The organism is Alloprevotella tannerae ATCC 51259 (assembly GCF_000159995.1).
GTDB classification, from domain to species: domain Bacteria; phylum Bacteroidota; class Bacteroidia; order Bacteroidales; family Bacteroidaceae; genus Alloprevotella; species Alloprevotella tannerae.
The window spans coordinates 1,001,584-1,059,254 of the sequence record NZ_GG700642.1 but is presented as its reverse complement, the minus strand read 5'-3'; the positions used below and the strand labels follow the sequence as shown (position 1 = coordinate 1,059,254).

At 43.1% G+C, this 57,671-nt stretch carries 50 protein-coding genes, 3 tRNA genes and 2 pseudogenes (2 of these 55 only partly in view); 26 read left to right on the top strand and 29 right to left on the bottom strand.

From position 1 onward, the window contains the following. A protein-coding gene (locus tag GCWU000325_RS04435) for a glycosyltransferase family 4 protein (protein ID WP_006254972.1) crosses the window boundary here: on the top strand, nt 1-1,104 show its 3' portion. 33 nt of this gene lie to the left of the window's left edge; the window shows 1,104 of its 1,137 coding nt (coding positions 34-1,137); its start codon lies off the left edge, out of view; its stop codon occupies nt 1,102-1,104. A 2-nt stretch (nt 1,105-1,106) separates the two neighbouring features. Here the strand turns inward: GCWU000325_RS04435 and GCWU000325_RS04430 are convergent, their stop codons facing one another. From GCWU000325_RS04430 to GCWU000325_RS04410, 5 genes are all read right to left on the bottom strand, one after another. Beyond that, on the bottom strand, nt 1,107-2,690 hold the full coding sequence (locus GCWU000325_RS04430; protein ID WP_006254971.1) for a tetratricopeptide repeat protein: 1,584 nt from the start codon (nt 2,688-2,690) through the stop codon (nt 1,107-1,109). Nucleotides 2,691-2,859: 169 nt separating this feature from the next. Continuing rightward, complete coding sequence (locus GCWU000325_RS04425) at nt 2,860-4,341, bottom strand: PepSY-associated TM helix domain-containing protein (protein ID WP_006254970.1); 1,482 nt, start codon at nt 4,339-4,341, stop codon at nt 2,860-2,862. A 126-nt stretch (nt 4,342-4,467) separates the two neighbouring features. Beyond that, nucleotides 4,468-4,558: transfer RNA gene (locus tag GCWU000325_RS04420), tRNA-Ser, on the bottom strand. A gap of 77 nt (nt 4,559-4,635) precedes the next feature. Further along, nucleotides 4,636-5,229: an OmpH/Skp family outer membrane protein gene (locus GCWU000325_RS04415; RefSeq protein WP_006254969.1), complete on the bottom strand. Its 594-nt coding sequence runs from the start codon at nt 5,227-5,229 to the stop codon at nt 4,636-4,638. A gap of 3 nt (nt 5,230-5,232) precedes the next feature. Then, nucleotides 5,233-5,454, bottom strand: a complete 222-nt coding sequence (locus GCWU000325_RS04410; protein ID WP_006254968.1) for a hypothetical protein — start codon at nt 5,452-5,454, stop codon at nt 5,233-5,235. 57 nt (nt 5,455-5,511) lie between these two features. Here GCWU000325_RS04410 and GCWU000325_RS04405 point away from each other — a divergent pair, with 57 nt between their 5' ends. The 16 genes from GCWU000325_RS04405 (at nt 5,512) to GCWU000325_RS04330 (ending at nt 24,183) form a co-directional block, all read left to right on the top strand. Continuing rightward, a complete protein-coding gene (locus tag GCWU000325_RS04405; RefSeq protein ID WP_006254967.1) occupies nt 5,512-6,960 on the top strand; it encodes an aminoacyl-histidine dipeptidase in 1,449 nt (482 codons plus the stop codon). Between the two features lie 169 nt (nt 6,961-7,129). Continuing rightward, the gene (locus tag GCWU000325_RS04400; protein ID WP_006254966.1) at nt 7,130-7,588 is read left to right on the top strand and encodes a DUF6078 family protein; all 459 of its coding nucleotides are present in this window, start codon (nt 7,130-7,132) and stop codon (nt 7,586-7,588) included. 1,108 nt (nt 7,589-8,696) lie between these two features. Further along, complete coding sequence (gene rlmN, locus GCWU000325_RS04395; protein WP_006254964.1) at nt 8,697-9,779, top strand: 23S rRNA (adenine(2503)-C(2))-methyltransferase RlmN; 1,083 nt, start codon at nt 8,697-8,699, stop codon at nt 9,777-9,779. 65 nt (nt 9,780-9,844) lie between these two features. Next, nucleotides 9,845-10,984 carry a 4-hydroxythreonine-4-phosphate dehydrogenase PdxA gene (gene pdxA / locus GCWU000325_RS04390; RefSeq protein ID WP_050756620.1) on the top strand — a complete coding sequence of 380 codons (1,140 nt, stop codon included), beginning with the start codon at nt 9,845-9,847 and terminating at the stop codon, nt 10,982-10,984. After that, nucleotides 10,981-11,697, top strand: a complete 717-nt coding sequence (locus GCWU000325_RS04385) for an NTP transferase domain-containing protein (protein WP_006254962.1) — start codon at nt 10,981-10,983, stop codon at nt 11,695-11,697. Before pdxA ends, GCWU000325_RS04385 begins: the two co-directional genes overlap by 4 nt. A gap of 2 nt (nt 11,698-11,699) precedes the next feature. Further along, a complete protein-coding gene (locus GCWU000325_RS04380) occupies nt 11,700-12,536 on the top strand; it encodes an ATP-grasp domain-containing protein (RefSeq protein ID WP_006254961.1) in 837 nt (278 codons plus the stop codon). Next, nucleotides 12,526-13,449, top strand: coding sequence for a CDP-alcohol phosphatidyltransferase family protein (locus GCWU000325_RS04375; protein ID WP_006254960.1), 924 nt, complete (start codon nt 12,526-12,528; stop codon nt 13,447-13,449). Before GCWU000325_RS04380 ends, GCWU000325_RS04375 begins: the two co-directional genes overlap by 11 nt. Then, nucleotides 13,433-14,434: a lysylphosphatidylglycerol synthase transmembrane domain-containing protein gene (locus GCWU000325_RS04370; RefSeq protein ID WP_006254959.1), complete on the top strand. Its 1,002-nt coding sequence runs from the start codon at nt 13,433-13,435 to the stop codon at nt 14,432-14,434. Before GCWU000325_RS04375 ends, GCWU000325_RS04370 begins: the two co-directional genes overlap by 17 nt. Further along, nucleotides 14,434-15,153, top strand: coding sequence for an HAD family hydrolase (locus GCWU000325_RS04365; protein WP_006254958.1), 720 nt, complete (start codon nt 14,434-14,436; stop codon nt 15,151-15,153). Before GCWU000325_RS04370 ends, GCWU000325_RS04365 begins: the two co-directional genes overlap by 1 nt. 377 nt (nt 15,154-15,530) lie before the next feature. Continuing rightward, a complete protein-coding gene (locus GCWU000325_RS10960; protein ID WP_169303817.1) occupies nt 15,531-16,514 on the top strand; it encodes a Rid family hydrolase in 984 nt (327 codons plus the stop codon). 255 nt (nt 16,515-16,769) lie between these two features. Next, nucleotides 16,770-17,807 (top strand): UDP-3-O-(3-hydroxymyristoyl)glucosamine N-acyltransferase, encoded by a 1,038-nt coding sequence (gene lpxD, locus GCWU000325_RS04355; protein ID WP_040599329.1) that lies wholly within the window; start codon nt 16,770-16,772, stop codon nt 17,805-17,807. Nucleotides 17,808-17,873: 66 nt separating this feature from the next. Continuing rightward, nucleotides 17,874-19,268, top strand: coding sequence for a bifunctional UDP-3-O-[3-hydroxymyristoyl] N-acetylglucosamine deacetylase/3-hydroxyacyl-ACP dehydratase (locus tag GCWU000325_RS04350; protein WP_006254955.1), 1,395 nt, complete (start codon nt 17,874-17,876; stop codon nt 19,266-19,268). A gap of 30 nt (nt 19,269-19,298) precedes the next feature. Continuing rightward, nucleotides 19,299-20,075, top strand: a complete 777-nt coding sequence (lpxA, locus tag GCWU000325_RS04345) for an acyl-ACP--UDP-N-acetylglucosamine O-acyltransferase (protein ID WP_006254954.1) — start codon at nt 19,299-19,301, stop codon at nt 20,073-20,075. Continuing rightward, nucleotides 20,072-20,623: an IS1096 element passenger TnpR family protein gene (locus tag GCWU000325_RS04340; RefSeq protein ID WP_006254953.1), complete on the top strand. Its 552-nt coding sequence runs from the start codon at nt 20,072-20,074 to the stop codon at nt 20,621-20,623. Before lpxA ends, GCWU000325_RS04340 begins: the two co-directional genes overlap by 4 nt. 31 nt (nt 20,624-20,654) lie before the next feature. Next, nucleotides 20,655-21,563: a tRNA (adenosine(37)-N6)-dimethylallyltransferase MiaA gene (gene miaA / locus GCWU000325_RS04335; RefSeq protein ID WP_006254952.1), complete on the top strand. Its 909-nt coding sequence runs from the start codon at nt 20,655-20,657 to the stop codon at nt 21,561-21,563. Between the two features lie 70 nt (nt 21,564-21,633). After that, a complete protein-coding gene (locus tag GCWU000325_RS04330; RefSeq protein WP_006254951.1) occupies nt 21,634-24,183 on the top strand; it encodes a transglycosylase domain-containing protein in 2,550 nt (849 codons plus the stop codon). Nucleotides 24,184-24,263: 80 nt separating this feature from the next. Here the strand turns inward: GCWU000325_RS04330 and GCWU000325_RS04325 are convergent, their stop codons facing one another. From GCWU000325_RS04325 to serS, 5 genes are all read right to left on the bottom strand, one after another. Next, nucleotides 24,264-24,683, bottom strand: coding sequence for an HU family DNA-binding protein (locus GCWU000325_RS04325; RefSeq protein ID WP_006254950.1), 420 nt, complete (start codon nt 24,681-24,683; stop codon nt 24,264-24,266). Between the two features lie 700 nt (nt 24,684-25,383). Then, on the bottom strand, nt 25,384-27,471 hold the full coding sequence (locus tag GCWU000325_RS04320) for a tetratricopeptide repeat protein (RefSeq protein WP_006254948.1): 2,088 nt from the start codon (nt 27,469-27,471) through the stop codon (nt 25,384-25,386). A 201-nt stretch (nt 27,472-27,672) separates the two neighbouring features. Further along, complete coding sequence (def, locus tag GCWU000325_RS04315; protein ID WP_006254947.1) at nt 27,673-28,230, bottom strand: peptide deformylase; 558 nt, start codon at nt 28,228-28,230, stop codon at nt 27,673-27,675. Next, nucleotides 28,227-28,643 carry a Holliday junction resolvase RuvX gene (gene ruvX, locus GCWU000325_RS04310; RefSeq protein ID WP_006254946.1) on the bottom strand — a complete coding sequence of 139 codons (417 nt, stop codon included), beginning with the start codon at nt 28,641-28,643 and terminating at the stop codon, nt 28,227-28,229. Before ruvX ends, def begins: the two co-directional genes overlap by 4 nt. 2 nt (nt 28,644-28,645) lie before the next feature. After that, nucleotides 28,646-29,920, bottom strand: a complete 1,275-nt coding sequence (gene serS, locus GCWU000325_RS04305) for a serine--tRNA ligase (protein ID WP_006254945.1) — start codon at nt 29,918-29,920, stop codon at nt 28,646-28,648. A gap of 93 nt (nt 29,921-30,013) precedes the next feature. On the opposite strand from serS, the gene GCWU000325_RS04300 reads away from it, so the two are divergent. Then, nucleotides 30,014-31,237, top strand: coding sequence for an HD domain-containing protein (locus GCWU000325_RS04300; RefSeq protein ID WP_040598913.1), 1,224 nt, complete (start codon nt 30,014-30,016; stop codon nt 31,235-31,237). Here GCWU000325_RS04300 and GCWU000325_RS04295 read toward each other — a convergent pair. Continuing rightward, entirely contained in the window at nt 31,232-31,735 is a 504-nt protein-coding gene (locus tag GCWU000325_RS04295; RefSeq protein ID WP_006254943.1) for a hypothetical protein, read from the bottom strand. The two genes, GCWU000325_RS04300 and GCWU000325_RS04295, sit on opposite strands and share 6 nt — an antisense overlap. 598 nt (nt 31,736-32,333) lie before the next feature. Between GCWU000325_RS04295 and GCWU000325_RS04290 the strand changes: the two genes are divergently transcribed. Next, nucleotides 32,334-33,698, top strand: a complete 1,365-nt coding sequence (locus tag GCWU000325_RS04290) for a patatin-like phospholipase family protein (protein WP_040599327.1) — start codon at nt 32,334-32,336, stop codon at nt 33,696-33,698. 96 nt (nt 33,699-33,794) lie between these two features. Here GCWU000325_RS04290 and asnS read toward each other — a convergent pair whose 3' ends face one another. From asnS to GCWU000325_RS04270, 4 genes are all read right to left on the bottom strand, one after another. Beyond that, a complete protein-coding gene (gene asnS, locus GCWU000325_RS04285) occupies nt 33,795-35,198 on the bottom strand; it encodes an asparagine--tRNA ligase (protein WP_006254941.1) in 1,404 nt (467 codons plus the stop codon). 26 nt (nt 35,199-35,224) lie between these two features. After that, nucleotides 35,225-36,622, bottom strand: coding sequence for a pseudouridine synthase (locus GCWU000325_RS04280; protein ID WP_040598910.1), 1,398 nt, complete (start codon nt 36,620-36,622; stop codon nt 35,225-35,227). Between the two features lie 34 nt (nt 36,623-36,656). Further along, entirely contained in the window at nt 36,657-38,015 is a 1,359-nt protein-coding gene (gene purB / locus GCWU000325_RS04275; RefSeq protein ID WP_006254938.1) for an adenylosuccinate lyase, read from the bottom strand. Between the two features lie 250 nt (nt 38,016-38,265). Beyond that, nucleotides 38,266-38,580, bottom strand: coding sequence for a T9SS type A sorting domain-containing protein (locus tag GCWU000325_RS04270; protein ID WP_006254937.1), 315 nt, complete (start codon nt 38,578-38,580; stop codon nt 38,266-38,268). A 775-nt stretch (nt 38,581-39,355) separates the two neighbouring features. On the opposite strand from GCWU000325_RS04270, the gene GCWU000325_RS04265 reads away from it, so the two are divergent. From GCWU000325_RS04265 to GCWU000325_RS04255, 3 genes are all read left to right on the top strand, one after another. Next, nucleotides 39,356-41,266 carry a heavy metal translocating P-type ATPase gene (locus tag GCWU000325_RS04265; RefSeq protein WP_407636331.1) on the top strand — a complete coding sequence of 637 codons (1,911 nt, stop codon included), beginning with the start codon at nt 39,356-39,358 and terminating at the stop codon, nt 41,264-41,266. A gap of 186 nt (nt 41,267-41,452) precedes the next feature. Then, a complete protein-coding gene (eno, locus tag GCWU000325_RS04260; protein WP_006254933.1) occupies nt 41,453-42,760 on the top strand; it encodes a phosphopyruvate hydratase in 1,308 nt (435 codons plus the stop codon). Between the two features lie 484 nt (nt 42,761-43,244). Beyond that, nucleotides 43,245-44,483, top strand: a complete 1,239-nt coding sequence (locus GCWU000325_RS04255; protein WP_040598907.1) for an IS4 family transposase — start codon at nt 43,245-43,247, stop codon at nt 44,481-44,483. Between the two features lie 97 nt (nt 44,484-44,580). Here GCWU000325_RS04255 and GCWU000325_RS11370 read toward each other — a convergent pair. The 7 genes and pseudogenes from GCWU000325_RS11370 to mscL all read right to left on the bottom strand — a co-directional run. Then, nucleotides 44,581-45,099 (bottom strand): annotated as a pseudogene (locus GCWU000325_RS11370) (transposase); the annotation flags it as partial. 183 nt (nt 45,100-45,282) lie between these two features. Continuing rightward, nucleotides 45,283-45,897: a 4'-phosphopantetheinyl transferase family protein gene (locus GCWU000325_RS10955; RefSeq protein WP_169303816.1), complete on the bottom strand. Its 615-nt coding sequence runs from the start codon at nt 45,895-45,897 to the stop codon at nt 45,283-45,285. Continuing rightward, on the bottom strand, nt 45,872-46,276 hold the full coding sequence (locus GCWU000325_RS04240) for a single-stranded DNA-binding protein (protein ID WP_006254928.1): 405 nt from the start codon (nt 46,274-46,276) through the stop codon (nt 45,872-45,874). Before GCWU000325_RS04240 ends, GCWU000325_RS10955 begins: the two co-directional genes overlap by 26 nt. Before the next feature lie 43 nt (nt 46,277-46,319). Continuing rightward, nucleotides 46,320-46,787: a DUF4293 domain-containing protein gene (locus tag GCWU000325_RS11365; RefSeq protein WP_006254927.1), complete on the bottom strand. Its 468-nt coding sequence runs from the start codon at nt 46,785-46,787 to the stop codon at nt 46,320-46,322. Beyond that, on the bottom strand, nt 46,787-47,128 hold the full coding sequence (locus tag GCWU000325_RS04235; RefSeq protein WP_006254926.1) for a DNA-directed RNA polymerase subunit omega: 342 nt from the start codon (nt 47,126-47,128) through the stop codon (nt 46,787-46,789). Before GCWU000325_RS04235 ends, GCWU000325_RS11365 begins: the two co-directional genes overlap by 1 nt. Before the next feature lie 5 nt (nt 47,129-47,133). Beyond that, nucleotides 47,134-47,976: an outer membrane protein assembly factor BamD gene (locus tag GCWU000325_RS04230; protein WP_006254925.1), complete on the bottom strand. Its 843-nt coding sequence runs from the start codon at nt 47,974-47,976 to the stop codon at nt 47,134-47,136. Nucleotides 47,977-48,288: 312 nt separating this feature from the next. After that, a complete protein-coding gene (gene mscL / locus GCWU000325_RS04220; protein ID WP_006254924.1) occupies nt 48,289-48,714 on the bottom strand; it encodes a large-conductance mechanosensitive channel protein MscL in 426 nt (141 codons plus the stop codon). Between the two features lie 154 nt (nt 48,715-48,868). Here mscL and gap point away from each other — a divergent pair, with 154 nt between their 5' ends. The 3 genes and pseudogenes from gap to GCWU000325_RS12655 form a co-directional block, all read left to right on the top strand. Further along, complete coding sequence (gene gap / locus GCWU000325_RS04215; protein WP_006254923.1) at nt 48,869-49,900, top strand: type I glyceraldehyde-3-phosphate dehydrogenase; 1,032 nt, start codon at nt 48,869-48,871, stop codon at nt 49,898-49,900. Nucleotides 49,901-49,978: 78 nt separating this feature from the next. Further along, nucleotides 49,979-50,899 carry a tRNA (adenosine(37)-N6)-dimethylallyltransferase MiaA gene (gene miaA, locus GCWU000325_RS04210; RefSeq protein ID WP_006254922.1) on the top strand — a complete coding sequence of 307 codons (921 nt, stop codon included), beginning with the start codon at nt 49,979-49,981 and terminating at the stop codon, nt 50,897-50,899. Nucleotides 50,900-51,243: 344 nt separating this feature from the next. Then, nucleotides 51,244-51,949 (top strand): annotated as a pseudogene (locus GCWU000325_RS12655) (transposase); the annotation flags it as partial. Between the two features lie 198 nt (nt 51,950-52,147). Here the strand turns inward: GCWU000325_RS12655 and GCWU000325_RS04200 are convergent. Next, nucleotides 52,148-53,605 carry a carbon starvation CstA family protein gene (locus GCWU000325_RS04200; protein ID WP_006254919.1) on the bottom strand — a complete coding sequence of 486 codons (1,458 nt, stop codon included), beginning with the start codon at nt 53,603-53,605 and terminating at the stop codon, nt 52,148-52,150. A 108-nt stretch (nt 53,606-53,713) separates the two neighbouring features. Here GCWU000325_RS04200 and GCWU000325_RS04195 point away from each other — a divergent pair, with 108 nt between their 5' ends. Beyond that, on the top strand, nt 53,714-54,550 hold the full coding sequence (locus GCWU000325_RS04195; RefSeq protein WP_169303815.1) for an RsiV family protein: 837 nt from the start codon (nt 53,714-53,716) through the stop codon (nt 54,548-54,550). Between the two features lie 65 nt (nt 54,551-54,615). Here the strand turns inward: GCWU000325_RS04195 and GCWU000325_RS04190 are convergent. From GCWU000325_RS04190 to GCWU000325_RS10950, 6 genes are all read right to left on the bottom strand, one after another. Beyond that, nucleotides 54,616-54,690: transfer RNA gene (locus tag GCWU000325_RS04190), tRNA-Val, on the bottom strand. Between the two features lie 28 nt (nt 54,691-54,718). Continuing rightward, a tRNA-Val gene (locus GCWU000325_RS04185) sits at nt 54,719-54,793 on the bottom strand. A 256-nt stretch (nt 54,794-55,049) separates the two neighbouring features. Further along, nucleotides 55,050-55,769 (bottom strand): RluA family pseudouridine synthase, encoded by a 720-nt coding sequence (locus GCWU000325_RS04180; protein ID WP_050756619.1) that lies wholly within the window; start codon nt 55,767-55,769, stop codon nt 55,050-55,052. A gap of 58 nt (nt 55,770-55,827) precedes the next feature. After that, nucleotides 55,828-56,574: a 3-oxoacyl-[acyl-carrier-protein] reductase gene (gene fabG / locus GCWU000325_RS04175; RefSeq protein ID WP_006254915.1), complete on the bottom strand. Its 747-nt coding sequence runs from the start codon at nt 56,572-56,574 to the stop codon at nt 55,828-55,830. A 2-nt stretch (nt 56,575-56,576) separates the two neighbouring features. Next, nucleotides 56,577-57,206: a TetR/AcrR family transcriptional regulator gene (locus GCWU000325_RS04170; RefSeq protein WP_006254914.1), complete on the bottom strand. Its 630-nt coding sequence runs from the start codon at nt 57,204-57,206 to the stop codon at nt 56,577-56,579. 209 nt (nt 57,207-57,415) lie between these two features. Next, nucleotides 57,416-57,671, bottom strand: the 3' portion of a protein-coding gene (locus GCWU000325_RS10950; protein ID WP_006254912.1) for a porin family protein. It continues 482 nt past the right edge of the window; only the last 256 of its 738 coding nucleotides appear in the window; the start codon falls outside the window, past its right edge — the gene reads right to left on this strand; the stop codon is at nt 57,416-57,418.

The following is a 57,671-nucleotide window of genomic DNA, read 5'->3' as shown; positions in this document are numbered from 1 at the left end:
CTATTCTGCGATAACTACCTCTGGGGATTGTTGAACTTCAGAGGATATATTATTCAACACTTCATCAATTTGGGGTATGACGTACTCTTGGTAGCTCCTCAGAGTGGGAAAGACGAAAACATACCGAAAGGAGCGCGATATATTCCTATTGAAATGGAGCGTTGTGGTACAAATCCTTGGGCTGATTTTCGCTATTTTCGAGCACTTTATAAGATTTATCGCAAAGAACGTCCCGACTATGTCTTCCATTATACGATCAAGCCCAATATCTATGGTACGCTTGCGGCTCATCGGTTAGGCATACCTTCTACCGCAATGATTCCCGGTTTAGGTTATGCTTTTGCCGGTAAGGGTTTCTTGAAGATACTGGGTGCTCGACTTTATCGCACAGGCTTGTATCGTGCTCATCGTATCATAGTTTTGAACAAATTCAACTACGACTTTATCTTAAAGCAGAGGTTGGCTCCTTCAGACCATCTATTGTTGTTTGAGAATGGAGAAGGTGTGGACTTAACAGCTTTTCCGTTTACCGATAATGAGGATGATAATTGCACCTTTCTTATGGTGTCTCGTTTGTTATCAGATAAAGGATACAATGAGTTTGTGGCTGCTGCGAGAAAAATAAAAGAGAAGTATCCGCAGTTTAAGTTTCAATTGCTCGGACCAAAGGGAGATAATAATCCAGCGGCAATTTCCGAAGAACAATTAGAGAAAGATGTCACTTCGGGTGCAATAGAGTATTTAGGTATAACGGACGATGTGCAATCTATCGTGGGGCGTCCTGGAACGGTTGTCGTGTTGCCTTCTTACCATGAAGGATTAAGTAGATCATTGATGGAGGCTTGTGCTATGGGCAAGCCCATTATAGCCTCAGATATTCCCGGTTGTAGAGAAACCGTGGAAGATGGCGTAAATGGATTTTTAGTGCCGCCGCAAAATACAACCGCTTTGATAAAAGCTATGCAACGCTATATTGATTTGTCGAAAGAAGAAAAACAGACCTTTTCCAAGGCAGGCAGACGGATAGCAGAAGAGCGCTTTGATGTAAGGAATGTGGCCGAACGATATGAGCAGATCTTAGCGGAAGTCTTTGCTGATAAGTGAAGTTAATCGTTCAGAAGATCTTCTGCATATTGAGCATAGTATCGATATAGGTCTTGATTAGAATCGTTAGCGATCGTTTCTGTAGGGATAGCGGCCATCAGGTGTCGAGCGATATAAGACTTTGAACGATGGCTTTGTAGATAATGCTCTAATTCTGTCTTCGCTTCCGGCATCATTCCTTTTCGAATGAGAGCTTTTGCCAGAGTTAGCCGAGTATTTCCCAATAGAGCTTCTTCTGGTTGCGCATGAAGTAACTTACAGAGGAAGATAATCTTTGCACCTATGTTGCCTTTCAAGCATTGTGCAGCTTCATACCAAAGATGATGCTTGTCCGGCGTTTGTCGCAGTAGTTGCTTGAATAGAATAATGGCACAATCATCTTTCTGCTGCCAATGATAAAGGAGAGCTTGATATCTTACGGCCTCCTTATTCTCAGGAAATCTGAACATATATTGTGCCAAGAATTTGGCATACCAATCGAAGTGACCTTGTTCATTCCTTTGACAAGAAAGCAACTTTTGACATCTTTGTAAAACCAACGTTACTAATGCCTCCTGTCTGTGATCCGCTTTGTCGTAGGATGCTCTCCAATCCTCTTCGCCAAAATTACGATACGACCATACTTTGAAAAAGTCAAGGAAGAAAGCGGCGCAATCTCCTCGCAAATACCATAGCGCCAATTTTAATGTTCTCGAATGCCAAGTTGAAGCGCCTTTGTCTTTATTGAACGTTGCATAATCCTTGAAAGCTCGGATCATATTTTCCCGCTGTTGCCAATGCTTATACTGCACAATACTCCGATATTGTGCCCTCCTAAAGAGTTCTATCAGCTTATGTTTAGGAAAGGCTATGCTTTTAGCAAGTTCTTCAAAATCACATGGCTCATTATTGTCAACCAATTGTTTGATCAACCTTTCTAATAAAGACGGGACAACGTGTCCTGCATAGACATGACTTTGAAAGTCTTCTTCTCTGAATTGTGTTGGGTTCCAAAGCTGCAGAAAGCGGTAGAGCTTAAACTCGGGATGCTCTTTAGCAAACTTAATGCTGTAGCTGAGCATTTGAGAATGGAGCAGGGAAGGGCGTGGGTTTTCTAAGGCTACATATGCCTTTAGCAGTTTTCTTGCCTCAAGAGATGGCACGTTATAGAGCACCTCTTTGAGGTAACGATATATAATCCACCCCAAATCTTCTCTGAGTAAAGGATCGAAAAAGCGTGGAAAGTCTAAGAAATGCGCAATCTGAGAGAACGCATCCTTAGGTCTTTGTCCTGAGAGCTGCAATGCCGGCAGAATAATCTCTGCACCACTTTGTACGCGATGATAAAGCGCTTTAAAAGCCAGCTTTCCCATATCCTTTTCATCTAGCATCGTAGGTAGAAAAGCTTTCATTTCTTTGAGGCACACATCCACTTCATCAAAGTAGCCGTGCTTAAAGAATCGGTAGCACATATCCCGCAATACCCAAAAGAGGGACATTTGTAAGAACGGGTCCGCTTTGTCCCTATCCCAAGCATTGTAAGCTAACTCAAAGGCTTTACTTAATTCTCCTTGGCGTCTTAATTCGGTAATTTCCTGTACGTACATGGATCACGAAGCATTGAGAAACTAATCTATCATTATGGTTTGATATATGCAAAATAATTTTTGCTTTACCTTCTTGGTCTCTTTCTCGGCTTATTGATATACGAGTTTTACTTGATTTGTTATACCCATCAATTCACTAGGACATTTACTTGTTTTCTGCTAAAATTGCTCAGTTCTTAGTCGTCGACGAAGAGCATTCAATTGGTTTTGTCTTCTTAACGCGTCGTATTTTCCAACCGCTCCAAATGCACCAAAAGATAGCCAGCCCTATCAGAAAAATGTAAAGTACGCTGCCCTTACCCATAAAGGTGTAGATGCGCCCCGTGTGTACTTCGATGCAAGCATTTCGGAGAGACATCGGCAGCGAGGACATCCACTGCGGCATGGGCAGGCTGTCGGTTCCTTGATTATAGTCTACAATAATATTGTTGGGAGAGAAGTCGGCGCTATAGCCAGAGATCGCTTGATCGGAAATGGGCATTCCCTTAACAGGGTGAGAAATTTTCCCTGTAAAATAGTCAGTTACGATGTTGCTTCTCCTATCCCACTTAAACATTCCACTGAAAGAACCGATCAGCCATTGGCCGTTCTTATCTTTTTCCTCTACATTGATTCCCATAACGCTTACCGTAGGTTGGTGCAATTCAGCTTTGGGTACATCTTGTAAATGTTTCATCGAATAAAAGCCGTTTGATGTGTAGAGCAACCAATCTTTCTTTGTTTCATCATAGCGCAAGGTGCGGAGCTTTTCGTGCCAAGGGTTGTCGCTATCCATCGTTGTAAATGGTATCGGGGGAACTTTGCCGGAAGCTATTGCAATCAACGCGGGTGGACGTAGAAACCAGCCGGTGATGCACAAGAATAGGGTCAGGGCGATCGTGATTTTACCTAAACTGTTGTGCCACTTGAATAAGTGTTTTAACAGTGAAACAGGCTTCTTTTTCCGAATGAAGGGTACGAACCAAAACAAAATGCCCGTCAAAGTCAAGACAATGAAAACGATCGCTATAATGTCTACAATGAGTTTTCCAATTGTTCCGAAGAGTTCGCCGCTATGCAGGAGCCATATTGTGCGAAAGAGGCTGACCCTTCCATCGTCGTTGTCGGCTGGTCGCAAAGTGATCTGCTGAAAAGAACGGAAAGGAGGCGTGGATAAATACAAACAAGACCGCCCGACAGCAATAACAGAGTCTCCTTTAACATAAAGGTCACTCAATTTTTCATTGTCTAAGGTGGATAGTTTCACGTCTTTCCAACCATTTTTACCGGTATAGGTGTACAAACCATATTGTCCGGCTGCAAATAATTTGCCAGAGCGCGTTTGGTCCACTCTCCTGATCTGCCGGAAGTCGGCGCCTTCAGGTAATCCACGGTTAAAATCTTTCAGAGAAGCAGCATTGGTGTCTGAAATCCATATCCCGCTGTTGCCATATATCAAAACTTGTCCGTGCCATTTGAGGGAGCCTCTCAACAAACCATTATTCCATTGTTTATATTGATAGACCTCGGGCAGCATTTTGCGACTGATGTTGACGTCGGCAAAAAGCATCGGATGGTTAAGAATTAATCCTGAGAGGGAAAACATGATGATAAAGAAGCCTAAGAGCAGGCCTAACCATTTGTGGTGTTTGCGCCAAGTTATTTTCTTCATAATTTATATAAATGCCTATCCAAAGTTTTTCGGACAAAAAAACGCTGTAAAGCTTTTGAGCTTACAACGTTCTTCGTGCTTTTTTTTCAAATGAGGAGTTTTCGTGCCTTATGCCTCAAAGTCCTTTGGCGGAAGGTGAGGGATTCAAACCCCCGATACCCGAAAAGGGTATACCGGATTTCGAGTCCAGCGCATTCGGTCACTCTGCCAACCTTCCTTTGTTTTTAATCACGTGCAAAAGTAAGCGTTTCGAGCGGTACGACCTACTATTTGTCGTAAAAAAATATGCGGTTTTTACTTTTTATACTCCTTGTTCAGCCCTTCGATGACCTCTTTCGTAATGTCTGAGCCGGGTGTTGCATACAATATATTGATAGTAGCCTCGCTATTTGTGAGTATCAAGCTGTAGCGTCCATCTTTATTGTATTTGGCGAGATAATCATTGATGCGCTTGCGCAACTCCTTTTGATAGGCTTGTGTAGCTTTAGTCATAGCCTCTTCATATTGTCGTTGATGACGCGTCAAATTCGATTGCATTTGCTGGACGGTAGCTTGTGCTTGCTGCGCTTCTTGCTGGTTGGTAATCTTACCCGCCTGCATTTTTTGTTGAAAAGCAGCCATTGTTTTTTGCAGAGCAGTGCCTTCTTTCTCTAATTTAGCAGAGTAGTCTGCTTGTTTGCGCTTTAGTATTTCTTGCTGGTCGGTGCAAAACTTATATTGCTTAGACAAGCTGTCTACTTCTACATAGGCAATTTCTCCTTTTGCTGCGGCACTTCCTTCTGCAGCAGCTTTAGGCAATCCGTTGGCATGTTGTTGCGCCGGATTTTGATTGTTTTTGCAGCCGATCATCAATAGTGCCGTGAAGGCTAATAGTGTGAATCTTTTCATATCTTATTCTTTTGTTTCGCTTGAACGCTCAGACACTTTTCGCTTATTGGACTTCGCGCGCTCTTTGCGCTCCATTTCCATTACGCAAGTAATGCCTTTTTTGTTTAATGCTTTGTTGCCTTCGAGGTGTGTGTGCACAAATTTCTTCCCAAAGAAGAGCTTTACGGCCAAAAAAGCGAGGCCGGCAGCAATTAAAACAAGAGCAAATCCAAAATTCTCAAACATTATCTTTATATTTGCCTGCAAAGATAGATAATTAAAACATAGAATCAGTCTAAGATTATGGAAAAAAAAGATTTGCAACCTAAGGTTGTCTTTGATTGTTTTGCGGAAGTAAACCGCATACCACGTCCTTCTAAGCACGAAGATCTAATGATGGAATTTCTTGTGAAGTTTGCACAAGATTTAGGCTTGGAATATAAGACAGATGAGACGGGCAACGTCGTAATTAAAAAGCCGGCAACGAAAGGCTATGAAGGTCGTCCGACGATCGTCTTGCAAAGCCATATGGATATGGTGTGTGAGAAGAATGCCGACGTTGAGTTCGACTTCAAGAAAGATCCCATTCAAACCTATATTGATGGCGAATGGCTCAAGGCAAAAGGTACCACGCTTGGAGCTGATGATGGTATCGGCGTAGCAATGGAGATGGCTGTGCTCAAGAGCAACGACATCGAGCACGGACCTATCGAGTGTGTGTTCACGCGCGATGAGGAAACCGGTTTGGGCGGTGCTATCGGTATGAAATCCGACTTTATGAACGGAGATTATCTGATCAATCTCGACTCGGAAGACGAAGGAGAGATTTTTGTAAGCTGCGCCGGCGGTGCAAATACGGTAGCCGAATTCCCCTTTGACGTTACGCCGATTCCGGCCGGTTATTATACCTGCAAGGTAATGGTGAAAGGTTTGATGGGTGGTCACTCAGGCGATGATATTAATAAGAACCGTGCGAATGCCAATAAGCAATTGGTGCGTTTCCTCTGCCAAGAGTTGAAGAAGACAGATTTGCGATTGGTTGACATTCAAACGGGCGGTCTGCACAACGCTATTCCTCGTGAGGGCTATGCTATTGTTGCCATTCCTAATGACTTTAAGGATGAGCTGCGCGCTGATCTGAATATCTTTGGTGAGGCTTTGAAAGAAGAATTTTCTGAGACGGAGAAGAACATTCAAGTATTGCTTGAGACGGAGGAGAACGCTAAGGAGGCGCAAGAACCCGCACAAGCTCAACGCCAATTATCCACCTTCCTCGCTGTTTTCAATGGTGTTTTTGCGATGAGCCAAACCATCCCCGGCTTTGTTGAGACCAGCTCCAACCTGGCCAGCATCCATCGCGTGGGCAACAAGGTCGATGTTGTGACGAGTCAGCGCTCAAGCATTATGAGCAACCGCAAACACGTGAGTGCCGTAGTGCGCGCAGCATTCGAGTTGGGCGGTGCTACGAAGATTGTAACCGGCGACGGCTATCCGGGTTGGAACACCGATCCAAACAGCCCATTGGTGCAGAAAGCCGTGGAGACCTATAAGCAACTCTTCAAGAAAGAGCCCATTGTGCGCGGTATTCACGCAGGTTTGGAGTGCGGTCTTTTCAGCGAGAAATATCCTCATATGGATATGGTCAGCGTTGGTCCTACGATGCGCGGAGTGCACAGTCCCGACGAGCGTTTGCTGATACCTACCGTACAAATGGTTTGGGATCACCTCTTAGCGCTTTTGAAGGCTATTTGATGAGCGCAGATTATGATATGAGAAAGGGATGTCCGCTTGGGTATCCCTTTCCTTTTGTAAGTTTTTTTTATGGTAGGATTTGCGCTCTTGGAGCATTAAGGTGAGTTTGATGATATATAAGGAGTGATGATTACATTTGAAGTTAAAGGTAAGATTAGTTATTTATACTATGACTCAAGAAGAATACAACCGGTTAGACATTGACTTTGCGCATTGTGCAGGCACTCATTGTGAGAAAGCCGGCGAATGTCTGCGCCACACAGCCCATAAGATGCTTGCTGCGAACACGCATAACATCTATACCGCCGTAAACCCTGCCGTGATTACAGGCGCACAGCCTTGCCCTTCCTTCGTTCCCGATCGCAAGGAGAGGTTTGCCTGGGGCATCTCGCACATTTACGACAACGTGCGGGCGGCTGACTTGCGTCGCGCGCGATACGAAGTAATGTCGTGCTTTGGTTCAAATGTCTATTACAAAGTAAAGCAGCAGCGACGCGCCATCACCGAGGAAGAGCAGGAGTTGGTTCGCCTTTCCTTTACCGAAATGGGCTATGACGGCGCTGCTATCGAGTTTGATCGCTATGATGAGCAATATGCCGCACTGATGCGGTTATCGAGATATAAGTAGGCCCTTGCTTTTCCAAGATCGACATTCGCTGTCAAGTCCTTAATAGAGGTCTCTGTGTCCTTACACTTGTATATGCTGCCAGGTTCTTCATCGGTCTCTGCTCCCTTATACTTGTATATGCTGCCAAGTTCTTCATCGGTCTCTGCTCCCTTATACTTGTGTATATTATTAAAGACCTTAGTAGGTTCTTTCAAAAACATGCGTACTAAACAGCATTGGACACGTTGGTCCAATTAGTTGGACTAATATTTCCAATCGTTTGGACCAATGTGGCTAATTTATTGGACCAATGTGCCCAATTTTGATTGTATGGGGGAAAATTGGTGAATGATGCAGTGTATTATAGTTTCATCCTATTCGTTGCCGTTTTCATTGATAGTATGCGCTGAATAGAAACTACTATGCAGCACAATGACTCCGCCCTGTTCGTAATAGCCTTCCTTAGTTGCTTATGGAAAATAGAAACCGGAACACGATAATATGACTCCGCCCTGTTCGTAATAATCTTCCTTAGTTGCTTATAGGAAATAGAAACCGGTACGCGATAATATGACTCCGTCCTATTCATAATAGCCTTCGTCGGTTGCTTGTGTCGAATAGAAAGCTGCATACTATAATAATATACGCGAGTTCGGGATAAGGTTATCGGACTGCAAGCCCCGACGGGGCGAAAGACCTTAGGCTGGATGTGAAGCTCGTAAGAACGCAACTCCTGATAAGCATGCGTGGAAAGATGAACCCCGTAGGGGTGACGGAAGGTTGAGGGTTAGTGTTCTGGTGCCCCTTCAGGGTTTAGATAGTGGGAATCCACGACACAAGGGCTGCGCTACCGCTTACCTCTGTCTAAGGTCTGTCGCCCCTTGAGGCTATTAGATAAGAGTCTCTTATCCCAAATTCGCCTATAATATAGTCCAGACCTGTTCAGAGCAGCCTTCGTTGGTTGTTTGTGGTAAAAAGGAACTAATACACGATACTGCGGTTCCGACCTATTCGTGATAGTCTTTGTCAGTTGCCTGCGCTGAAAAGATGCAAGGCGGGAGGCTGTAAGTGGAAAATAAGTTTTGCTCACGCCCTTTTTTCGTGTAATTTTGCAGCATTATTGCTTATTATGGCAGACTATCAGCAGAAAAAGAACTTACTCGGGCTTACGCCTTCGGAATTAAAAGATGTGGCGCGCTCATTGCAGTTGCCCGCTTTTGTGGGTAAACAGATTGCTCGTTGGCTTTACGTGCACCACGTAAGGGAGATCGACGAGATGACCAATCTTTCGCTGGCAGCGCGAGAGTTGCTGAAGCAGCAGTATGTGATTGGTAATTCGTCGCCCATAGATGCTCAATATAGTAAAGATGGGACGATCAAGTATCTGTATCGTACGCTGTCGGGAGATTATATCGAGACGGTTTTTATTCCGGACGGAGATCGGGGCACGCTTTGTGTTTCGTCGCAAGTGGGCTGCAAGATGCATTGCGCCTTTTGTATGACCGGCCGCCAAGGCTATGTCGCTTCTTTGTCGGCGGCTGATATTTTGAATCAAATTTACTCCTTGCCGGAGCGCGAACGATTGACGAATATCGTGTTTATGGGGCAAGGAGAACCTTTTGACAACTTAGATAACGTCTTGCGTGCCACGGAGATTCTGACATCGCCCGAGGGATATGCTTGGAGTCCGAAGCGGATTACGGTGAGTACGATAGGCCTCCTGCAAGGCTTAAAGCGCTTTTTGGACGAGAGTAAGTGCAGTTTGGCCATCAGTTTGCACCACGCCGTACCGGCAGAGCGAGAGAAGATAATGCCCGTGGAGCGCGCTTATCCTATCAAAGACGTTGTGCGCCTGCTGAAGCAATATGACTTCTGTCGGCCTCGAACGAATGAAGGCGTAGGGAGTAAACAGCGTCGCTTATCGTTTGAATACATCGTGTTTTCAGGCGTAAACGATAGCTTGAAAGATGCTGCAGCGATCATCGAATTGCTTAAAGGTTTGGATTGTAGAATCAACCTCATCAGGTTTCATCAAATACCGGATACGCCGCTTAAAGGCGTTGATGACCAAAAGATGCTGCGCTTTCGCGACTATTTGACCGCACACGGTATCTTTACTACGATTCGCGCATCGCGTGGGCAGGATATTTTTGCCGCTTGCGGCTTGCTGTCGACCAAGAAGCAGGAAGAGGAATTAAAAGAAAAGAAATAACAACCTTGTTGGTGCAGATGGCGTAAGCTGATTGGCATAAACAAATGAACAATAAAATGAATAACATGAGAGATAATCAAAGAGAGGCAGTTGGCGCTGCTCATTCGCCTCAATCGCATATAAAGGTAGGCATCACGCACGGAGATACAAACGGCGTAGGTTATGAGTTGATCTTTCAAACTTTTGGAAATCCAACTATGTTTGAAATGTGCACGCCGATTGTTTATGGGTCTCCGCAGATCGCAAATGCGCATAAGAAGGCTTTAGGTCTACAATTTAATTACCAAATAATAGAGGATAGTGCTCGGGCAGTTGATGGGCAACTCAACCTTATCGATTGCGTAAAAAAAGATGTGCCGGTTAATCTTGGTCAACCGGACAAGGCAGCGGGCTTTGCGGCTTATTGCGCCTTGGAGCGTGCGACGGCAGATTTGAGAGAGGGGAAGATTGATGTGCTCGTTACTGCGCCGATAGATAAGTTTACGATTCAGAGTGATGACTTTCATTTTACCGGCCATACTGAATACCTGCAAGATCGTTTGCAAGGCGAGTATGAGCCGCTGATGATTTTAATGAATGGTCAGTTGCGTGTAGCGTTAGTGACGACACATTTGCCGCTGAGCGAGGTTGCTCCGGCTATCACTGCGGAGCGTGTAGAATTGAAACTTCGATTGCTACAACGCTCTTTGCGTACAGACTTCCTGCTTCCTATGCCGCGCATTGCAGTCTTGTCTTTGAATCCCCATTGTGGTGATAAAGGAACGATCGGGAGCGAGGAAGCTAACATCATAAAGCCGGTTATCGAGAAGTTGGTCAAAGAAGGTAAAAACGTCTTCGGTCCTTATCCTGCCGATGGCTTTTTCGGCTCAGAGCTTCATCGCCGATTTGATGCCGTATTGGCTATGTATCATGATCAAGGATTAGCGCCTTTTAAGGCTCTTGCTATGGAAGAAGGCGTCAACTTTACGGCCGGACTATCCGCTGTGCGCACTTCGCCGGACCATGGTGTGGCTTACGATATTGCCGGTAAAGGCGTGGCTTCTGTTGCGTCTTTTAGATCTGCTGTTTATTCGGCCATAGATATTTATAGAAACAGAAAAGCAGATGCTGCTGCTAAGGCCGATCCGCTGCCATTAGGACTCTACGAGAAGAGACAGGAAAATGAGCGCGCCCGTAAGGTTGCTAAAAACGATTCGACAGAATGAATTACGCCATTATTGCGGCCGGCGAGGGATCGCGTCTGATGCAAGAGGGTATAGCGCAGCCCAAACCATTGGTTGAATTAAACGGAGAGCCTATGATTCATCGGTTGATTCGTATTTTTAATGCCAATGGAGCGGAGCAGATCGCTATTGTAGCTAATGACTTTTATCCTGAAACGGCTGAATATGTGCGCAAATTAATGTCAGAGCCTTTTGGGAAGCATTGCCGACTGGTTGTGAAGTCCACACCAAGCTCAATGCATAGCTTTTATACCTTGTCCTCACTCCTTGAAGAGGGCTCTTTTTGCCTTACGACGGTAGATACGATTTTCAGGGAAGAGGAGTTTGCTCGTTACATAGAGGATTTTTCTACAACGCCTTATGATGGCTTGATGGGCGTGAGCGATTTTATAGATGATGAGCGCCCGCTTTATGTCGAAACCGGCGATCACTTGATGATTTCTGATTTTGGAGATACGGCAACGCAAGACTCAAAATATATTTCCGGCGGAATATATGGATTGAAACCGATTTGCTTACAGACGCTTCGACGTTGTATGGCTGAAGGGCAGCATAGAATGCGTAATTTCCAGCGAGGGCTGATCAAAGATGGGCGAAAACTACAAGCTTGGCCCTTTTCTAAAGTTTTGGATATAGATCACGCCTCCGATATTTTGAAAGCCGAACAATTCTTGGCGGCTGAAAAAGCCCTTTGATTATGCAGATACTTGGCGTGCGGCGTGCTCATCGCTTTTCCCCAAACTCTGTAGTGAGGGATGCAGAGATTTTTAATGCGGTGGTTAGTCTTTTGGAAAGTTATGACCATTCTGTGGTGGCAGTTGACGAGGATACGTTGCGTTATAATAAGATCTACGATCGTGTTTTCTCAATGGCGCGAAGTGAGGAGGCTTTAGCGCAACTCCTCGACTTTGAGCGACACGACTGCCCGGTGATAAATTCTCCGCAGGCCTTATTGCGAACTTCGCGCGTTTTCTTCTATGAATCGCTCCTTGCGGCCAGCATTCCGCAACCCCAAAGTTGGGTGTTGGAATATCCCTATTCGCTTCCGCCTGATTTAGATTACCCTTTGTGGCTGAAGCGTGGAGAAGGTTGTGCACAAGCAAAGGGTGACGTACAATATATATGTAATGAAGCCGCTTTGAAAACTGCTTTGCAAACTTTTCAATCCGAAGCGCCGAAGAGGTTGCTTTTATCACGGCATTTGCAAGGTGATTTGATTAAATTCTATGGTGTAGCCGGAACGAGTTTCTTCCATTCGCTTTACCCTACGCAACAAGGCGGCTTTAGCAAGTTTGGATTGGAGCAAAATAATGGCAAGCCTCATTGCTATCCCTTTTCATTGCCCCAACTACAAACCGCTGCAGAGCAAGCAGCAACGATAAGCGGCCTAAGCGTATATGGAGGTGATGCCATCGTTCAAGCAGACGGCTCTTTCTACATTATTGATTTTAACGATTGGCCGAGTTTCTCTCCCTGTGTCAACGCTGCGGCCGAAGCTATTTCGCAATTGATTCTTTCCGGTTATGACAGTTAACAGCAACATAGAGACAACGTTAAAGTCCGGCGATACTGAAGAATGGTTGGACTTATATTTTACGCGCCCGCTTGGCTTTTTCTGGGCGAAACTCTTCGCTCGCCTCCACGTTCATCCTAATATTGTGACCATCTTTAGCATCTTCTTAGGCGTAGGAGCCGGTTTTTGCTTCTATTTTGAGGATTTGCGTTGGACTGTTTGCGGTATTTTCCTTCTTGTATGGGCAAATATATATGATAGTTGCGATGGACAACTCGCTCGGATGACAGGCCAGAAAACTAAATTAGGTCGTATCTTGGATGGGTTCGCAGGTGATGCTTGGTTCTTTACAATTTATTTCTTTATTTGTTTGCGCCTGACACCCGTTTGGGGTGTTTGGATTTGGCTCTTAGCGGCTTTGGCCGGACTTATTTGTCATGCCAAACAATGCCAATTGGCCGATTATTATCGCAATGTGCATCTTTTTGTACTAAAAGGTAAATCCGGTAGCGAGTTAGATAGTTCTGCGAAAGTAAAGGCAGATTATGAAGCGCTTCGTTGGGGAAATGATTTTATACAAAAGTTGTTCTTGTATTTTTATATTGGATATACCAAAAGCCAAGAGCAGATGACGCCTTCTTTTCAGCATTTGCGCGCAGCATTGCAAGCGAAAATAGGCGAACAAAGTTGGCCCGAACAACTCCGAAAGGACTTTCGCCAAGGCAGTTTGCCCTTGATGAAATATGCCAACATCTTGACTTTTAATACGCGAGCCATCGTTTTGTACATTTCGCTTCTATGCTTTGTTCCGTGGGCCTATTTTATTTTTGAGATAACGGTGATGAATGTGCTGTTCTTCTATATGCGCCAACGCCACGAGCAACTTTGTCGCCAACTTTATCAAAATCTGCCGACTTATGAAGCCTCTATATAGAAACCTCTTTCTTTTGTTCGGGTTGGTCAGCATAGGTTTTATGCTGTATAGTTTTGGAACGGATTTCGCCGATTGGCAAACTTCGCTCCTCAATGCCGGGTTTTATCTTCCTGCGGTTGTGGGTTGTTGGGTTGTTGTGTATGCTTTTAATGCGCGAGCTTACCAAGAAATAGTCAATTGTGTTTCATCCGATAAGCGTCTTTCCTATTTGCATGCTTACAAACTCACGGTTAGCGGTTTCGCCTTTAGTTATACGACGCCCTTTGGCTTTGGTGGCGCTCCATATCGTGTGATGGAATTGAGCCGTTATATCGGAACGCCTTGTGCGATGTCTTCTACTGTGCTCTATTCGATGATGCATATTCTTTCTCACTTCTTCTTGTGGATGACCGGCGTTATATGTTTTGTGCTGTTTTATACAGATTGCTTAGATTCGACTACGATCATTCTTCTCGCCATCTTTGTCCTGATCTTTTTCGTCGTACTTTATTTTTTCTATTACGGTTATAAAAACGGCCTGATTGTCAAACTCTATTCGATATTGCTGAAAATACCGGGCATCAAGAAGTATGCACGTCGATTTTATACAAAAAATGAACAGGCGATGCAGCAAGTGGATCAAAATATCTCTTATCTGCATGCCCGTCCAAAAGCTTTCTACTCTTCGCTCGTTTTAGAATACGTCGGGCGCGTATGCAATAGTCTTGAATATTTCTTTATTCTGCGCAGCTTGGGCATACCCGTCGATTTCTTTGATGCGTTGTTAGTTCTGGCTTTCTCTTCGTTGATCGGTAACCTCTTGTTTTTCTTTCCGATGCAATTGGGCGCGCGCGAGGGCAGTTTGGCTGCCATTGTCCGTATTTTAGGCTTTGGTAACCCCTCCTTAGGTTTGTTTGCCAGCTTCTATACGCGCATTCGCGAACTCTTTTGGATTATTGTCGGCGTCTTGTTGGTGAAAGTGGGCAATCAAAAAATGATGAAATAATGCAAGCAATACTCTTCGATTATGGAGGTACACTGGATACGAATGCCGTGCATTGGTTCAACGTACTTTGGGGCGGCTTCCGGCAGATGAAAGCGCCATTCAGCAAAGACCATTTTCGCGAGGCCTATGTCTATGCAGAGCGTAGATTAGCGCAGGCTCCGCTCATCCAGCCTTCCGATGATTTTTATAGTTTGTTGCTAAAAAAAGTGCGAATAGAGGTCGATTATCTCATTGAACACGATATTTGGGAAGCCACAGTCGCAGAACAGTCGGCTATGGTCCGTGGCGTAGCCGATTATGGTAATGCTTACGTCCATCGTAACTTAGAGCGCGTGCGCCCGATCTTGAAACGGCTCTCACAACACTATAATTTGATTTTGGTGACCAATTTTTATGGCAACATACAAGCCGTACTCGCAGCCTACGATCTGAATTTCTTCAGTCAAATCGTAGAGAGTGCAGTGGTTGGGGTGCGCAAACCGGACCCCCGTATCTATGCCTTGGGCCTTGAAGCTGCAGCTTGTGCTGCGGAAGACGTGGTAGTCATCGGCGATAGCTATGAAAAAGATATACTTCCTGCAAAATTCTTAGGCTGCCATACCATTTGGCTAAAAGGAGAGGGTTGGACGAAGGAAGAACGTCAGGACAATGGGGCGGCAGATGTCATTATTGAAGATATAACCGCGATAGAGCATTTGTTGCTATCGGACAAAGGGTAGAGTAGGGCTATTTTCCGAACTATGATTTCTTAATACAGGCAGCGCTTGTCCTAATCTCCGTATACTTCATTCTTATTATTTAGCAACGAATGACTGACTTTGGTAAGATGAAAGTCCGCCTTGGCACTTTTTTATCGTGAGCGTACGTTTGTTTCATCGTGAGCGTACGAATGTCCTTACGTGAGCGTACATTTGTTTCACCGTGGTGAAACTTTGAAAAGATAAGTTTTGTGCGGCTGAAAATGGACTTAAAGCAGTCGAAAAGTCAGCCCGAGTGGACGGAAAATCTTGTGTTTATGAGCAAAAATGCAAGAAGCTTTTGCCATACTTTGGTTGTGCCGATGCTTGTTTCTAAATTTGCAGCAAACAGATTAAGTATGCAGTTTCGGATATATCAGCCGCTGCCCGGGCGCACCTTGACACAGGAGTTGGATGACTTGTTGCTCCAACTTTATGATGTGAGGACGAGTTTCACACGCGTATATTTCTCGGACGTAAAAAACCAGTTGCCGACTTTTGAGCGCCACCCCCTTGCTCAAAAGCTGAACGAGGGCGTCGTGGCTTACGTAGAGCAGCCCCCATTGGATGGCAGTAAGGTCGTGCTGCAAACCGCTGAGGGGGATACTTCCCATTTTGTGTTTCAAACCATAAGACTTGAGAATCCGAGGACAACTCAGACGATTGAAGAACAGACATTTGAAGCCTTCGATCGCCATATTTCTTTATTCCAAGAAAAAGGCTTGACGTTCAAAGATAACTGCTTGCGTACTTGGTGCTTTGTTTACGACATTGATCGCCACTATGCAGGATTTGTCAGTGGGCGTAACCGATTATTTGCGCGAGAAGAGCTGAGTAAAGAAACCCATTTAGTCGCTTCGACGAGCGTAGGCGGGAGTTTCGCTTGTGATGCTGCGCTTATCGGCGTTGACTTTCTCTCGGTAGATAATGATTATTGTGGAGCCATAAAATACTTACAGGCACCTGAATATCTGAATCGGACTGAAGAAGACGGGATGGCTTTTGAGCGTGGAGCGATGGTCGATGTGGCTGATGAGCGCTATTTCTTTATTTCCGGGATAACCAGCATTGATAAACAAGGTGAAATTGTGCATTCTGGCGACGTAGTGACGCAGGCCGGCCGTATATTCCTTAATGTTCAAGAATTGCTCAAAGATGGTGGTGGTAGTTTGGCTGATTTACAATCTGTCATTATCTATTTGCGCGACATCGCCGACTATGTTACGATAGATCGTTATATGCGGATGCGTTTTCCAAAACTCAGTTACCTCATTGTGCAAGCCCGTCTTTGTCGGCCGAAATGCCTGATTGAAGTAGAGGGCGTGGCTGTCAAATCGCTTTAAGTCGGAGATTAGCTCTCGTATACTTCTATTGAACTCATACTCCCATATTGATCCGTGGAAGTGAAGATGAAATGGCTTTTCAGAGAAACAAATGAGTAGCTAAATCTTGCTTATTTTTATCGATATTTAGCCTATAAAAGAAGAAAAACTACCTAAGATAGTGGTGAGAGACTACCCGTTGGGCTTTTTTTGGATAGAAACTTAGGCATTTTCGTTTGTTTTTGCGAAATTTGCGAATCAATTAAAATGTCCAAGATGGAATATACAGCCCGCCAGATCGCAGACCTTCTGCAAGGAACCCTTGAGGGGAATCCGGAAGCGGTGATTAATACCTTTGCCAAAATAGAAGAGGGATGTCCGGGAGCCATTTCTTTTATGGCTGATATGCACTACGAACATTATCTATATGAAACGCTCTCAAGTGTAGTGCTTGTCAATACTGATTTTCAACCAAGTCAGCCGGTTAAGACCACACTTATACGCGTGCCGAATGCAAGAGAGGCTATCGGTCGTTTACTTACGATATATCAACAGCAAACCCAGCGTCGGACGGGTATTCATCCGCGTGCGGTGATTGCCGAATCTGCTCAAATTGGTAAGAATTGCTATGTTGGCCCTTCTGTTTATATTGGTGAAGGTGTTATTGTCGGCGATGATACGCAAATTTATGCCAATTGTGTGATCGAAGAACGGAGTAAGATCGGCAAGGGGTGTTTGTTGTATCCTAATGTTTCTGTCTATCACGATTGCTGCATCGGCGATCGCGTAATTCTGCATAGTGGCTGCTGCATAGGTGCCGATGGTTTTGGTTTCGCACCTGCGGCAGAAGGCTATGAAAAGATTCCCCAAATCGGCAATGTTATTGTTGAAGACGATGTCGAGATAGGAGCAAATGCTTGCGTAGATCGTGCGGTGCTGGGATCTACATTGATACATAAAGGCGTGAAACTGGATAACTTGATTCAGATTGCTCACAATTGCGAGATTGGTTCGAACACTGTAATGTCGGCACAAGTCGGGATTGCGGGATCTGCAAAGATTGGTAATTGGTGTATGTTTGGCGGTCAAGTAGGCGTTGCCGGCCATATTTCTATTGCGGATCATACCAATTGCGGTGCCCAAGCCGGTATAGCCGGAAGCATACGTAAAGGCAATAGGACGCTGTTGGGTGCTCCTGCAATGGATGCTAAGGCTTTTGCGCGCAGCTATGCTGTGTTCAAAAGTTTGCCGGAAATGCGCAAAGAGCTGAATGATATCAATGAGAAATTAGAAAATGCGGCAGATCACGCTTGATGACTTGCACAGTAAAAAAGCCGCAGCAGTTATACAATGCAAGGACTAAATAAAAACGAAAACTGAATGAAACAAACGACGCTGAAAGGATCATTTTCACTATACGGAAAGGGATTACATACGGGGTTAAGTCTTACAGTAACCTTTAATCCGGCTCCGGAAAATCACGGTTACAAGATTCAACGTATAGACCTGCCCGGAGAACCCATTATCGAAGCTATCGCAGAAAACGTTGTAGATACGAGTAGAGGAACGGTCGTGGCAAAAGGGGAAGCGCGTTGCAGCACCATAGAGCACGCGATGGCCGCCCTTTATGCCTTAGGTATCGACAATTGTATGATCAGAGTAAACGGACCGGAGTTTCCAATCCTTGATGGTAGCTCAGAGGTGTTTGTCAAGAACATAAAGGAAGTTGGTATTGTAGAGCAGAACGCCGAAAAAGATTTCTTTATTATCAAGCATAAGATAGAATTTCGCGATGAGAAGACCGGTTCGAACATCATTATATTGCCGGACGATCAGTTCTCGATAACAGCAATGATATCCTTTGATTCAGAGTTTATCGGCAGCCAATTTGCGACGCTGGATGATATACAAGATTTCTCGAAAGAGATTGCACCGGCTCGCACCTTTGTCTTTGTGCGTGAAATAGAGCCCTTGCTGAGCGCCGGCCTGATTAAAGGTGGTGATTTGGATAACGCTATTGTTATTTATGAGAGACAAGTTTCTCAGGAAACTTTAGACAAATTGGCTGATCACCTGCACGTAGAGCGTAAGGACGCAACGCGCTTAGGCTATATCAATAAGCGCCCACTGACTTGGTCGAATGAGCCGGCGCGCCATAAGTTACTCGATATAATTGGAGATATGGCCTTAATTGGTCGTCCTATTCAAGGCAGAATCATCGCGACGCGCCCCGGACATACTATAAATAATAAGTTTGCTCGCCAAATGCGGCGCGAAATTCGTCAGCACGAGATTCAGTCGCCGAAGTATGATCCTAATGCAACGCCATTAATAGATATCAATCGTATACACCGTCTGCTCCCACATCGATATCCTATGCAATTAGTGGATAAGGTTATTGAAATGGGGTCGGATTATATTGTGGCGGTTAAGAATGTAACCGGCAATGAACCTTTCTTTCCTGGGCATTTCCCTAAAGAGCCGGTTATGCCGGGCGTTTTACAGATTGAAGCAATGGCGCAATCAGGCGGCTTGCTTATCTTGAATACGTTAGAGCATCCCGAAAATTATAGTACTTACTTCTTGAAGATTGATAACGTAAAGTTCCGGCAGAAAGTTGTGCCTGGAGATACGCTTATTTTCAAAGTAAAATTACTCTCTCCCGTTCGTCATGGTATTTCTTCTATGCGTGGTTTTGCCTTTGTAGGTGAAACGGTGGTGATGGAGGCCACTTTTACGGCACAAATCGTAGAGAATAAAACGAATAAAGCATAAAATAACTCGTCATCATCCTATAAAGAAAGTATGAGCAGCCTTATATCCCCCCTTGCATTTGTCTCTCCTGAAGCAAAAATTGGAGAGAACTGCGAAATCGGTCCTTTCTGCTATATCGACAAAAACGTAGTTATTGGAGACAATAATATAATAATGAATTCGGTGACTATTTTGTATGGTGCGCGGATTGGTAATGGAAATGTAATCTTTCCTGGTGCGGTGATCAGTGCAATCCCGCAAGATTTAAAATTCAAAGGAGAAGAGACTACGGCAGAAATAGGCAATAATAACAAAATTCGTGAGAACGTCACAATCAATAGAGGTACGGCTGCCAAGCAAAAAACCATTGTAGGTAATAATAACTTACTGATGGAAGGAATGCACGTGGCGCATGATGTGTGTCTGGGTAGTGGCTGTATTATTGGCAACTCCACGAAAATAGCCGGCGAGGTCGAGATTGACGACTTTGCTGTGATTAGTGCTAACGTCTTGATTCATCAATTTTGTCATATTGGCAGTTATGTAATGGTTGGAGGTGGAACGCGCACAGGGCAAGATGTGCCTCCCTATACCATGGCTGCGCGTGAGCCTGTTGCTTATTGTGGCCTAAATTTTGTTGGTTTGCGGCGTCATGGCTTTTCTTCAGAAGTGATTGAACAAATCCATGAAGCTTACCGTTTGTATTATAATGCAGGTATGTCTCGCGAGGAAAGCTTTGAGACGATAAAGCAAAAATTCCCTGAATCAAGAGAAGTGGAGTATATCATTGATTTTATAAAAAACTCAAAGAGAGGAGTAATCAAATGAGATTCAGAATAAAATTTATATCCGACGAAGTTGAGGGGTTCTTGCGCGAAGTTGAGATCAATGATGATGCTACCTTCTTAGACTTAAGCCAAGCTGTACTCAGAGCTTGCGATTATCCTGACGATCAGATGACTTCATTCTTTTTATGTAATGATGAGTGGGAAAGAGGCGTGCAGATTACGCGGGAAGATATGATGGTAGGAGAAAGCGAGGATATTTATGTGATGGCAGATACTCGTCTTTCCGAATTTATTGAAGATGAAGGGCAGCATTTAGAGTATATCTTTGATCCTTTTAATGATCGCTTCTTTTATATGACTGTCAGAGCCATCCTTTCTGGTGATGGAGAAAACATCTTTGAAGTTGTAAAAAGTAAAGGAGAGGCTCCCGCACAAATCAAAGAACTATCAGACGTAGAAACGCTCTTAACAGGAAAAAATGAGCTTATAGAAGCTGACGATGCTTATTTTTCAGAAGAAAGTTCTCCTTTTAATGAAGAGGACATAGATTTGGAAGGTTTTGAAATTAGCGATGGCCAATCTTTTTGATATCGTTTGACCTATTATATTAAAAGGAATAATGGAGAAGACCTTGCTTATTTTACTTGGGCCAACGGCGGTAGGCAAGACAAAAATAGCTTTAGCAATAGCAGAGCAATTCTCTTCACCCATTATCAATGCTGATTCTCGACAATTATACAGAGATTTACCCATTGGCACAGCTGCTCCGACAGCAGAAGAACAAGCTTTGGTCAAACATTATTTCGTTGGTGATCTATCTTTGACTGATTATTATAGTGCTGCACAGTATGAGGCAGAAGTATTACCTCTTTTATCCCATTTGTTTTCAGAAAGAGACGTCGTAGTTCTCTCAGGAGGTTCTATGTTATATATAGACGCCGTCTGTAATGGGATAGACGATATCCCTACAATTGATCAATCTACCAGATCCTTGTTAAGCAGGCGCTTAAAAATCGAAGGCCCTGAAGCGCTGAAAGCCGAATTGAAGTTGTTAGATCCCCTTTATTACCAAGAAGTAGATTTAAGGAATACGGCGCGCATCGTACACGCCTTAGAGGTTTGCTATATGACCGGACAGTCTTTTTCTTCTTTTCGGACAAAATCTCGCAAGCCGCGGCCATTCCGCTTAGTAAAGTTTGGACTTTGGCGCGAACGAAATGAGCTTTTTGAGCGCATAAATCAGCGCACAGAGACAATGATGGGTAATGGCTTACTAGAAGAGGCAAAACGTGTTCTTCCTTTTCGTCATAGCAATGCTCTAAATACTGTCGGCTACAAAGAACTCTTTAAGTATTTTGACGGCGAATGGGATTTGTCCTTTGCCGTTGAAAAAATCAAGAGAAATACGAGAGTCTATAGCAAGAAACAAATGACTTGGTTCAAAAAAGATCCAGACATTCGTTGGGTTAAGGCTAACGACAATGCAATTGATCATATAATGCAAAGCTTTGCCAAAAATACAGTATAAACTAAGGCAAAGGTTGCATATATGTTGTGTGTGACTTATATTTGCAATATCCTAATTATTCAGAGATTATATGCAGACAAAATCCCATAGCCTATTAGGTAAAATTAAATCTTTTTTTGTCCGTTTGAAGCGAGGCGTCCATCGTTTTTGGGCTTGGTATAAACATTTATATTCGGGGCAACCTTGGTGGAAGAAGACTATTGTCGGGATTCTCAGTTTCTTTTCATTGCTCTTGATATACGTCATAGCTGTGATGACCAACTTCCTTTGGCTGTTTGGGAAGTCTCCTTCGCTTAGCGAAATTATGCATCCTAAAAATCCTTCTGCTTCCGAAATTTATAGTGCAGACGGACAAATGATAGGTAGATATTATAATGAGAATCGTTCACCTGTGCCTTATGATTCAATCAATAAAGTCTTCTTTGAAGCTTTGGTCGCTACAGAAGATGAGCGCTTCTATGAGCACCATGGCATCGACTATCAAGGCTTGGCTGCTGCAGCAAAAGATGCCTTACTTGGTCATCCGCGTGGTGCGTCTACGATTACGCAGCAGTTGGTGAAGAATATGTTCCGTGTGCGAACGCAGTATGGTACAGGATTGTTAGGTAAGATTCCCGGCGTGCGGATTCTTATAATGAAGAGTAAGGAGATGATCATTGCCACAGAGATAGAATTGACCAACTCTAAGCAGGATATACTCCGAATGTATGCTAACACAGTCGACTTTGGTTCTAACTCTTATGGTATCAAGACGGCTGCCAAGACTTATTTCAATACTACGCCTTCAAAGCTTAAAACAGAAGAAGCGGCCGTACTTGTAGGAATGCTGAAAGCTACGAATGCTTTTAATCCGCGTATCAATCCAAAACGAAGTTTGGCGCGTCGCAATACGGTCTTGGAGAAGATGTGCGCAAGAAAGTTCTTGACGCGTCAAGAGTGTGACTCTTTGAAGCAACTTCCCATTGAACTAAAGTTTACCATAGAAGATCCTACTGATGGCTTGGCGCCTTATTTCCGTCAGGCTGTGGCCGATTATCTGAAAAAGCAATTGCCCGATTTAGATCTGTATACTGATGGTGTTAAAGTCTATACCACTTTAGATGCAAAGATGCAGCAATATGCAGAAGAGGCTGTCAGAGAGCAGATGAAGGTAGTGCAGCGAAACTTTGATGTGCATTGGCGTGGATTAGGAGAGCCTTGGCGTGATGAAGAGGGAAAGATAATACCTCGTTTTATTGAAGATATTGCGGCTCGTAGTGATGCTTATAAACAATTGGCTGCACGCTATCCTAATAATCCTGATTCTGTAAACTATTACCTCAATAAGCCGCATAAAGTGAAACTCTTTGGTTACGATGGTGCAAAAGAAGAGGAAATGAGTACGATGGACTCTATTCGCTTTATGGTAAAGTTTATGCACGCAGGTTTTATCTCGATGGAGCCAAATACAGGTTATGTAAGAGCTTGGGTAGGTGATATCGATTTTGATGCTTGGAAGTACGACAAAGTTCGTTCTATGCGTCAACCGGGTTCAACGTTCAAACTCTTTGTCTATTCTGCAGCTATGGAGAGCGGGTTGATTCCCTCTGATAGTCGTAAGGACGAATATATTCAGATGGAAGTCTATGACAAGATAAAGAAGAAAGACGTCATATGGCGTCCGCATAATGCCAACGGACGTTTTTCCAATGCCAATATTCCTCTGCGCGCAGCTTTTGCTCGAAGTATCAATACCATAGCTGTCAAGGTCGGACAAGAAGTCGGTATTCCTCGTGTCATACAGACAGCTAAGGCGATGGGCATTAAGTCACCCTTAGATGATACACCCTCTTTGGCTTTAGGTTCTAGCGATGTTAATCTTATGGAGATGGTTAACGCTTATGGTACAATTGCTAATGAAGGTGTTCACGTTGAGCCCGTGCTCGTTACGAAAGTTGTAGATAGTGATGGTAAGGTGCTTTATGAGAATAAGACCGAAAGTTCACAAGCTATTTCGTGGCGTTCTGCTTTCTTTATGCAAAAGATGCTTGAAGCCGGTATGACTGATGCTGGTGGAACGTCTCAGAGTATGCGTCACTACATGAGTGCCCCGTATTGGAACAAGCAGATAGAAGTCGGCGGCAAGACGGGTACATCAAACAACCATTCGGATGCTTGGTTTATCTGCGTCACGCCTGCTCTCGTCAGCGGAGCGTGGGTTGGTGGCGAATATCGTAGTATCCATTTCCGCACCGGCGCTTTAGGTCAAGGTAGCAAGACGGCCTTACCGATTGTCGGACTCTTTATGCAGAAAGTATTGGCAGATCCGCAGTTGAGTCCACGTTATATCAAGAAGTTCCCACTACCTAAAGAGACAATGAATCCTAATGACTATGGTGGCGACTATATTGGCTCCCCCAATACTGATGCTGATAGTGGGCAGGGTGGATCTGATTCTCTTAGCAATGCGTCTGAAGATCTTTTTGGCAACGAAGAAGCTGAATCCAAACCTTCGGAATCGACAGCTCCACCGGCAGAACCTGCACAAGAAAATGTGCCGGCTGAAGACAAGAAAGGCAAGGCGGGGCGCCATAAGGATAAGAAGCAACCCGTTAAAGATAGTGAGGATCTATTCAACTGATGAAATATCGGTAAACCTTAGAAAAATCCTCCTCGGCTCGTAGGGCTGAGGAGGATTTCTAATGTAAGTCTTACCGGGTTCTAACCTCCGATGGTGGTCTTCTTATCCTTCGTCTGCTTCTCCACGCGGAAGAATTCGATATTCTTCAGTCGGCGGAAATCAGGCGTAGGCGTGAAGAGGATCTGTGTTTTCGAGATACACTCTGATGGCTTAAAATCTGCTTCTTTCTCTACGGCCTTCGACGAGAAAGTAGGCCTGAACGTCCCAAGCGGACCGCCATCGACGATGTAACCCTTCGAGCAATACTCGTTGAGCACTTTGCGAAACTTGTAGAACACGGCAGCCACGTCGGCATCGCCTACCGTACTGTCCTCCGCCATCCGCTCGCAAAGTTTGTCGAACGAAATGCGCTGTTTCTGGCAAACAGGGCTTGCCACGAATACTTCCTTGCCCTTCAACGGGCCGACACTCATTTTTCGTTTGTTTAGAGAATAATCCATGATACTAAAAAATTTGATTGTAAAAAAAACACAGAGACGGCGTTATCTGCACACTTCACAGAACCTTTCTGCCTCAGTGTATGCCACAAAGATAGCAGAAATATGTTACATTAACAAACAAAAGATACAACATTTATTTCTACGAATAGTACTTTCATCTTAGCGGAGATATTAGCTTATTCGGAAAATGATAGTACTTTTTAGGTAAAACGATAGTACTTTTTGAGTAAAACGATAGTGCTTTTTTACGATCTCTATACGATGATTTAGTAATTTGCTGTGTATCATATGATTATATGATATGTTTTCTCTCCATTTTACCAGGCCTTGATAGGAGAGGTTCTTTCCCCTTCGTCTTCCCAAAGTCGTAAGGTTAACTCTCTTTCAAACTGATGATGTCTCGTCGTTTTATCGTTCTTTCCTCCTTATCTGTTTTAACGTAAACTCGACGAATCCGGTACGAAGCAGCTGCGTGTCAATAGTTCTTTGCACATTGATTCACGGTGTCTTTACTCCATTGTTCTACAACAAATTCATTTGAGAGATTACGAAAATGCATGAGAGAAAACACGCCACATATCAAACATTATCAGATATAAGACGGCTCTTAAGGGGCGACTACTTACGATTGCGGATTCTAGTATTGGTAGATAAGGCATATTGCAGAACGTCTCTTTCTGCTTTATGACTTATCCGCCGGTCATTTGCGCTTGACCTTATGCTTAGTTTTCTTCGTTTGCGTCTGCTTTAATAGGCTGTATGCTTTGTATAAACCCAGTTCTCCTGCGCGACTTAGGTCGGCTGTTACATTTTCAGTTTCTTTGTTTTGTAGACGTATGACGGCTCTATTATAATAGGCTTCGGCAAGGCGATGGTCTAAGGCGATGGCTCGATCTAAATCTGTCAGTGCAGCTTGTTGCTTGTAGAGTGCGTGGTAAATGCATGAGCGATTGTAATATAGGTAGGCACAATCCGGAAGCTTGCTTATGGCCGCATTGATATCTTCTAAAGCTTGATTCAAATATAAAGTCGACAGATGAGGACTTTGCGTATTCTCTGTGATCTTCTCTGTGGTCTTTTCTGCTTTGCTCATCCCGATGAGTAAAGCTGCACGATTGACGTAGGGTAGAGCGAGGGCAGAGTCGCTGGCAATGATTGACGAGGCCAATTGTAGAGCCTCTGAAAAGTTGTAGATGGCTCGGAGTAGTATCGTGCGTAAGATCTTGTAATCGTATTGCGATAATTCACCTCCGGCACTTTGTAGCGAATCGATAATTTGTAGATGTTGCGTTAAAGTAGCAGTTGTTTCCGGTGTCTTCTCTGCCGTAAACAAGAGTCGTCTACTTGACTGCTGTAAATATCTATTTCCGGCTGCTCGTTCTGCCTGCAATTCAATATCGGCGATACGCTTACTGAGGGCACTAAGTTCGTCTAAGTAGCCATCGGAGCGGTAACCGCGCGTAGTTGTAGGTTGCAGTTGAGGCGTGAAAGCCGGCAAAATCTCTTGCGTTGCAGTTTGATTTTCCACGTGACCTAAAAGTAGATCTCCTAGTATGCGTACCGTATCGGTTTCATCTTCTATCGGGCGATCGTAATGCTCCAGTGCGTGATCGGAGCGCTTCCTGACTGTCCGTATAAAAGAGCGTTTAGGTTTGGCAAAGGCTATGTCCAATTGTGCGCGCGCAACGACCGTTTCGTCAGCCAAAGCCCCTCGCGTATCCCCCGTCTTTCTACGCAATCTGCTGCGAGCATAATAGCCGAAGAGGAAGTTAGGGTAAGCTTTGATCAGTATGCTATAATCCTTTATAGCTCCTTGATAATCGCCGGTCTGCTCTCGTAATAGTGCACGATTGTAGCGAGCCAATGTGTTGTCTGGTTCTACGCTGAGGACAAAATTAAAGTCGTCGATAGCTCTGTTATCGTCGCCTACCAACGCACGCAATAGTGCGCGATTGTAGTGCGCTACAAAGTGCTTCGGAACAAGTTCGATGACCTTGTCGTAATCAAGTAGTGCGTTACCGAATTGATTCAGTGCATGTCGGGCTTCAGCTCTAAGCAGGAAGGGTTCATAATTGTTTTTTTCGTAGCGAATCGCAGTAGTTAAGAGTGAGTCGGCCAATTGATATTTAGCCTTTTGCAATGCATATTGAGCTTTAAGCATCCAGGCAGAAGCTTCTGACGGGCGCAACGTAAGTAGAGCGTCTATTTGCCGAAGACCGTTTATGGTGTCTTTTTGCTCAAAGGCAATTTGAGCTTTCAGCATATAGCCTCTGTAAAACTTGGGCGATTGTTTTAAAAGGCGATCGGCAGCTATTGTGGCGCTGTCGGTTTTATGTACTTGCAGATAGCAGAGCCCTTGATTAAATAGTGCACCCTCGTCTGAGGGGAAATCTTTCAATACTTGCTCGTAATCGGTTATCGCGCCTTGAAACTCTGATTTTCTAATACGACAAAGTCCTCTCAATCGATAGGTTTCTGTTAAGTAAGGATTCAGTCTGATTGATGCTGTACAGTCGTTCTCCGCCCCGTTAAAGTCTCCTAAAGAGAATTTGGCATAAGCGCGATAATAGTAAGCTTGAGCATGCTTTGGGCGAACATCAAGCACGCTGTTAAAGTAATGTATGGCCGAAAGATAATCATCGTAGCTAAGCGCATAACGCCCCATTTCTACAACATTTTCGATGTTGATTTGTGCAATGGAAAACGTCGAGAAAAGAAAGAATAGGTAAGTTCCCAAGTAGCGCTTTAAGCTACTGCTTGCGAGGCTTAGTATTCGTCGTTCAGCCATTTTAGCGTCTAATGATATGTTAAGGGGCAACCCCCAAAACGGAATTGCCCCTATAGTGAACTATTCAGTTTGTGGAAGGGATTTACTTATTGCCAAGGACTTTTTCAGATTTTGTTGTGTCGTCTGCAAACTTAACAACTTTGATGGCTACATCCTTATCAGCCTTATTAATTCGGTGACCAGAGAGGTCGAAGTAAGCTTCTATTGGGGAACTTTTACGCGATAGTGGCAACTGACTTTGCCTTTGCGTATCGCGTTAAGCTTATTCTTTACCATCTGTTTGCGTAAAGGAGAAATACGATCCGTAAAGACGTGCCCTTCAAGATGATCGATCTCGTGTTGCATCACACGCGCTAAATATCCTTCGACCCATTCATCGTGCGGTTCAAAATTCTCATCGCGGTATTGCACGTGAATCCTTGTCGGGCGTTTTACCGGTTCGTGGATGCCTGGCAAACTTAAGCAGCCTTCTTCTAAGGTTGATATTTCCGAATCATCAAACTCTATGATGTGCGGATTAATATACGCATGCCGAAAGCCTGCATATTCTGGGAAGTCTTCTTTTAAGACATCTAAAGATATGACGATTACGCGGATGGCTTTCCCTATTTGAGGCGCGGCTAAGCCGACACCATCGCTTTTGTCCATCGTCTCATACATATCTTCAATGAGTTGCTCCAAACCGGGAAAGTCTGCTTCGATATCTTGAGCTACTTTTCTTAAGACCGGCTGTCCGTAAGTATAAATTGGTAGGATCATATTTTCTTACTTTCCATGTAAGATTGGAGGATAATGCACGCACTGATTTCATCAACTAATGCTTTCTCTTGTCGGCGCTTCTTTCCTAAACCTCCCGCTAACATTGCCTGATGAGCTAAGGTTGAAGTATAGCGCTCGTCATAGAAAGTTATAGGGATTGTTGGGAAATGTTGCTCCAATTGTTTAGCAAAAGCCTCAACACGGGGAAAATTCTCTGAAGGCTTTCCGTTTGTTTGGCGTGGCAGTCCTATTACAAAACGCTCCACATCCTCCTTTGTAGTATAAGCCTTTAAGAAATTCAACAACTCGTGGGTTGCAACAGTGGTCAGGCCGTTGGGTATGATTTGTAGGATGTCTGTAACCGCTATACCCGTCCGCTTTTTCCCATAGTCAATGGCCAATATCCTGCTCACGTTTATTTTATAATCTCACATCCCATGTAAGGTTGCAATGCTTTAGGAATGCGAATGCCGTCAGGCGTTTGAAAGTTTTCAAGAAGTGCAGCCATAATGCGCGGCAAGGCGAGTGCTGATCCGTTTAGCGTATGGCAAAGTTCAATCTTCTTATCTTGCTTACGATAGCGACATTGTAGCCGATTGGCTTGATATGTATCAAAGTTGGAAACCGAACTAACTTCAAGCCAGCGCTTTTGCGCCTCGCTATATACTTCGAAGTCGTAGCAAAGAGAAGAGGTAAAGCTCATATCGCCACCACACAATAATAATATATGGTAGGGCAGTTCGAGTTTTTGTAGCAAACCTTCCACGTGGTCTAACATCTCTTGGTGACTTTGCTTGCTGTGTTCCGGTTTGTCGATGCGCACAAGTTCGATTTTAGAAAATTCGTGTAAGCGATTAAGTCCGCGTACGTCCTTTCCATAGCTGCCGGCTTCTCTGCGGAAGCACTCGGTGTAAGCACAATTTTTAATGGGCAGATTCTTTTCTTCCAAGATCACATCTCGATAGATGTTAGTGACGGGAACTTCTGCCGTAGGGATTAAGTAGAGATCATCCACTTCGCAATGATACATCTGACCTTCCTTATCCGGCAGCTGACCGGTCCCGTAGCCGGAAGCAGCATTGACAACGATTGGTGGCATTATTTCCGTATAGCCGGCTTTACGCGCCTCGTCGAGGAAGAAGTTGATGAGTGCACGCTGCAGGTGCGCTCCTTGTCCGATGTAGACGGGGAAACCGGCACCGGAGATCTTAACGCCGAGATCGAAGTCTATTAAGTTATATTTTTTCGCTAGTTCCCAATGGGGTAGGGGATTTTCCGGAATAGACGTCATCTTGCCGTCCTCTTTCACGATTATATTATCGTTGGCATCCTTTCCCTCAGGCACCTCTTCGTAAGGCACATTGGGTATCTGATAAAGCAATTCTGTGCGCTTTTCTTGCGCCTGCTTCATCGTTTCTTCAAGCGTCTGCGTTTTCGATTTCAAGGAGCTTACTTCTCCTTTTGTCTTTTCCGCCTCCTCTTTCAACCCTTGCTTCATCAAGTCGCCGATATGCTTGGAGAGTGTTTTGATGCGATTCAGTAGCTCATCTAATTGTGCTTGCGCTTCTTTTCGCTTATTATCAATCGCTAAGACAGCCTCAATGGCCTCCTTCGCATTGGGAAAATGCTTTTTCTCAAGGCCGCGTACAATGGCCTCTTTGTTTTCTATGATTTGTTTAATCGTAAGCATAGCAAATTACGTAAATAATACGTTTCTTGTTGAGAAAGCAAAAGTAAGAAAAAGATTTGAGCTATCTTTGCCGAATAGAAATAAACTTTAGTTTTGGACAAATCCTTTCCTCATAAATCATCGCTTCTTATCAACGATCCGGTTTACGGCTTCACGCGTATTGCTCGCGGAGTTTTGACTGATATTGTGAATCATCCACTATTTCAGCGTTTGGGTCGCATTCGCCAACTCGGTCTCTCTTCGTTGGTCTATCCTGGTGCGGTTCATACACGCTTACAGCATTCTATCGGCGCCTATCATTTAATGTCTGAGGCCTTGAAGACCTTGGCGGAAAAGGGTGTTTTTATTTTTGATGCTGAAGTAGAGGCCGCTCAAGCTGCCATCTTGTTGCACGACATTGGGCATTGCGCTTTCTCTCACGTGCTAGAGCGTGTGTTCTTGCCTGACGTAACACACGAAAATATTACCTTGCAAATGATCGAGCGGATGAATAAAGCGTTTAAGGGTGCTTTGACACTAGCTATCGAACTACTTTCGGCCGACTGCAAGAAGCCTTTTCTCCACGAACTTATTTGCAGTCAGCTGGACGTAGATCGCTTGGATTATCTTTGTCGCGACTCTTTTTTTACAGGAGTGAGGGAAGGAAATATCGGGGCGGCCCGCATTATTCGTACCTTGAACGTATTTGACAACCACTTAGTCGTGGAAGATAAGGGCCTATACTCTGTAGAAAATTATTTGATGTCGCGTAGGATGATGTATTGGCAGGTATATCTCCACAAAACGGTGGTTGCTGCTGAAGAACTATTGAGATCTACGCTTAGAAGGGCGCAAACGCTGGTGCGAAATGGATACAAATTGTTTGCCTCGCCCGCACTTTCGTTTTTCTTGACTCAGGATCGGCCGCAGGAGTATGCAGGTTGGCTAGATCATTATGCGGAACTGGATGATAGCGACATCATATCAGCTATTAAAGTATGGCAACATTGCGACGATAAAGTGTTATCGCTTTTAGCTGAAGGCTTTATTAACCGCCATCTCTTTAAGGTAGAAGTCTTTGACGCTTCCGTACCTCCATCTATGCTGGACGAATGGAAAGAAAGAGTGGCTACAGTGCTCGCCATTTCTTTGGCAGATGCCGATTATTTTGTGACAACGCGCGCCGTTTCGAAAGAATTATACTCGGAGCAGGACGATAAAATCGAAATCCTTTATCCGGATCAGACGATAAAGGATGTTGCGACCGTCAGTCGCGTAATCAGCCCTGACGACAATCATCGTATGCAAAAGACCTACTTATGCCATTACCGGTTATGATTTGATATAAAATCCTTTATGCTGATTTATTCGCTTTTTGATCCGATATAGGCCATAACTTAATCCGATAGCGGCAGAGAGCGAAATACAAAGTAGTCGGCTGATAACAAATTGAGGGTTAAGCGACTTAAAGATAAAGTAGGTTGAACCCGCAGCTAAGAGCCAGAGTAAGCAGGAGAAAAGGAAACCCCACTTAAATTTCTGACGACTCGTAACGGGGGCTGTTGCAGTCATCACAACAATGGCCAAAGCATATTGCACAGCCCACATTATGCCGGCTGAGAGTAGGGCAACAATGTCGTTATAATGCGTCAGCATTAATATGATTTGCGCAATGAGGTTCAGCGTAGCCTGTGTAAGCAGTATAGTTAGGAAGCCCATAGGTAAGACCAAGAGCCAGCGAAGCGGATTTGTAATTTGTTTTAGAAAGATAAAATCGAAAGTCGTACTGATGTATAGGTTTTGCCAACCTAATCCGGTCTTATGTGAGTTTTTCATATTTTGCACTTACCATAATAGATGATGAGGCAAAGGTAATTTAAAACTATGAATGTTGCCTTACGTTTGTCCTTCTTCCTCTTTTTTTTTGATTGTTTTGTATTTTATTCCACATATACTTGAAATGTGTGAAGTGCCACTTAGTTTGGTAATGTACTATCGTGAGGGTACATTTGTACGCTCACGATAGTACACTCGTATCATCGTAGGAGTACGTCCGTACAATTGGAAGTGTAAATTAAAAACCTTGATTAAAAGATTGCTATCTTTTGATATTTATGAGTATATGTGTGTTCATTTTGGTGATAAAAAGAAGGATTGTTGGCTAATGTATAGATCCAGACTCTCTGCATTCTTGCGATGTTTGAAGTAATTGAGAAGGGGTGTACTTGTAATGTAATGGGCTTGTTTGTTTATGTTTCGACCTATATTCTGTGCTAAAATTTTCTGTTATATAATATATTTCCGTATATTTGCTAACAGCTTTCAAGAGGAATATTCTTATGTTGTCCGTTTGATCTTTAATATTAAATCAACGAAATACAACCGGAATTCTCCCATTTACAAGCGCTCTTCAACCACAAATCTCAAAAAAGCTATGGATAATAAAGGAAAAAAGATTGGACTTGCCCTTTCTGGCGGTGGATACAGAGCTGCTGCGTATCACATTGGCTCATTACGTGCTCTTCATCGTCTTGGTATATTGGATAAAGTAGATGTAATATCTTCGGTTTCTGGGGGTTCGATAACAGCAGCCTACTATGCTTTGCATAAAGATAACTATGAGGATTTTGAGGAGGGGTTTATCAAAAGGCTTTCTAAAGGCGTTTTGTGGTCCTCCTATATCTATCTTGTTGTAGCTGTATGCTTATTGTTTGCCATGTCTGTGGCAATGGGTCATCTGATAGGTTTTCTCACACGCGTCTTCTTTCCGAACGAATTCATTCTTACAGGTATCTTCGCCACATTGGGCGCTGTGATCACCTTTTTTATCCTACTCGTTCTTTTTCTAAAGTATTCGTTTGTGACGTTACCAACCAGCAACTTCATCTCGCGCTTGTACAACAAAGTCTTCTTTAAGGAGGCATCTCTTGGCGATTTGCCCGATAGTCCGGTATTGTGTATAAACTCAACAAATGTAGCTACACAATTACCATTCTATTTTTCAAAAACGACAATGGGGGAATATGCTTATCGTGTGGGGGGTAAATCAATTTTTGATGCAACGCATTTTTCCATAGCTAAGGCTGTTATGGCTTCATCGTGCGTCCCTTATGGCTTTACGCCTATTACAATTGATAAGAAATATCTCAGAGAAGAATACGATAGCTGTCCGAATAAGCCTGAGGCGCCTAAGTTGATTGATGGAGGCGTTTATGACAATCAAGGGGCGCATAAACTCAGTCAAAATAAAAGCCGGTTTCATACAGACTTCATCATTGTGAGTGATGCTGGTAATAGTGCCATCTCTGCCGCTGGGACAACTAACATTTTTAATCTGGCGATGCAGACGATAAACTTGATGATGGAAAGAATAAAGAAAATGCAGAGAGCTGATAATCTATATGAGTCGTATGTGGGAAAAGAGCATTGTGCATACGTTCCATTAGAATGGGATTGCAGCGAAAGGCTTGTTCAGGGGTTTGTTGATAACTTGAAAAATGGAAATATTCATCCGGACGTGTGGCAGGCTCACGCTATAACGGAAGAAGAAATAGGAAGCTTGAAGGGATCTCAAAGTACATCAGCAAATGAAGCTATCGTTATGAAGCTGAAGCAGGCAATAAATTGGGACACATTGGCTCAACAGATTCCTCAGAAAGAAAGTGAAGATTTGGCACGAAGTATAGGAACCAACTTAACGGCTCTTTCTTCTAAAAAGATCGAAAGTTTGATCAAGCATTCTTCTTGGTTGGCAGAGGTGCAGATTCGTCTTTATATGCCGATGCTGGTTAATCATTAAATGTGTGCCTGAAAATAAATACCCCTTGCAAGCCGATAAGGATTTGCAAGGGGTATATTTTGTAAAAGGGTTTTATGTATTGGGAAGAATGCAGACTTAGAAGTCGGCATTCTTTGGCGTTCTGGGGAAGGGAATGACGTCTCGGATATTTTGCATACCCGTGACGAATAAGATCAAGCGCTCAAAACCTAACCCAAAGCCGCTGTGAGGGCAAGTTCCGTACTTTCTCGTGTCAAGATACCACCACATATCTTTCATAGGAAGATCCATCTCTTGGATGCGCGTTTGGAGCTTATCATAGTCGGCTTCACGCTCGCTACCGCCAATGATTTCTCCAATCTGCGGGAACAAGACGTCCATTGCGCGAACCGTCTTCCCATCTTCGTTGAGCTTCATATAGAAAGCCTTGATCTCTTTGGGGTAGTCGGTTAGGATGACGGGGCGCTTGAAGTGCTCTTCTACAAGATAGCGCTCGTGTTCGCTGGCTAAATCAACGCCCCAATAGATGGGGAACTCAAACTTCTTGCCTGCTTTGACTGCTTGATCAAGTATCTCGATTCCTTCAGAATAAGAAAGGCGTACAAACTCATTCTTTAAGACGAAGTGCAGACGATCTATCAGCGTGTTGTCGATCATCTTGTTGAGGAAGTTTAAGTCGTCCTGGCAGTTGTCGAAGGCCCATTGAATACAATATTTCAAGAAGTCTTCGGCAAGATCCATATTGTCGGTAATGTCATTGAAGGCAACTTCTGGCTCAATCATCCAAAACTCAGCCAAGTGGCGCGGCGTATTGGAGTTTTCAGCTCGGAATGTCGGGCCAAAAGTGTAGATTGCACCTAAAGATGTTGCACCCAACTCTCCTTCAAGCTGGCCGCTTACAGTTAAACTAGTTGGTTTGCCGAAGAAGTCATCCGAATAATCAATCTTTCCATTCTCATCCTTTTTCAGGTCATACAAGTTCTTGGTCGTTACTTGAAACATTTGACCTGCACCTTCACAATCGCTAGCTGTGATAATCGGTGTATGAAAGTAGAAGAAACCATGCTCATGGAAATAATGATGGATGGCCATTGCCATATTATGGCGAATGCGGAAGACAGCTCCAAAGGTGTTCGTTCGCAAACGCATATGAGCGTATTGGCGCATATACTCAAATGATTGCCCCTTCTTTTGCATTGGGAAATCGCTGCCGCAAGTTCCTAAGATTTCAATCTCCTTGGCTTGAATTTCGACTACCTGTCCAGAGCCTTGGCTTTGAACTAAAGCGCCATTGACGCTTAAACAAGCACCAGTCGTAATATCCTTGACTAACTCAGCATCAAATGCTTCTGTGTCGGCTACAATTTGGACATTGTTAATAGTAGAGCCATCATTTAAGGCGATGAAGATTACATTCTTGCTTCCTCGTTTGGTTCTTACCCAACCTCTAACGTTTACGACTGTATCGAAGTCTGTACGCTTTAAGACATCGATTATTTTTGTCCTTTTGATTGTTTCCATTTTACTTGTCCTTCTTTTCTTCTTACTTATTCAAATGCACCCATACGGAGATAGTTGACTTCATCTTGGGTCAAGTAGCGCCAATCTCCACGGCGTAAATGTTTTTTAGTTAAGCCTGCGAAGTAAACTCGATCAAGCTTTACAACGTGGTAACCTAAACTTTCAAAGATACGGCGTACGATGCGGTTTTTTCCGCTGTGGATTTCTATGCCTATTTGTTTCTTATCTGTTTCGCTGGCATATTGAATATCGTCTGCCTTAATCTCACCATCGTCTAAGGTTATGCCATCTGCAATCTTTTGCAGATCGACACCGGATACGTTCTTATCCAAATAGACGTGGTAGATTTTTTTCTTCATAAATTGAGGATGTGTCAGCTTTGCGGCCAACTCACCATCGTTAGTCAAAAGTAAAACACCTGTCGTATTACGGTCTAAGCGGCCGACAGGATAGATGCGTTCTTGACAGGCTCCCTTAACGAGGTTCATTACCGTTTTGCGCTCTTGTGGGTCTTCGCTCGTTGTAATGCAACCTTTCGGCTTATTGAGCAGTACATAGACTTTCTTTTCTAATCTTACAGGACTTTCGTGGAAGAGAATGTCATCCGAACGCAAAACCTTCGTTCCTAATTCTGTAACAACTTTGCCATTGACGGTGATCACGCCTGCTTGGATATACTTATCAGCATCACGGCGAGAGCAAATGCCCGCATTGGCCAAATATCTGTTTAGGCGAATCGGCTCGTTCGGATCTACGTGCTCCTCCTTATAAGCTATTTGCTTTTTCAGGCTGTATTTTGCATTTGGATTGTAGGGCCTACGTTGTTGTGGACGCCTTTGAAAGTTGCCTTGTTGGCGATCGCCATAGTTAGGACGTGGGCGATATCCATTTTGACGATAGCTGCCTTGTTGGAAATCTCCTTGTCGATAATCATTTTGTTGGTAATCATTTTGTCTGTAATTGGGATTCCAATTAGACGGAGCATTTTCCCGATTCTCACGATTATTATAGCGTTGTCCGTTGTTGTAGTTGCTATTATTATAACGCGGACCATTAAAGCGTGGGCGATAGCCATTGTTGTTATTCTGGCCATAATTGTTGCGTGGGCGGTAATTATCCTCACGCCGCCCGAAGTCATTCTCCGAGCGTTCGTTGTTATTATATTGTGAATAGGGATGGTCTCCTAAGTCATTGCGTTGGCCATTATAGCGTGGCCGATAGCCATTATTATTAGGGGCATTGAATCGTTGGCGAGGCCCATTGGACTCTTGATTCCTATTGTAGTTGTTAGAGTAACTTCCTATTCGTGCGTTACGATTAAAACGTGGGCGCGGAGTGTGCCCGAAGTCTTGTCTTTGTTCAGAAGAAGGAGCTTCATCGCTTCTTCTCTCCTGAAATCCTTTGTTTTCTAATTCTTCGCTCATAATCTGTTGTTGTTAGCCTCACGGCTATTTGTTTTTAATAAATACCTATATAATTGTATGGCGTAATTGTTGTCAATTCTTTCTTAACAGAGTCAGGCACATCAAGGCTGTCAATAAAACGTGCGATTCTATCTTGATTGACGGCCTCGTTTGTGCGTGTTAGTTCCTTTAAAGCTTCGTAAGGGTGGGGGTAGCCTTCGCGGCGCAGAATTGTCTGAATGGCTTCAGCTACAACTGCCCAGCAATTATCTAAATCGCCACGTATGCTTTCTTCGTGTAGGACCAACTTAGAGAGGCCTTTGAGTGTACTCTTAAAGGCTATAAGACTATGTCCGAGTGGTACGCCTATATTGCGGATCACCGTGGAGTCGGTAAGGTCGCGCTGTAGTCTGCTAATTGGAAGCTTTCTACTCAAAAATTCCAATATAGCATTGGCGATGCCCAAGTTTCCTTCTGAATTTTCAAAATCTATCGGGTTAACTTTGTGCGGCATCGCACTGGATCCCACTTCCCCGGTCTTAATCTTTTGCTTGAAATAGCCCAAAGAAATATACTGCCAAATGTCTCTATCCAAGTCAATGATAATTGTTTGAATTCTTTTAAGCGCATCAAAAATGCCGGCAAGGTTGTCATAATTGGAGATCTGTGTGGTGTATTGTTCTCTGCGTATGCCTAGGTGCTGCTCCAAAAAGTTGTTGGCAAAGCTGGGCCAATCTATTGTTGGGTAAGCTATGTGATGCGCATTAAAGTTACCTGTTGCACCTCCAAATTTTCCGGAAATATCTTCGATGGCAAAATTGCAGACCGACTCGCGTTGCTGTTCAAGGCGATAGCTAAAGACTTTAAATTCTTTACCTAAGGTTGTCGGACTTGCCGGCTGCCCGTGCGTGCGTGCAAGCATCGGAATATCTTTCCATTCTTCTGCAAACTCGTTTAGCTTGTCAATCAATTCATCTAGCAGCGGTACATAAACATCCTTCAAAGCCTCTTTCAGCATCATCGGGAATGATGTATTGTTAATATCTTGGCTCGTGAGGCCAAAATGGATAAACTCTTTGTAAGCTTCCATATTGCCTATACGATCCAATTGCTCTTTGATGAAATACTCAATGGCTTTTACATCATGGTTGGTGATGCTTTCGATCTCTTTGATACGTTTGGCATCTTCCTCGGTAAAGTCTTCATACAATCCGCGAAGCGTAGGGAAGAGTTCGCGATTGAAATCCTCGAGTTGAGGAAGCGGTAATTCGCACAGCGAAATAAAGTATTCTATCTCTACACGCACTCGATATTTCATCAAGGCAAACTCTGAGAGATAAGCTGAAAGATTCGCTGTCTTTTGATGGTATCGCCCATCTATGGGGGACACGGCTGTTAAGGTTGTTAACTCCATTTATTATGCTGTTCAGCAGTGATGCTTTATATGAATTCTGATTTAATGAGCGACAAAGATAGTTATTCTTTTGGTAAAAGAGTCGTATCTAAGGAAAGGATCTTGAATTTATCTTATTTCTATGCGCCATAAATAGTAGTAGCGCCATCATTGGGCCTCGTCTTCGCTGTTCTGTGGTTCTTCTAATAATGGTAAACAAGATTAGTTATAATCTTGTTTACCATCTAAATGCGAGTAGCCTTTCTATCCTTTATAGGATAGAGATTTTGCGTACGGTTTTTCCTACTTTTATAATGTAGCAGCCTCGGTTTAATTCAAGGCGTATTGTCTTATCGTTGGAATCAATGCGATAATCTGCCACTTTCACTCCCGTGATGTTGTAGATTTCAACACTCATACCTGAGCCATTTTGTACTCGCAGATTGGCTCCGTTTAGCGTTATTCGCACTTCCTCAAAGTCATTCACCTCTTGTGGACTTTCATAAACCACTGTAGCTGCAGCATTAACTGCAGGCATCATTACGAGGAACAAAGCTAATAGTAATAAGCGCGTATATTTTCTCATTGTATTTCTGTTTTCTGCAAAAATAGAAACTAATCGTGAAAGTCGCAAATTTATTGTGTGTAATTTCTGTTTTTTTCGTCGAAGCTTTGTTTTTGCAAAAAAAATCAAAGAATGAGTTGAAGATGATGATGGCTGGATGGGGGTTAAAGCGGTAAAAATAAGGCATTATAAAGTTGGGTGATCATTTGTTTTCGGGCAAGATTTGGATTCTATTTCCCTGAAAAAATAGTTTAGGAAGATGAGCTTAAAACTCTCTAAAATAGTATGCTATCTGTTTAAATATGAAATGCCGAATCGCATACCTATTCTTTGAAGTCCTTTGGCTTGATTTATTTTCGTTCCTTCGTGAGGGTATGATTCTCCCCTCACGAGAGTACAGTCGTCCCATCACGATAGTACAAAGCTACGCTCACGAAAGAAATTTGGCGAAATGCGATGGGTGAATGCTGAGTTGAGGTCTTATCTCCATAATGTCGTTGCATCAGAAATTCAAAATCTATTAGAAGCGAGCATTGTCGAGTTCTTTTGTACAATGTATGGGAAAGGGTGACAAACGTATGCTCTTCAAAATGCCTTAAGTTGTCCGTTGCATAATAGTATTATAAACAGAGAGGGTAAGGCGGGATATAGGTGAGCGCTATCTCTATATTCAGTAGAGAATAAAAGTAGAATATGACGCTGTAGCGTTAGGCGTAACCTATATATGGAGAGGGTGGAAATATTTGCAACTAAGTTGCATAAACTTTTCCGTAATTTTGCAACAAAATCAATAGTTATGTGCGAAACTTGTAGTTGTCATCATCACCATCATACTTGTGGAGAGCAAGGAGGGCATGGACATAGCGGTCTGCTTTTCCCTTTATTGTCGGCTGCTTTACTGATTGTTGGTCTGGTCTTAGACCATTTTTTGCTTATTCCTTCCGGTCTTCGTCTTATATATTATGGCGTGTCCTTTTTGCCGGTAGGGCTGCCAATTCTGAAAGAGGCTTGGCATGAGATTTTAGAAAAGGAAATATTCAACGAGTTTCTGCTTATGATTATTGCCACTGTAGGAGCCTTTTACATTGGTGAATATCCTGAAGCTGTCGGCGTGATGTTGTTTTATGCTATTGGCGAGTGGTTTCAAGAGCGTGCGGCAGATAAAGCTAGAAATAGTATAAAATCTTTAGTTGATTTGCGGCCGGATATGGTGACGCTTGTTCGTGAGGATGAAATTTCTAGAATTACGCCGCAGGAAGTAGAAGTTGGGGCTGTTATTGAAGTGGTTTCCGGTGAGCGTATTTCATTAGACGGTACTCTAATTAACGACGTCGCCACTTTTGATACTGCCGCGCTGACTGGTGAAAGTGAGCCACGTACTATTAATAAAGGAGAAGAAGTGTTGGCCGGGATGATTCCTAATGGAACGACGGTGAGGTTAAATGTGCTTCGGCCTGTTCAGGAGAGTGCTTTGGAGCGAATTTTGAAATTGGTGAACGAAGCCAATAGCAGAAAGGCACCGGCTGAACGCTTTATTCGTCGTTTTGCCAAGATTTATACACCCATCGTTATTCTATTAGCATTTTTCGTGGCGCTACTGCCTCCTTTGTTGTTGAATAATGCAGCGTTTGAGGATTACTTGTATCGTGCTTGTATTTTCTTAGTGATATCTTGTCCTTGTGCGCTTGTGGTAAGTATCCCGCTAAGCTATTATGCTGGTATCGGTGCTTCGTCAAAGCGAGGCATACTCTTTAAGGGGGGGAATTATTTGGATGCTATTACGAAGATAAAAGCAGTGATTTTCGATAAAACGGGTACACTTACTATTGGAAAATTTGAAGTAGATAAGGTAACTATAGAAGATGAGGCCGTCTTGGCAATAGTTGGCGGAATGGAAGCAAAATCAACGCATCCGATAGCGCGTGCCATTACTAATTATTTACAAGAACGATTGACGTTTACTCCAATGGCGGCCATTGAAGAATCAGCCGGGTTGGGCTTGCGTGCTGATGTAGATGGGCATATTTATAAGGTTGGCAACGCCCGTTTTGTTGATGTGCCGGTAGGGGAGGTGAGTGAAGATTTTACGCAGGTTTTTGTGGCTGTAGATGATGTTTATTTGGGTTACATTGCATTAGCTGATAAACCAAAAGAAGATGCAAAAAGTGGCATTCAAGCCTTGCGCAGATTGGGTATCAAAACGATTGGAATCTTATCCGGAGATAAAGAGAGTATTGTCGTCCGTTTAGGAAAAGCTTTACAGGCTGATGTATGTGCCGGCGCTTTGTTGCCGGAGGGAAAGGCCGATTATATGACCCGATTTAAGAAGACGACCGACAGCCAGACAGTCTTTGTTGGCGATGGTATTAATGATGCTCCGGTCTTGGCTTTAAGTGATCTCGGTATAGCAATGGGTGGCAGTGGTAGTGACGCAGCTATTGAGACGGCAGACGTCGTTATTCGTTCTGATAAGCCCTCAAAAGTTGCAGAAGCAATTCAATTGGGGCGCCAAACGAGGCGTTTGGCTATATTGAATATAATGTTGGCATTAGGGGCAAAGTTGATCGTTCTGATACTCGGGGCTTTCGGGTATGTTACGCTTTGGCTGGCCGTTTTTGCTGATACCGGCGTGGCTTTGCTTTGTATTGCAAATGTCGTCTGGGCGCAATATCGTATGTGTAGGCCGATTCATCAGGATAAAAAGTAGGGTCTGTCGTTGTTTGTTTTGAGTAATAGTTGCGCCTGTTTGTGCTCACATTGAAAGGTTTGTATTACAAAACATCTCGAAATACATAAAATGTAAGCAGATTTCAGTCGTTGTTGACGGATAGTTTCTTTTCCTTTTGTATCTTTGTGCACAGTTGAAATTACTATAAAACTTACACTTACAATTATGTACATCGAGAAAATTCATGCAAGAGAAATCCTCGACTCAAGAGGAAATCCTACCGTAGAAGTTGAAGTAACTACCGAATGCGGCGTTATTGGTCGCGCTTCTGTTCCATCAGGAGCTTCTACCGGTGAGAACGAAGCGCTCGAATTGCGCGATGGTGACAAGCAACGCTATGGCGGCAAGGGCGTACAGAAGGCTGTAGCCAATGTCAACGAAAAGATAGCACCGGCTTTGGTCGGTATGTCTGTTCTCGAACAGCGCGCCATTGACAATAAGATGATTGCGCTCGACGGTACGAAGACAAAGTCGAACTTGGGAGCTAACGCTATCCTTGGCGTTTCTCTCGCAGTGGCACATACTGCAGCTAATTATCTCAATATTCCTCTTTATCGCTACATCGGCGGTACGAATACTTACGTACTTCCAGTTCCGATGATGAATATTATCAATGGTGGTGCTCATAGCGATGCTCCTATTGCTTTCCAAGAGTTTATGATTCGCCCCGTAGGTGCACCTTCTGAGAAAGAAGCTATTCGTATGGGCGCAGAAGTATTCCACGCTCTTCAGAAGTTGCTAAAGAAACGAGGACTTAGTACAGCTGTTGGTGATGAAGGTGGTTTCGCTCCTAAGCTCAATGGTATTGAGGATGCTTTAGATAGCATTATTCAGGCTATCAAAGATGCAGGTTACGAACCTGGTAAAGACGTTAAGATTGCAATGGACTGCGCAGCTAGTGAGTTTGCTTTCGTAGAAAACGGTAAATATTTCTATGACTACAAACAATTGAAGAGTGGCATGCCGAAGGATCCTAATGGCAAGAAGCTTTCTGACGATGAGCAAATCGCTTATTTGAAAGAGCTCGTTGAGAAATATCCGATCGATTCTATTGAAGACGGTCTTGATGAAAACGACTGGGAAGGCTGGGTTAAATTGACCAAAGCTATTGGCGATAAAGTACAGCTCGTAGGCGATGACTTGTTTGTTACCAACGTGCGCTTCTTGGAGAAAGGTATCACAATGGGAGCCGGCAATGCAATTTTGATTAAGGTAAACCAAATTGGGTCGCTTTCTGAGACGCTTGATGCGATTGAAATGGCACATCGTCATGGATATAACACGGTTACATCTCATCGCTCAGGCGAAACAGAGGACACTACCATTTCAGACATCGCTGTTGCAACAAATTCAGGACAGATTAAGACTGGTAGCTTGAGCCGTACAGATCGCATGGCGAAGTACAATCAGCTTATCCGCATCGAGGAGGAACTCGGAGAGCAGGCTGTGTATGGCTACAAGAGAATCAGATAACTATATTTGATTTAAATATCACACTAAAGAGCAAGGCGGAAGAGGTCTTTCAATAGATACTTTTGCCTTGCTCTTTTTCTTTTCAAACCTATAGTTCTCTTTGTATTTCGCTTTTAACCTATTTGATTGTATGTATATTCACGCCTCTTTAGCATATAGAGCTTAAGTCCAATCCTATGAAAAGAGCTACTTGACCGTGCGCACAGCCTTATTATTTATTGAGTGAACGGGAAACTTACCCTTATTATTATACTGTTGTTTGTAGGATTCAAAAGCTCAGCTGATCGAGGCAAACCATGAAGTATGACGTGAGGAATATTGCAGATGCGTCCATAAGGCCTTTATAATGTAATATTGCTGTCCGATAAAAGTTTTTTGATTGATATGCCGTTCTTTTGGAGAGGGCAAAAAGTAAAGGGCTGATTTCGTTTTGTAAAGTCAGCCCTTAATGGTTAATTTGTATTCGACAAAAAAACATTTAACCATGGGTAAAAGTACACATTTTAGCGGACAGCCGCTCTATTCTCAGATCATAAAATTGTTGAACAAGTCCGAAATCCTCCGCATAAGCAGCGAACAGGGCGCAGAACGCTATGTCAAGAGCTTTGACGCTTGGACTCATCTGCTTGTGATGCTTTATGCCGTCATCATGCGTTTCGACTCTCTACGTGAAATCACCGCGTCCCTTCAGGCCGAGGCCTGTAAGCTGCGCCATCTCGGCATCTTCATGATGACTTCAAGGAGCACTTTGGCGGATGGAAACAAAAGGCGTTCGGAGGCGGTCTTTGAGGCCGTTTATAGGGATTTATACGCCAAGCATCGTCATCTTCTTTCTTCGGACAGCCGGCTGTGCACAAGAAAAAATGAACCGAAATGGATGAAACGGCTGAAGATAATCGACTCCACAACGATTACCCTCTTCTCCAACCTGCTCTTCAAAGGCGTGGGCAGACATCCCAAAACAGGTAAAAAGAAAGGGGGTATCAAAGTGCACAGTATAATCCAAGCCAACGAGGGAGTTCCATCGGACATCCGCTTCACTTCCACAGCCACCAATGACTCTTTTATGCTCTTGCCGGCCACGTTGAACAGGGGGGATATCATTGCCATGGATCGTGCCTACATTGACTATGCGAAGTTTCAGCAAATGACGGAGCGCGGCGTCGTCTATGTCACGAAGATGAAGAAAAACCTGCAATACACGATAGAGGAGGACGTCATGTGTCAAACGCCGGAAGGGGTGATGCAGGTTCGTGTACAACGGGTTACTTTCCGAAAGAAACTCAAGGGCGGTTCCAGCATTGTCCATCACGCACGCATCGTCACTTATGTCGATGTTCAGAAGCGCAAACTCATCTCCCTCCTGACTAACGACATGACCTCGGACCCGCTCGAAATCATGGATATCTACCACAAAAGATGGGCCATAGAGTTGTTGTTCAAGCAGATAAAGCAGAACTTTCCACTCAAATACTTCTATGGAGAGAGTGCCAATGCCATCAAGATACAGATTTGGGTAACGTTGATCGCCAACCTGCTGCTCATGATAATGCGGAGGAGGCTCATACGCTCTTGGAGCTTTTCGGGGTTGGCCACAATGGTCAGGATAACACTGATGTACTATGTGGATTTCTACAGCCTCTTTAATCATCCCGAAAAAGATTGGGAAGCATGCCTGAAAGAAGCGGCCGAAAGCCCTCAAATGCCTTCGCTTTTTGATTAGGGGGGCTTGGAATGCCAAAAAGAGAACCTCAACCGCATTGTTTCAGCGATTGAGGCGGTCTTTCCTACTCTTTTTGACGTTTATCGGACAGCAATAATTTTATATATCCTCTGTTAGCAAATACCTTTCCATAGAGTACCTTTGCAAATACAGTCCATACTCAACTATCCTTGTCATCTACGTTTGCCCATGTAAGACTGAATGTCAACACTTCTCCGGAATCATTGCAAAGTAGATGCAGCTTGAATCCATGGCACCAGCCCATAGTACCCTTGCCGTTCCTGGCAAGACCGGCAAAGACCTTGTTGAAATACCGTCGCACATTGTAACATACAGGAACCATCGTGCTGTCAAGGAATGTTATACCCGTATACTTTCCGAAGGCATGGATCTTCATGAACAACATCATCTTGAAGAACACACTGTGTGTAAGTTCTACAAAATGGTTATAGGAGACGGCAGCAGGGAATTCATGCTTGAGCTACCCATGGATACAGTTCTGATAATACTCCTTGAAATTACGATATGTATTGAAGTGATAGCACACAAGGATCGACATGATTTCACTTTCTGAAAGCCTTCCCTTACGATTTCTGCAACGTTTTCCATTGCCATTATACCATTATAGGAAGGTGACATTGGTTTTTACTCAGAGTCTAATCTTTAGCAATATTCTTTTTTTCGAAAAAATGATAGTACTTTTCGTCAAAAAACTTTTGAGGAGTTCCAATAAAGACATAGAAACTCTTAGGTTATTCTGTTTGCACAAGTAAACAGAAAGATTTCGATTTTCTCTATCTTATTCAGGACTCGTCCAAGTGAGAACAAAAGAAGGAAAATCTTGATAATAAATAGGTACTGCGTTATTTATACTTGTAATGTGGGCTTCAAGCTGAGCATCATATTGAGCTAAAAAGATATCATTCTTGAGAGAAAGTCCAGGTATATCTAAGTATTTATAACAACTTTCTTTTGCACTCCACAGCCTTACGGCTATTTTATCTGCTTCTATAGAATGAAGTAAGGAGGCTTCGTCAGGCGACAAGAACTTCTGCTGTAATCGTAAGGCACGCGAACCCCAAACTTCAATATCAACTCCAAATGGACCTTGTGCCAAAGCCAATAATACATATTGGCGAGTGTGACTAATACTAATATGTTGAGTTGAACCTATAAGAAAAGGACGTCCGGATACTGTATACGAAATCTTCACATCATCTCCTAAGGCCTCTTTTAGCAATAAACGTGTAGCTAACCATTCCTTCTGACGTGTGATGTTACTTGAAAAGTCTTTGAGTCCCTTTCTCATATAGTCGGGATGCGCAAAAAGTGCCAACAAATCCTCTACCGTCTCTGTAATCTCCCAAAAAAAGAAGTCTATCACCCCTTCAAAAAGGGGGCTGGTTGGAATCAATATTCGCGGCATCTATAGAAGATTCAGTTGTATTTCGCCGAGTGGTTTTTGGCGTGAGTAGCTCTAACTTCTCTGCCCATATCTCTGTAACGTAACGTGTAACTCCTTTTTTATCTGTATAGTTGCGTGTTCGAAGTTCGCCTTCTATATAGATTTTGTCTCCTTTATGGACATACTTTTCTACAATCTCAGCCATTCGTCGCCAGAGCAAAATACGATGCCATTCCGTGCGTTCCGGAATCTGTGTCCCACTTGACAAAGTATAACCAGGCGTTGACGTAGCCAAAGATAAACTCGCTGTACAAATCCCATTGTTGACATAGTGTATATCAGGCTCACGCCCCACATTACCTATGAGCATTACTTTATTGAGAGACATAGACTCTTTTAGCTAAGATATGAGTTGGAGCATAAGCAATTTATCAGCGAATACGATTGGCTGCACGCACCAACTCTTCATCCTTCTTAATGGCACGTGCTGCAAGCCATAAAAAAATAAAGATCACAGAAGGTAATACAGTGCCTAACGTAAACGCAAAGTGCGATGTAGTGTTGGATTGAAAATTATAACATTGAAGAGCATAGGTCAGACAATAAGTAACTTCAAATGTTATAGCCCACCTCGTCAATTTAAGCTGCAACATTCTGTGTTTAAAAAGGAAAATACTGCAGAATGAACATATAGCAACAAGCACAGTACACAACGCAATAATCCACAAATAACTAATTGTACCACCTATCGGAGCTACATTTATACTATCTATCCCTAAAGAGGACAAAGAAAAATAGCCTTGCCCACTCACATTAAATCTCGCCAAAGGAATAAACAACAATAATGTAGCAATAATTCCTGCTAAAAGCAGGTAAACACTCTGAAGGCGCTGTATCATTATTCAAAATCTATCTTGTCTTTCTCTTTCGTTGGATTACGATAATAGACTTTATCATGTAAGAAATCGTCAATCGCAATTAAAGTTGGCTTAGGCAATTTCTCATAATAGCGAGAAATTTCTATTTGTTCACGATTCTCAAATGTTTCTTCTAAATTATCATTAGCAGAAGCAAACTCTTTCAACTTCCTATTCAGATCTTCTTTCATTTGAGTTGAAATCTGATTTGCCCGCTTAGACATAATCACAACACTCTCATAGACATTGCCTGTACCTTTGCCAAAATCTATAACGTTATGCGTAGTTGTGTTGAGAGGGGCTTTGCTTTTCTTATATTCCATATGCTTTATTTTATTGAATCGTTCACTTCCGGTTTATAGAAGGACTTCGGGATTTTATTGATCATATCCTTTGCCTCCTTCATATATTTGGATTCCGGAAATTCACTTTGAAATCCATAATATTCGTCTACTGCGTCATTGTAGCGCTCTGTCTGCTTTTCGGGCACACTATGCTTTGCATATTCATACTTTGCCTTTAATATGAGATAGGCAAAATCTTCGCGTCGCTTTGTATAAGGAAAATCCTTAATCGCATTCTCCGATGTAACTATACAAGCTTGATAATTCCCGTTACCTCCATTTAAGAAATAATCCCCCAAGTCGTAATACAATTTGGCAGAAAGATATTCCTTTTCCACCAATTTATCCTGCAATTCAAAGATTCTATCTTGTGCTTGCGAACGAAATATACTCGTCGGAAACGTTTCTATAAAGTTTTGAAATTCAGTAACAGCTTCATACGTGGCTGATTGATCTAATTTCGGCTCAGGTGTAGATAAATAGAGCGCCATCCCCGTATAGTAGCGAGCTGCTTCTGTATACAAACCTTTTGGATAAGACTGATAATAACGTCTTAAATAAGTAGCCGCCGCATCATAATTGCGTGCATTCAAATTCGCCATACCCAAAAGGAAAAGAGACTCTTCACCGGCTTCAGTGCCTTTGAATACAGAAATAACTTGTTGTAAGGTCTGCGCAGAACGATTATAGTATCCTTGTGCAAAATACTGCTTTGCAGCTTCATACTTATAAGTATAATCAGGCGTTTTATCCACTTTGTCATAATCGCCGCACGAGGCAAAAAGAAAACACCCCAAAGCCGCTATAGTTAGAATAAAGTTGCGCATATTTCTATTTTTACAATTTGGGGGCAAATTTAAGCAAGTTCCCTGATTTGGGCAAATTTTTAAAGTGCATTTCAAACTTGTATGCGGATTGTAACACCTTCCTCACAATAAGTATAGATCACTATAATCACCAGAAAAATGAAGGCCGGAACCTCTTTTTTTTGATTCCGGCCTTTTCTATTATTTCGCCTTTTACAAAGACAGCAAAAGGATAAAGGACACTTAAGCGATAAGTAAAGCGCAAGCTGGGAAAACCTTAAGCAAATGAGTTATCACCACAAAAAGTGCAACACCTCACTTGAGTACTATCACCTATTGCTTCCTTTCTTTCATCAAATCTCTAATCTCTGCAAGCAATTTTTCTTCATTTGAAGGTTCTGGAGCAACAGAAGCTTCATCCTCCTTTGACTTGGAAAGGCGCATCATCATTTTAACCATCAAGAATACGCAGAACGTTATGATGATAAAATTCAATAAGGTCTGGAGAAAGTTACCATAATTAATCGTTGCCGGAGACATTACTTGCCCCGCAACTTCCGTAGCTGGTAAAGTCACCTTTAATTCCGAGAAATTAGCGCCGCCTATCAACCATCCGATAGGGGGCATTATAAGATCTTCGACAATCGATGTCACAATCTTGCCAAAGGCACCACCTATAATAACGCCGACAGCCATATCTACAGCATTGCCTTTAACTGCAAAGGCTTTGAACTCCTGTAAAAACTTAGAATTTCGCATAACTAAAAAGATATTTTTCTTTCTTACAATGCAAAAATAAAAACTATTTTGTACTTTTGCGGTGCATAGAAGGAAAAATCCTAGTGATGAGATTAATTCTTCAGCATAGAGTAAAAATAATGAGATAATTAAACTCACATAAATCCCAAAGATTATGATTAAGATTGGTATTAATGGATTTGGTCGTATCGGCCGTTTCGTATTCCGCTCTACCTTGAGCGATGCTAATAAGAACGATGTTGTAGTCGTAGGTATTAACGACTTGTTGCCGGTCGATTATATGGCATATATGCTTCGTTACGATACGATGCATGGACGTTTTGAAGGTCAAATTGAAGCTGACGTAGAAAATAATATCCTTATTGTCAATGGCAATAAAATCCGTATCACCGCAGAAATGGATCCCGCAAACTTAAAGTGGAATGAAGTTGGAGCTGAATACATCGTAGAATCTACGGGCCGCTTCTTAACACCGGAGTTGGCACAAAAACATATTGAAGCCGGCGCTAAATATGTTGTACTTTCCGCTCCTTCTAAACAAGGCGCAGACGGCACACAAGCTGATATGTTTGTATGCGGCGTTAATACAGACAAGTATGCAGGTCAAAAGATTGTTTCTAATGCTTCTTGTACAACCAACTGCTTGGCTCCTATTGCTAAAGTGCTCAACGACAATTTTGGCATCGAAAATGGCTTGATGACTACAGTACACGCTACAACTGCTACTCAGCGTACAGTTGATGGTCCTTCAATCAAGGATTGGCGCGGCGGTCGAGCTGCTGCTGGTAACATCATTCCATCTTCTACCGGTGCTGCTAAGGCTGTAGGCAAGGTTATCCCTGAACTCAATGGCAAACTGACAGGTATTTCAATGCGTGTCCCGACGCTTGATGTTTCTGTAGTAGACTTAACGGTTAACTTGAAGAAAGGTGCAACGAAAGAACAAATCTGCGCTGCAATGAAGAAGGCTTCAGAAAACGAATTGAAAGGTATTCTTGGATATACTGAAGATGCTGTTGTTTCATCTGACTTCCTCGGCTGCACGTTGACTTCTATCTTCGACGCTAACGCCGGTGTATACCTCACGGATAACTTCGTAAAGGTTGTTTCTTGGTATGACAATGAGATTGGCTACTCTAACAAGGTTGTAGATCTCATCAAGATTATGAAAAAGCATAACGGCTAATTTTTCTCAAGTAGACAAACAATAAAACTGCCTCAGGTTATATCAGCCTGAGGCAGTTTTTATAACTTTGCGCCTACAATGAACAATTACGATCTAATCACCATTTTAGGCCCTACAGCCTGCGGAAAAACGAGTTTCGCTACGAATCTCGCCTACCATTTAGATGCAGAAATTATTAGTGCCGACAGCAGGCAAGTCTACCGACGTATGGATATAGGAACAGGCAAAGATTTGTCAGAATATACAGTTCAAGGCAAGCAGATTCCTTATCACCTCATTGATATTGTAGAGCCAGGCTACAAATACAATGTTTACGAATATCAGCGTGACTTCCTCACGGCTTATGAAGCCATTCGTTCGAGAGGAAAGCGCGTGATCGTATGCGGAGGAACGGGACTTTATCTGGAAAGTGTTCTTCGCGGCTATCGCTTAAGCACTGTTCCTCAAAATCCGACTTTACGAAAGACATTGGCAAGCAAATCTTTGGAAGAATTAACTACCCTACTTAAAAGCTATAAAGCCTTACACAATACGACAGACGTAGATACGGCACAAAGCGCTGTACGTGCCATCGAAATAGAAGAACATTATCGCCAACATCCTGAAACAGAACGTCCCTTCCCAACCCTGTCTTGTTTGACTTTAGGCCTATCTATAGAGCGCGAAGTGCGTCGTGAGCGCATAACCAAGCGCTTAAAGCAACGCCTATCCGTAGGAATGATTGAGGAAGTCCAAGCGCTTTTGGCAAGTGGGATTTCCCCTGAAGATTTAATTTACTATGGTCTGGAATACAAGTATGTGACCCAACACTTGCAGGGGAAACTTTCCAAAGAAGAACTATTCCACTTTTTAGAAATAGCCATCCATCAATTTGCTAAGCGACAGATGACTTGGTTTCGCGGAATGGAACGGCGCGGCATAATGATTCATTGGTTACCCGCCCCGGATCATTTCCTGACAGCAGCAGAAACCGAGCAACTTCTCAATCAGTATAAATAAAGATATGCACATGACACGCTGGGGTATTATTTATTGTACTAAAGAAAAGAATCACTCACAACACACAAGCATTGGATGAAAATCAACAATTATCTTACGTAGAAAGGCGTACAGTTTGATTATGTCTGCAGCGAAGGCTCAGGATCTGTAGAACGTTTAGCTGCAATGATGATCGACAACGGCTATCAGACCATTCATTATTGTTGGAAGAGATGCTGCGCTCAACGATGGGATCAATGGTATTATGCACACTAACGCACCTAGGCATTATCCCGAATGGTTTTAGTAACGAATTCGCTCACTATTTTGATTTTGAAGAATCAGACTATTGACGCGCTCATCCAGCAGTCAGTATTGATGCCACGTTTACCCCAACTCGCCGGGTGGACAGTATGTCTCAAGAGGCTTACTACACGATGTCGGGTCTGCGCCCCGATGGCACTCGAGAGGTCCTTTGCATAGTGAATTACCCAACAGAAGGAGCGTTGAATTGGGAGCTGGAATTGAACGCCCTCAAAGAGCGAGGTGTAGAGCAGATCAACTTGATTATTTCCGATGCTTTGCAAGGCATTGAACGCACCGTTTGTTCGGCATTCTCCCAAGCAGCTCATCAATTCTGCGTGGTTCGCTTCAAGCGTCACGTTCTAAATCAAGTAACAAAGAAGGATAAAGATCTTCTGAAGCAGGAACTAGACAATTATTCCCGATTCAAGAAAAGGGCCTCACACCACTCAAAGCTTTTGAAGATTTATGTACATTTGCTTAGCGTTGGGGTAAGCATTATAGGAGTTCATACTCCCTCTCTGCTCCACGTAACACCGCCTATTCCACCTATCTAAGGTTTTCTGAGAGTGTTCAGCGTATGATTTAACTTATTCGACCAACCGGGTGGAACGTCTTAACAGAAGCTATAAGCGAACATTACGCCTATGAAGGATTCTACATTCAGCAGAAGCTGTCATTTTTCTCTTGGGTTCTCTCGCAAAAGAGATGACCGAAACAACCTATGCCGGAAGGTTACCATATTTTCAAGATTGGAGTATCAAATAAATGAATAATAACAGCAACAACACAAAACCGTTTTCTCTCTGTGGCATTCCTCAGGGAGAATACAAGAGCAAATCAAGATTACACACTTTTTCGGACATTACCATCACGAGAAAAAGGTTGTACCATCGTGAGGGTACGTTCGTATCATCGTGAGAGTACACATCTACTCTCACGATGGTATTTCAAAAAAGAAGAGCGTTAGTTATTTTTTATAGTAGTCTTATAGCGTTTCTGCCAAAGAAAGAACCATATCAATGTAATTGCAAATGTTATCCCTCCGATAATATATGATGTCGTTAAGCTGAGGTTGAGCATTGTGTTGGAATAACAAATAAAAGTTGTGCAAACAATAGTCATAAAGAGCGCCGGAATTAGTGCCAGCACATAAGGTTTCTGTTCTCGAGCCAGATAGACTGTTGCCGTCCAAAGAGTGAAGACTGCGAGAGTCTGATTAGACCATCCGAAATAACGCCAAATGATATTGAAACCGTCTTTGTCAGCAATGTTAAACCAAAGTAGAAAGCTGGCCGCTACGAAAAGCGGTGCAGCCACAAACAGACGATTAATAATGGGTCGTTGGCTAAACTTGAAAAAATCAGCTATGATGAGGCGAGCGCTACGGAATGCTGTATCGCCGCTTGTGATTGGTGCAGCAACAACGCCGAGAATAGCTAGAATACCACCTATGAAACCTAACCAACCTTTGCTTACGGCAGTAACAACTTCAGGCGCTTGAGCCGCCGTTGTACTACCAACAGTTGCAGCACCACCATCATAGAAGAAATAGCTAGAGACTGTTGCCCAAACCAATGCGACGATACCTTCTGTTATCATTGCTCCATAGAATACGGCTCGTCCGCTCTTTTCCGACTTTATACAGCGCGCCATGAGTGGGCTTTGTGTAGCGTGGAATCCGCTTACGGCTCCGCAAGCAATAGTGATAAAGAGGCAGGGGAAGATTGCAGAACCGTCAAGGTTGGGAGTTGAAGACATATTCCAAACTTCAGGTAGAGTAGGCCATTTTATAAGTAGATATCCTCCCAAGGCGACTGCCATAAAAAGTAGCGCGAAAGCAAAGATAGGGTAGATTTTTCCAATGATTTTATCAATAGGAAGCATCGTTGCCAATATATAATAAGCGAAGATAATAGCTATCCATATCATAATGTGGAACGTCTTAGCATCAACGTTTGGCGCAGTCATACCACCCAAGATGAGAGCTGGAGAATAGACGAAAACCGTACCTACCATCAGTAGCACAATAATGCTGAATACGAGTAGAATTTTTTTGGCAGGAATACCTAAATAGATGCCGACGAGTTCCGGAAAAGATGCTCCTTTATGTCGCATCGAGAGCATACCACAAAAATAGTCGTGGACAGCACCTGCAAAAATGCAACCGAAAACAATCCATAGATAGGCTGCAGGGCCAAACTTTGCACCCATAATGGCTCCGAAGATAGGGCCAGTTCCGGCAATGTTGAGAAATTGAATCATAAAGACTTTCCAAGATGGTAGAACGATATAGTCGACACCATCAGCTTGGGCAACGGCCGGCGTTGGTCTGTCGTCGGGAGCAATAATTCGCTCTACGATGCGCCCATAGATTAAGTAGCCAAAAACTAAAGCAGCGAGACTGATAACGAAACTTATCATATATGAGTATTTTTACTATCTACCGCAAATTTACTAAAAGAATCTTCATCTCAATTGAGCATTGTAGAGATAATGTCTATTTTTGCAGAAGATCAAAGTATTTTTACAATGAAGCAGTATAGAAGTATCCTTGCTTTTTTAAGCCTAGGAATAATCACAGCAATGAATGCTTGCACAGTGATGAGTGTAAATAAAATTGCTATATGTGATATTATGGTTGATACGATTAAGGTTGTAAAAGATTCTGTCGGACTTGATTCGGGGTTATGCCACGCCGAGGTCGTGTCGTACACTCTCAAAAATGCAGGAAAGGCCCTGACCAATAGTGTTAATGAATGGACAAGTGAGGTTCTTGGTAATTCTTATACCGGAGACTATTCAGACTCGAAAAAAATGATAACTTATTATGTTAATGAGACGCTGAGGAGCCTTCAGGAGATAGTGGCAGAAGATACAGAAGGAGGATTGTCATTATTTCGGAATTTTTATATATCTAAGATGAGTGAAGGAAAATCCTATTTGACAATGTCCTTCTCTTGTGATGAGTTTATCGGCGGTTGTCATGGATTATTAACCCAGAGTGGCGTTACGTTTCGAAAATCGGATGGTCGGCGTATTGGTTGGGATGTGTTTTTTACGTATCGGGACGGTTTTGAGGAGTTGATGACGGATAGTTTAAAAGCCTACTTTGGTGTGGATACTGACGAAGAATTACGTAATCAGCTTTTAAAGGATAATGAGTATCCACTCGTTCCGCTGCCGAGATGTGGACCTCTTTTTACGACTAAAGGTGTATTGTTTCAGTATCAATCTTACGAGATTACTTGTTATGCGAATGGGATGCCTTATTTCATTCTTCCTTATGAGCAACTTAAACCTTATATGACAGAGACAGCTAGACGCTTGGTGTTTGGCCATTCTGCTCAATCAAAAAACTTTAATTAATAGACTTCATATAGGAATATCAAAACATAAAAAGGTTGTACAAATATAATTTGCACAACCTTTTGTGGACGCTGACGGATTCGAACCGCCGACCCTCTGCTTGTAAGGCAGACGCTCTAAACCAGCTGAGCTAAGCGTCCTTTGTACTGATCTCTTCTTTTCGTTTTGTGGACGCTGACGGATTCGAACCGCCGACCCTCTGCTTGTAAGGCAGACGCTCTAAACCAGCTGAGCTAAGCGTCCTTTGTACTGAAAAGCGGTGCAAAGATACGGTGTTTCCTTATACTCTCCAAACTTTTCAGGAGAAAATTTCAATTTTTCTTTTCAATACAATTTATTGTAAGCTCTTTGACGGGGATATAACTTCATTCCTTTGGAATGTAAACTATCATTGAAATTCATTTAAGCTAGAAATCTTTCTAACTGTCTTCAATCATAGTTCGTCTCTTTGTGACAAAAAAAAGAAGCGATCTATAAATGCATAAGAGGAAACACCAACTTAAGCATCTTTGGCTTTGAAGGTTGTTGAGCTTTGCTCCGATTCATTGCAGAGCTTCTGAAAAACATTCCATAAAGGGAATGATGGGTACGGAGCTTCTGCAAATATAATCTTATGAGATACAGGATGTTCAAATCTTATACTTCTAGCGTGCAGACATATACTTCCATCTGCATTGCTACGGGGTGCTCCATATTTTAGATCTCCTTTGATTGGGCATCCTATTGCCGCCAATTGGCAGCGAATTTGGTGATGTCTTCCTGTTTGTAGCTGTACGTTGATTAGCCAGTAGCGATCACTTTTCGCTTCTACCTTATAGTCAAGAATCGCTTTCTTAGCATTCTTTTGTGGGGCTTTGTGAGCATAAGCTTTATTCTGTTTTTCATTACGCGTTAGCCAATGTACTAATGTTCCGGATGCTATTTGGGGTTCATGAATTACTATTGCTTGATAGGTCTTCTCTATTTCTCCTTTGCGAAACATTTCATTTAAGCGCGCCAAAGCCTTACTCGTGCGAGCAAAAATAGAAACTCCACTAACCGGTCTGTCTAAACGATGAGGAATACCGAGAAATACAGCTCCGGGTTTGTTATATTTCTCTTTTAAATAAGCCTTGATCTCATCTGCAACAGTTCTATCGCCGGTTTTGTCACCTTGAATGATCTCCCCCGCTTGTTTGTTGACAATGATAATATGATTGTCTTCGTATAAAATTTCCATAAAAAAAGCCCTCTCCATTCTTTGTAAAAGAAGGAGAGAGCAAAATTTATTTTTGAGTTTACATATTCATACCACCGTCCACTTGGATTACCTGTCCACTCACGTATGACGATAAATCACTTGCCAAGTAAATAGCCGTATTGGCAATATCATCAGGTTGTCCTCCACGGCGCAGAGGAATGCGTACAATCCAATCTTTGCGAACGTCTTCCGGGAGTTGTTCTGTCATAGCTGTCTCAATAAAGCCTGGCGCGATAGCATTGGCGCGCACACCGCGACTACCTAATTCTTGTGCGATGCTTTTAGCTAAAGCAATCATACCGGCTTTTGAGGCGGCGTAGTTGCATTGTCCGGCATTGCCATGTACACCTACAACAGAGGCCATATTAATGATAGAGCCTTTACGTTGGCGCATCATAATTGGTGCTACGGCATGTGAAAAGTTGAATGCAGACTTCAAGTTTACTGTCAGCACAGCATCCCATTGCGCTTCCGTCATACGTATTAAGAGGCCATCTTTCGTAATGCCTGCATTATTTACCAATATATCTATGCTACCAAAGTCTTTATGTATTTGTTCTACCAGCGCTTGTGTTTCCTCAAAGTTCGCAGCATTGCCGGCATAAGCCATACATTTAACTCCTTTTGCTTCTACTTCTTTGCGTGTAGCCTCGCCGTGCTCATCAATCACAAGGTCTGTGAAAGCGATGTTAGCTCCTTCTTCTGCGAAGCGAATTGCGATAGCTTTTCCGATGCCACGTGCAGCGCCCGTGATCAAAGCTGTTTTTCCAGTTAAAAGTCCCATTTTCAATAGGTTATTTTATCATTGTTGTTGATTATTTCCTGTTTATTCTCCTCGTATCCCAATGTTCGTCTGATGATATTTCTAACGATGGGCAGCGAGTCCTCTTCGCTTAAGCCGATAGCTAAGCGATCGTAGATATAAGGCACTTCAAGTCCGCGACAAGTATAATGTATAATGTCCGTCATGAGTTCAATATTCTCCACTTTAAACTTGCCTTGAGCTATACCTTCTTCTATAATACGGCGAATGATAAGACATTCCTCAGCGTCCAACGCCTTCCGCATTTTTTCAACCATCCAAATATTACGAAAGAACTCAGCCCTAAGCGTTCCGTTTCTGGTTACAGCCTCTTTTATCGTATGTAGGTGTGTATAAATAAGCTGTAGGAGCTTCTGTTCCGGCTCTGCGTCCATCGTAGCTACACGATCCAGATCATCAGAAAGCAATTCCAACTCACTTTCAATAACAGCATAGTAGATTTCCTCTTTGTTTCGGAAATATGTGTACAGCGTTCGGCGGCCGCATTTAGAAGCCACAGCGATGTCATTCATCGTTGTGTTTTCCATGCCTTTGCGTGCAAACAGCTCGCGCGCCATTTCTACTAACTTTTGTCTGGTTTTCGTAATTGACATATGCTCTTATCGAGATTTGGAAGTGAAGTGCCAAAGCTCTTTTTCAAGAACTATAGCACTATAGCTTTGAATTTTCGCACAAAAGTAAGCTCTTTTTACGATTGAGACAAGTTTTTCTTGCACAAACATACAGGTGTATGTGCTAAGTTCATTGCCTTTTCGTTGGCTTTGTCTTAAATCAGCCAAAAATGTCGATGATTTATTCCTTTTTACCAATCTGCGCCTCGATAGGGCCGCATCAAACTGCCGGCAGACACTACACCAAACGCCGGATGATCATATTCAGCGTGCTCAAAGTTTAGGCCCAACGTCAGCGTTTCGTTTACCTTATATTCCGCCCCTACGCCCAAACGTTCTGAGGGTGTGTTGAAATAACTATAAGGTCCATAAAAGAATATCGAAGGCGTATATCCGGCGAAGAAGTTCTTTTCCCCATAAGCATACAAGCACAATTTTTCATTCACC

Bases quoted from the DNA above. Each gene is read 5' to 3' on its own strand.
- GCWU000325_RS04430 (WP_006254971.1), bottom strand. From the start codon at position 2,690: ATGTACGTACAGGAAATTACCGAATTAAGACGCCAAGGAGAATTAAGT.
- GCWU000325_RS04425 (WP_006254970.1), bottom strand. From the start codon at position 4,341: ATGAAGAAAATAACTTGGCGCAAACACCACAAATGGTTAGGCCTGCTC.
- GCWU000325_RS04415 (WP_006254969.1), bottom strand. From the start codon at position 5,229: ATGAAAAGATTCACACTATTAGCCTTCACGGCACTATTGATGATCGGC.
- GCWU000325_RS04410 (WP_006254968.1), bottom strand. From the start codon at position 5,454: ATGTTTGAGAATTTTGGATTTGCTCTTGTTTTAATTGCTGCCGGCCTC.
- GCWU000325_RS04405 (WP_006254967.1), top strand. From the start codon at position 5,512: ATGGAAAAAAAAGATTTGCAACCTAAGGTTGTCTTTGATTGTTTTGCG.
- GCWU000325_RS04400 (WP_006254966.1), top strand. From the start codon at position 7,130: ATGACTCAAGAAGAATACAACCGGTTAGACATTGACTTTGCGCATTGT.
- rlmN (WP_006254964.1), top strand. From the start codon at position 8,697: ATGGCAGACTATCAGCAGAAAAAGAACTTACTCGGGCTTACGCCTTCG.
- pdxA (WP_050756620.1), top strand. From the start codon at position 9,845: ATGAGAGATAATCAAAGAGAGGCAGTTGGCGCTGCTCATTCGCCTCAA.
- GCWU000325_RS04385 (WP_006254962.1), top strand. From the start codon at position 10,981: ATGAATTACGCCATTATTGCGGCCGGCGAGGGATCGCGTCTGATGCAA.
- GCWU000325_RS04380 (WP_006254961.1), top strand. From the start codon at position 11,700: ATGCAGATACTTGGCGTGCGGCGTGCTCATCGCTTTTCCCCAAACTCT.
- GCWU000325_RS04375 (WP_006254960.1), top strand. From the start codon at position 12,526: ATGACAGTTAACAGCAACATAGAGACAACGTTAAAGTCCGGCGATACT.
- GCWU000325_RS04370 (WP_006254959.1), top strand. From the start codon at position 13,433: ATGAAGCCTCTATATAGAAACCTCTTTCTTTTGTTCGGGTTGGTCAGC.
- GCWU000325_RS04365 (WP_006254958.1), top strand. From the start codon at position 14,434: ATGCAAGCAATACTCTTCGATTATGGAGGTACACTGGATACGAATGCC.
- GCWU000325_RS10960 (WP_169303817.1), top strand. From the start codon at position 15,531: ATGCAGTTTCGGATATATCAGCCGCTGCCCGGGCGCACCTTGACACAG.
- lpxD (WP_040599329.1), top strand. From the start codon at position 16,770: ATGGAATATACAGCCCGCCAGATCGCAGACCTTCTGCAAGGAACCCTT.
- GCWU000325_RS04350 (WP_006254955.1), top strand. From the start codon at position 17,874: ATGAAACAAACGACGCTGAAAGGATCATTTTCACTATACGGAAAGGGA.
- lpxA (WP_006254954.1), top strand. From the start codon at position 19,299: ATGAGCAGCCTTATATCCCCCCTTGCATTTGTCTCTCCTGAAGCAAAA.
- GCWU000325_RS04340 (WP_006254953.1), top strand. From the start codon at position 20,072: ATGAGATTCAGAATAAAATTTATATCCGACGAAGTTGAGGGGTTCTTG.
- miaA (WP_006254952.1), top strand. From the start codon at position 20,655: ATGGAGAAGACCTTGCTTATTTTACTTGGGCCAACGGCGGTAGGCAAG.
- GCWU000325_RS04330 (WP_006254951.1), top strand. From the start codon at position 21,634: ATGCAGACAAAATCCCATAGCCTATTAGGTAAAATTAAATCTTTTTTT.
- GCWU000325_RS04325 (WP_006254950.1), bottom strand. From the start codon at position 24,683: ATGGATTATTCTCTAAACAAACGAAAAATGAGTGTCGGCCCGTTGAAG.
- GCWU000325_RS04320 (WP_006254948.1), bottom strand. From the start codon at position 27,471: ATGGCTGAACGACGAATACTAAGCCTCGCAAGCAGTAGCTTAAAGCGC.
- def (WP_006254947.1), bottom strand. From the start codon at position 28,230: ATGATCCTACCAATTTATACTTACGGACAGCCGGTCTTAAGAAAAGTA.
- serS (WP_006254945.1), bottom strand. From the start codon at position 29,920: ATGCTTACGATTAAACAAATCATAGAAAACAAAGAGGCCATTGTACGC.
- GCWU000325_RS04295 (WP_006254943.1), bottom strand. From the start codon at position 31,735: ATGAAAAACTCACATAAGACCGGATTAGGTTGGCAAAACCTATACATC.
- GCWU000325_RS04290 (WP_040599327.1), top strand. From the start codon at position 32,334: ATGGATAATAAAGGAAAAAAGATTGGACTTGCCCTTTCTGGCGGTGGA.
- asnS (WP_006254941.1), bottom strand. From the start codon at position 35,198: ATGGAAACAATCAAAAGGACAAAAATAATCGATGTCTTAAAGCGTACA.
- GCWU000325_RS04280 (WP_040598910.1), bottom strand. From the start codon at position 36,622: ATGAGCGAAGAATTAGAAAACAAAGGATTTCAGGAGAGAAGAAGCGAT.
- purB (WP_006254938.1), bottom strand. From the start codon at position 38,015: ATGGAGTTAACAACCTTAACAGCCGTGTCCCCCATAGATGGGCGATAC.
- GCWU000325_RS04270 (WP_006254937.1), bottom strand. From the start codon at position 38,580: ATGAGAAAATATACGCGCTTATTACTATTAGCTTTGTTCCTCGTAATG.
- GCWU000325_RS04265 (WP_407636331.1), top strand. From the start codon at position 39,356: ATGTGCGAAACTTGTAGTTGTCATCATCACCATCATACTTGTGGAGAG.
- eno (WP_006254933.1), top strand. From the start codon at position 41,453: ATGTACATCGAGAAAATTCATGCAAGAGAAATCCTCGACTCAAGAGGA.
- GCWU000325_RS04255 (WP_040598907.1), top strand. From the start codon at position 43,245: ATGGGTAAAAGTACACATTTTAGCGGACAGCCGCTCTATTCTCAGATC.
- GCWU000325_RS04240 (WP_006254928.1), bottom strand. From the start codon at position 46,276: ATGTCTCTCAATAAAGTAATGCTCATAGGTAATGTGGGGCGTGAGCCT.
- GCWU000325_RS11365 (WP_006254927.1), bottom strand. From the start codon at position 46,787: ATGATACAGCGCCTTCAGAGTGTTTACCTGCTTTTAGCAGGAATTATT.
- GCWU000325_RS04235 (WP_006254926.1), bottom strand. From the start codon at position 47,128: ATGGAATATAAGAAAAGCAAAGCCCCTCTCAACACAACTACGCATAAC.
- GCWU000325_RS04230 (WP_006254925.1), bottom strand. From the start codon at position 47,976: ATGCGCAACTTTATTCTAACTATAGCGGCTTTGGGGTGTTTTCTTTTT.
- mscL (WP_006254924.1), bottom strand. From the start codon at position 48,714: ATGCGAAATTCTAAGTTTTTACAGGAGTTCAAAGCCTTTGCAGTTAAA.
- gap (WP_006254923.1), top strand. From the start codon at position 48,869: ATGATTAAGATTGGTATTAATGGATTTGGTCGTATCGGCCGTTTCGTA.
- miaA (WP_006254922.1), top strand. From the start codon at position 49,979: ATGAACAATTACGATCTAATCACCATTTTAGGCCCTACAGCCTGCGGA.
- GCWU000325_RS04200 (WP_006254919.1), bottom strand. From the start codon at position 53,605: ATGATAAGTTTCGTTATCAGTCTCGCTGCTTTAGTTTTTGGCTACTTA.
- GCWU000325_RS04195 (WP_169303815.1), top strand. From the start codon at position 53,714: ATGAAGCAGTATAGAAGTATCCTTGCTTTTTTAAGCCTAGGAATAATC.
- GCWU000325_RS04180 (WP_050756619.1), bottom strand. From the start codon at position 55,769: ATGGAAATTTTATACGAAGACAATCATATTATCATTGTCAACAAACAA.
- fabG (WP_006254915.1), bottom strand. From the start codon at position 56,574: ATGGGACTTTTAACTGGAAAAACAGCTTTGATCACGGGCGCTGCACGT.
- GCWU000325_RS04170 (WP_006254914.1), bottom strand. From the start codon at position 57,206: ATGTCAATTACGAAAACCAGACAAAAGTTAGTAGAAATGGCGCGCGAG.